The sequence below is a fragment of the Plantactinospora sp. ZYX-F-223 genome (assembly GCF_039649625.1).
Lineage (GTDB): Bacteria > Actinomycetota > Actinomycetes > Mycobacteriales > Micromonosporaceae > Plantactinospora.
On the sequence record NZ_JBDJAV010000028.1, the window covers coordinates 57672 to 115342 of the forward strand.

Annotated in this window: 54 protein-coding genes (2 of these 54 cut by a window edge); 15 read left to right on the plus strand and 39 right to left on the minus strand. The window is 72.1% G+C overall.

Features of this window, described 5'->3' with window-relative positions:
- Positions 1-80, plus strand: the end of a protein-coding gene (locus AAH979_RS26495) for a winged helix DNA-binding domain-containing protein (RefSeq protein WP_346260840.1). 1057 nt of this gene lie to the left of the window's left edge; the window shows 80 of its 1137 coding nt (coding positions 1058-1137); its start codon lies beyond the left edge, outside the window; its stop codon occupies positions 78-80.
- A 4-nt stretch (positions 81-84) separates the two neighbouring features.
- On the opposite strand, the gene nucS is transcribed toward AAH979_RS26495, so the two are convergent.
- Positions 85-744 carry an endonuclease NucS gene (nucS, locus tag AAH979_RS26500; RefSeq protein ID WP_346260841.1) on the minus strand — a complete coding sequence of 220 codons (660 nt, stop codon included), beginning with the start codon at positions 742-744 and terminating at the stop codon, positions 85-87.
- A 73-nt stretch (positions 745-817) separates the two neighbouring features.
- On the opposite strand from nucS, the gene AAH979_RS26505 reads away from it, so the two are divergent.
- From AAH979_RS26505 to AAH979_RS26515, 3 genes are read left to right on the plus strand one after another with little or no spacing between them, the layout of a single operon-like run.
- Complete coding sequence (locus tag AAH979_RS26505) at positions 818-1453, plus strand: DUF4126 domain-containing protein (RefSeq protein WP_346260842.1); 636 nt, start codon at positions 818-820, stop codon at positions 1451-1453.
- A gap of 3 nt (positions 1454-1456) precedes the next feature.
- The gene (locus AAH979_RS26510) at positions 1457-2305 is read left to right on the plus strand and encodes an ABC transporter ATP-binding protein (RefSeq protein WP_346260843.1); all 849 of its coding nucleotides are present in this window, start codon (positions 1457-1459) and stop codon (positions 2303-2305) included.
- Entirely contained in the window at positions 2302-3159 is an 858-nt protein-coding gene (locus AAH979_RS26515; RefSeq protein WP_346260844.1) for an ABC transporter permease, read from the plus strand. Before AAH979_RS26510 ends, AAH979_RS26515 begins: the two co-directional genes overlap by 4 nt.
- 32 nt (positions 3160-3191) lie before the next feature.
- Here the strand turns inward: AAH979_RS26515 and AAH979_RS26520 are convergent, their stop codons facing one another.
- Together AAH979_RS26520 and AAH979_RS26525 are read right to left on the minus strand one after the other, a co-directional pair.
- A complete protein-coding gene (locus AAH979_RS26520; RefSeq protein ID WP_346260845.1) occupies positions 3192-4040 on the minus strand; it encodes a 3-hydroxyacyl-CoA dehydrogenase family protein in 849 nt (282 codons plus the stop codon).
- Positions 4041-4196: 156 nt separating this feature from the next.
- Positions 4197-4757: an NAD(P)H-dependent oxidoreductase gene (locus tag AAH979_RS26525; RefSeq protein ID WP_346260846.1), complete on the minus strand. Its 561-nt coding sequence runs from the start codon at positions 4755-4757 to the stop codon at positions 4197-4199.
- A gap of 106 nt (positions 4758-4863) precedes the next feature.
- Here AAH979_RS26525 and AAH979_RS26530 point away from each other — a divergent pair, with 106 nt between their 5' ends.
- Positions 4864-5358 carry a MarR family transcriptional regulator gene (locus AAH979_RS26530; protein ID WP_346260847.1) on the plus strand — a complete coding sequence of 165 codons (495 nt, stop codon included), beginning with the start codon at positions 4864-4866 and terminating at the stop codon, positions 5356-5358.
- 20 nt (positions 5359-5378) lie between these two features.
- Here the strand turns inward: AAH979_RS26530 and murA are convergent, their stop codons facing one another.
- Entirely contained in the window at positions 5379-6707 is a 1329-nt protein-coding gene (gene murA / locus AAH979_RS26535; protein ID WP_346260848.1) for a UDP-N-acetylglucosamine 1-carboxyvinyltransferase, read from the minus strand.
- A gap of 118 nt (positions 6708-6825) precedes the next feature.
- Between murA and AAH979_RS26540 the strand changes: the two genes are divergently transcribed.
- Both AAH979_RS26540 and AAH979_RS26545 read left to right on the plus strand, forming a co-directional pair.
- Positions 6826-7398 (plus strand): cob(I)yrinic acid a,c-diamide adenosyltransferase, encoded by a 573-nt coding sequence (locus tag AAH979_RS26540; RefSeq protein ID WP_346260849.1) that lies wholly within the window; start codon positions 6826-6828, stop codon positions 7396-7398.
- Between the two features lie 31 nt (positions 7399-7429).
- A complete protein-coding gene (locus AAH979_RS26545; protein ID WP_346260907.1) occupies positions 7430-7864 on the plus strand; it encodes a VOC family protein in 435 nt (144 codons plus the stop codon).
- Positions 7865-8117: 253 nt separating this feature from the next.
- On the opposite strand, the gene AAH979_RS26550 is transcribed toward AAH979_RS26545, so the two are convergent.
- Together AAH979_RS26550 and AAH979_RS26555 are read right to left on the minus strand one after the other, a co-directional pair.
- Entirely contained in the window at positions 8118-8879 is a 762-nt protein-coding gene (locus tag AAH979_RS26550; protein WP_346260850.1) for a response regulator transcription factor, read from the minus strand.
- Positions 8876-10072: a histidine kinase gene (locus AAH979_RS26555; protein WP_346260851.1), complete on the minus strand. Its 1197-nt coding sequence runs from the start codon at positions 10070-10072 to the stop codon at positions 8876-8878. The genes AAH979_RS26550 and AAH979_RS26555 overlap by 4 nt, the downstream gene beginning before the upstream one ends.
- A gap of 166 nt (positions 10073-10238) precedes the next feature.
- On the opposite strand from AAH979_RS26555, the gene AAH979_RS26560 reads away from it, so the two are divergent.
- Positions 10239-10928 carry an SAM-dependent methyltransferase gene (locus AAH979_RS26560; RefSeq protein WP_346260852.1) on the plus strand — a complete coding sequence of 230 codons (690 nt, stop codon included), beginning with the start codon at positions 10239-10241 and terminating at the stop codon, positions 10926-10928.
- 178 nt (positions 10929-11106) lie between these two features.
- Here the strand turns inward: AAH979_RS26560 and AAH979_RS26565 are convergent, their stop codons facing one another.
- The 18 genes from AAH979_RS26565 to prmC form a co-directional block, all read right to left on the minus strand.
- Positions 11107-11547: a DUF2550 domain-containing protein gene (locus AAH979_RS26565; protein WP_346260853.1), complete on the minus strand. Its 441-nt coding sequence runs from the start codon at positions 11545-11547 to the stop codon at positions 11107-11109.
- A 12-nt stretch (positions 11548-11559) separates the two neighbouring features.
- The gene (locus tag AAH979_RS26570; protein WP_346260854.1) at positions 11560-11841 is read right to left on the minus strand and encodes a F0F1 ATP synthase subunit epsilon; all 282 of its coding nucleotides are present in this window, start codon (positions 11839-11841) and stop codon (positions 11560-11562) included.
- A gap of 89 nt (positions 11842-11930) precedes the next feature.
- Positions 11931-13022: an LCP family protein gene (locus AAH979_RS26575; protein WP_346260908.1), complete on the minus strand. Its 1092-nt coding sequence runs from the start codon at positions 13020-13022 to the stop codon at positions 11931-11933.
- A 336-nt stretch (positions 13023-13358) separates the two neighbouring features.
- Positions 13359-14495, minus strand: coding sequence for an LCP family protein (locus AAH979_RS26580; RefSeq protein ID WP_346260909.1), 1137 nt, complete (start codon positions 14493-14495; stop codon positions 13359-13361).
- 356 nt (positions 14496-14851) lie between these two features.
- Complete coding sequence (gene atpD / locus AAH979_RS26585) at positions 14852-16288, minus strand: F0F1 ATP synthase subunit beta (RefSeq protein ID WP_346260855.1); 1437 nt, start codon at positions 16286-16288, stop codon at positions 14852-14854.
- Positions 16288-17220 carry a F0F1 ATP synthase subunit gamma gene (locus AAH979_RS26590; protein WP_346260856.1) on the minus strand — a complete coding sequence of 311 codons (933 nt, stop codon included), beginning with the start codon at positions 17218-17220 and terminating at the stop codon, positions 16288-16290. The genes atpD and AAH979_RS26590 overlap by 1 nt, the downstream gene beginning before the upstream one ends.
- Before the next feature lie 9 nt (positions 17221-17229).
- Complete coding sequence (gene atpA, locus AAH979_RS26595; RefSeq protein WP_346260857.1) at positions 17230-18882, minus strand: F0F1 ATP synthase subunit alpha; 1653 nt, start codon at positions 18880-18882, stop codon at positions 17230-17232.
- An 82-nt stretch (positions 18883-18964) separates the two neighbouring features.
- Positions 18965-19786, minus strand: coding sequence for a F0F1 ATP synthase subunit delta (locus tag AAH979_RS26600; RefSeq protein WP_346260858.1), 822 nt, complete (start codon positions 19784-19786; stop codon positions 18965-18967).
- Entirely contained in the window at positions 19786-20361 is a 576-nt protein-coding gene (locus AAH979_RS26605) for a F0F1 ATP synthase subunit B (RefSeq protein WP_346260859.1), read from the minus strand. Before AAH979_RS26605 ends, AAH979_RS26600 begins: the two co-directional genes overlap by 1 nt.
- 26 nt (positions 20362-20387) lie before the next feature.
- Complete coding sequence (locus AAH979_RS26610; protein ID WP_346260860.1) at positions 20388-20627, minus strand: F0F1 ATP synthase subunit C; 240 nt, start codon at positions 20625-20627, stop codon at positions 20388-20390.
- Positions 20628-20717: 90 nt separating this feature from the next.
- Positions 20718-21521: a F0F1 ATP synthase subunit A gene (atpB, locus tag AAH979_RS26615; protein ID WP_346260861.1), complete on the minus strand. Its 804-nt coding sequence runs from the start codon at positions 21519-21521 to the stop codon at positions 20718-20720.
- A gap of 12 nt (positions 21522-21533) precedes the next feature.
- On the minus strand, positions 21534-21764 hold the full coding sequence (locus AAH979_RS26620) for an AtpZ/AtpI family protein (protein ID WP_346260862.1): 231 nt from the start codon (positions 21762-21764) through the stop codon (positions 21534-21536).
- Positions 21765-21969: 205 nt separating this feature from the next.
- Positions 21970-22431 carry a hypothetical protein gene (locus AAH979_RS26625; RefSeq protein WP_346260910.1) on the minus strand — a complete coding sequence of 154 codons (462 nt, stop codon included), beginning with the start codon at positions 22429-22431 and terminating at the stop codon, positions 21970-21972.
- Positions 22432-22477: 46 nt separating this feature from the next.
- Entirely contained in the window at positions 22478-23797 is a 1320-nt protein-coding gene (gene glyA, locus AAH979_RS26630) for a serine hydroxymethyltransferase (protein ID WP_346260863.1), read from the minus strand.
- Between the two features lie 142 nt (positions 23798-23939).
- On the minus strand, positions 23940-26240 hold the full coding sequence (locus tag AAH979_RS26635; RefSeq protein ID WP_346260864.1) for a transglycosylase domain-containing protein: 2301 nt from the start codon (positions 26238-26240) through the stop codon (positions 23940-23942).
- A gap of 210 nt (positions 26241-26450) precedes the next feature.
- On the minus strand, positions 26451-27065 hold the full coding sequence (locus AAH979_RS26640; protein WP_346260865.1) for a phosphotyrosine protein phosphatase: 615 nt from the start codon (positions 27063-27065) through the stop codon (positions 26451-26453).
- Complete coding sequence (locus AAH979_RS26645) at positions 27066-27710, minus strand: L-threonylcarbamoyladenylate synthase (RefSeq protein ID WP_346260911.1); 645 nt, start codon at positions 27708-27710, stop codon at positions 27066-27068.
- Positions 27711-27769: 59 nt separating this feature from the next.
- Positions 27770-28738, minus strand: coding sequence for a peptide chain release factor N(5)-glutamine methyltransferase (gene prmC, locus AAH979_RS26650; RefSeq protein WP_346260866.1), 969 nt, complete (start codon positions 28736-28738; stop codon positions 27770-27772).
- A gap of 171 nt (positions 28739-28909) precedes the next feature.
- Between prmC and AAH979_RS26655 the strand changes: the two genes are divergently transcribed.
- Positions 28910-30463: a GGDEF domain-containing protein gene (locus AAH979_RS26655; protein ID WP_346260867.1), complete on the plus strand. Its 1554-nt coding sequence runs from the start codon at positions 28910-28912 to the stop codon at positions 30461-30463.
- A 31-nt stretch (positions 30464-30494) separates the two neighbouring features.
- On the opposite strand, the gene prfA is transcribed toward AAH979_RS26655, so the two are convergent.
- Together prfA and rpmE are read right to left on the minus strand one after the other, a co-directional pair.
- Entirely contained in the window at positions 30495-31583 is a 1089-nt protein-coding gene (gene prfA / locus AAH979_RS26660; protein ID WP_346260868.1) for a peptide chain release factor 1, read from the minus strand.
- 115 nt (positions 31584-31698) lie between these two features.
- A complete protein-coding gene (rpmE, locus tag AAH979_RS26665) occupies positions 31699-31923 on the minus strand; it encodes a 50S ribosomal protein L31 (RefSeq protein WP_203867866.1) in 225 nt (74 codons plus the stop codon).
- Positions 31924-32154: 231 nt separating this feature from the next.
- Between rpmE and AAH979_RS26670 the strand changes: the two genes are divergently transcribed.
- A complete protein-coding gene (locus AAH979_RS26670; RefSeq protein ID WP_346260869.1) occupies positions 32155-33261 on the plus strand; it encodes an RNA ligase in 1107 nt (368 codons plus the stop codon).
- Between the two features lie 73 nt (positions 33262-33334).
- Positions 33335-34234: an AAA family ATPase gene (locus AAH979_RS26675; RefSeq protein ID WP_346260870.1), complete on the plus strand. Its 900-nt coding sequence runs from the start codon at positions 33335-33337 to the stop codon at positions 34232-34234.
- A 162-nt stretch (positions 34235-34396) separates the two neighbouring features.
- Here AAH979_RS26675 and AAH979_RS26680 read toward each other — a convergent pair whose 3' ends face one another.
- Both AAH979_RS26680 and AAH979_RS26685 read right to left on the minus strand, forming a co-directional pair.
- The gene (locus AAH979_RS26680; RefSeq protein WP_346260871.1) at positions 34397-37861 is read right to left on the minus strand and encodes a phosphodiester glycosidase family protein; all 3465 of its coding nucleotides are present in this window, start codon (positions 37859-37861) and stop codon (positions 34397-34399) included.
- 68 nt (positions 37862-37929) lie between these two features.
- Positions 37930-38322: a helix-turn-helix domain-containing protein gene (locus AAH979_RS26685; RefSeq protein ID WP_346260912.1), complete on the minus strand. Its 393-nt coding sequence runs from the start codon at positions 38320-38322 to the stop codon at positions 37930-37932.
- A gap of 96 nt (positions 38323-38418) precedes the next feature.
- Between AAH979_RS26685 and AAH979_RS26690 the strand changes: the two genes are divergently transcribed.
- On the plus strand, positions 38419-39300 hold the full coding sequence (locus AAH979_RS26690; RefSeq protein WP_346260872.1) for an NAD(P)-binding domain-containing protein: 882 nt from the start codon (positions 38419-38421) through the stop codon (positions 39298-39300).
- A gap of 79 nt (positions 39301-39379) precedes the next feature.
- On the opposite strand, the gene rho is transcribed toward AAH979_RS26690, so the two are convergent.
- From rho to AAH979_RS26725, 7 genes are all read right to left on the minus strand, one after another.
- A complete protein-coding gene (rho, locus tag AAH979_RS26695) occupies positions 39380-41341 on the minus strand; it encodes a transcription termination factor Rho (RefSeq protein ID WP_346260873.1) in 1962 nt (653 codons plus the stop codon).
- 298 nt (positions 41342-41639) lie between these two features.
- The gene (gene thrB / locus AAH979_RS26700; RefSeq protein ID WP_346260874.1) at positions 41640-42587 is read right to left on the minus strand and encodes a homoserine kinase; all 948 of its coding nucleotides are present in this window, start codon (positions 42585-42587) and stop codon (positions 41640-41642) included.
- 91 nt (positions 42588-42678) lie between these two features.
- Positions 42679-43032: a hypothetical protein gene (locus AAH979_RS26705; RefSeq protein ID WP_346260875.1), complete on the minus strand. Its 354-nt coding sequence runs from the start codon at positions 43030-43032 to the stop codon at positions 42679-42681.
- 12 nt (positions 43033-43044) lie between these two features.
- Entirely contained in the window at positions 43045-43911 is an 867-nt protein-coding gene (locus AAH979_RS26710; protein ID WP_346260876.1) for an SPFH domain-containing protein, read from the minus strand.
- Positions 43912-44023: 112 nt separating this feature from the next.
- Positions 44024-44692, minus strand: a complete 669-nt coding sequence (locus AAH979_RS26715; protein ID WP_346260877.1) for a phosphodiesterase — start codon at positions 44690-44692, stop codon at positions 44024-44026.
- A gap of 167 nt (positions 44693-44859) precedes the next feature.
- Positions 44860-46131, minus strand: a complete 1272-nt coding sequence (locus AAH979_RS26720) for an MFS transporter (RefSeq protein ID WP_346260878.1) — start codon at positions 46129-46131, stop codon at positions 44860-44862.
- Between the two features lie 143 nt (positions 46132-46274).
- A complete protein-coding gene (locus tag AAH979_RS26725) occupies positions 46275-49544 on the minus strand; it encodes an efflux RND transporter permease subunit (RefSeq protein WP_346260879.1) in 3270 nt (1089 codons plus the stop codon).
- Positions 49545-49910: 366 nt separating this feature from the next.
- Between AAH979_RS26725 and AAH979_RS26730 the strand changes: the two genes are divergently transcribed.
- Positions 49911-50501, plus strand: coding sequence for a hypothetical protein (locus AAH979_RS26730; RefSeq protein WP_346260880.1), 591 nt, complete (start codon positions 49911-49913; stop codon positions 50499-50501).
- Positions 50502-50619: 118 nt separating this feature from the next.
- Here the strand turns inward: AAH979_RS26730 and thrC are convergent, their stop codons facing one another.
- The 4 genes from thrC to argS form a co-directional block, all read right to left on the minus strand.
- On the minus strand, positions 50620-51669 hold the full coding sequence (gene thrC / locus AAH979_RS26735; RefSeq protein ID WP_346260881.1) for a threonine synthase: 1050 nt from the start codon (positions 51667-51669) through the stop codon (positions 50620-50622).
- Positions 51670-51812: 143 nt separating this feature from the next.
- Positions 51813-53162 (minus strand): homoserine dehydrogenase, encoded by a 1350-nt coding sequence (locus tag AAH979_RS26740; protein ID WP_346260882.1) that lies wholly within the window; start codon positions 53160-53162, stop codon positions 51813-51815.
- 2 nt (positions 53163-53164) lie between these two features.
- A complete protein-coding gene (gene lysA, locus AAH979_RS26745) occupies positions 53165-54550 on the minus strand; it encodes a diaminopimelate decarboxylase (protein ID WP_346260883.1) in 1386 nt (461 codons plus the stop codon).
- Between the two features lie 66 nt (positions 54551-54616).
- Positions 54617-56278, minus strand: coding sequence for an arginine--tRNA ligase (gene argS, locus AAH979_RS26750; RefSeq protein ID WP_346260884.1), 1662 nt, complete (start codon positions 56276-56278; stop codon positions 54617-54619).
- Positions 56279-56373: 95 nt separating this feature from the next.
- On the opposite strand from argS, the gene AAH979_RS26755 reads away from it, so the two are divergent.
- Together AAH979_RS26755 and AAH979_RS26760 are read left to right on the plus strand one after the other, a co-directional pair.
- The gene (locus AAH979_RS26755) at positions 56374-57297 is read left to right on the plus strand and encodes a DUF3105 domain-containing protein (protein WP_346260885.1); all 924 of its coding nucleotides are present in this window, start codon (positions 56374-56376) and stop codon (positions 57295-57297) included.
- A gap of 5 nt (positions 57298-57302) precedes the next feature.
- A protein-coding gene (locus AAH979_RS26760) for a DUF305 domain-containing protein (protein ID WP_346260886.1) crosses the window boundary here: on the plus strand, positions 57303-57671 show its 5' portion. It continues 306 nt past the right edge of the window; the window shows 369 of its 675 coding nt (coding positions 1-369); it begins with the start codon at positions 57303-57305; the stop codon falls past the right edge of the window.

The window sequence follows — 57671 nt, forward strand, 5'->3', positions numbered from 1 at the left end:
AGGTGCAGCGGGTCGGCGAGATTCTGGCGGGCGCTCCCCGGCTCACCCTCGGCGAGGTGGCCGTCGGCCCGCACGCCTGACCGGTCAGAAGAGCGTCAGCTCGTCCTTCTCGATGCCGCGCAGCCGGTCGTAGTTCACCGCCACGCACCGGATGCCCCGGTCGGTGGCGAGCACCCGGGCCTGCGGCTTGATCTCCTGGGCGGCGAACACCCCGCTGACCGGTGCGAGCAGCGGATCGCGGTTGAGCAGTTCCAGGTAGCGGGTGAGCTGTTCCACCCCGTCGATCTCGCCGCGCCGCTTCACCTCGACCGCCACGGTGGCTCCGGCACCGTCCCGGCAGAGCAGGTCGACCGGACCGATCGCGGTCATGTACTCCCGCCGGATCAGCGTGAACCCGTCACCCAGCTCGGTGGGGGTGGCGGCCAGCAGTTCCTGGAGGTGCGCCTCCACGCCGTCCTTGCGCAGCCCCGGGTCGACGCCCAGCTCGTACGAGGTGTCCTGGAAGATCTCCTCCAGGGTGATCCGCAGCTCCTCACCGGCCTTGTTGACGACCCGCCACACCCCGGGGGCCTCCTCCAGCCGGCACGGCGGGCTCATCCAGTTCAGTGGCTTGTACGCCCGGTCGTCGGCGTGGATCGAGACCGACCCGTCCGCCTTCAGCATCAGCAACCGGGTCGCCAGCGGCAGGTGTGCCGAGAGCCGCCCGACGTAGTCCACAGAGCACCGCGCTATCACCAACCGCACCCGACGAGGGTAGCGGAGCGGTCCGGTACCGCTGGGCGCGCCGTCCTGGCGCGTCGGTGCCATCCTGGTACCCGTGCTGGAAGCCCTCACCGGAACCGGCCTCGCGGCATCGGCCGGCCTCAACGCGTACATCCCGCTGCTCACCATGGGGCTGCTCGCCCGGTACACCGACGTGGTGAACCTGCCCAGCGGCTGGCAGTGGATCTCCAACGGCTGGGTACTGGCGATCCTGGTGGTGCTGCTCGCCATCGAGGTGGTCGCCGACAAGGTGCCGGTGGTCGACCACGTCAACGACGTGGTGCAGACCGTGGTCCGGCCGACCGCCGGCGGGCTCGCCTTCGGGGCGGGTTCCGGGGCGGAGACGGTCACGGTCAGCGACCCGGGCCAGTTCTTCGGCTCCCACCAGTGGGTGCCGGTGGTGATCGGGGTGCTGATCGCGCTCGGCGTGCACGGGGTCAAGGCGGCGGCCCGGCCGGTGATCAACGCCGGTACGGCCGGCTTCGGCGCCCCGGTGGCGAGCACCGCCGAGGACGCGACCAGCGTGGTCTTCTCGCTGTCGGCGATCCTGCTGCCGGTGCTGATCCTGCTCTTCCTGCTGGCCGTGCCGCTCTTCGCGATCTGGGTGGTACGCCGACGCCGACGCCGCCGGGCGGAGCGGCGGGCCGCCCGACCCGGTGACCGGTACGACCGGTCCGTCACGCATAGTTGACCCATGGCAGAGCAGCTCGCGATCTCCGTGCGGGGGTTGCGCAAGGCGTACGGCGGGACGGTCGCCGTGGACGGCGTCGACCTGGCGGTGTCCCGGGGCGAGGTCTTCGCCCTGCTCGGGCCGAACGGTGCCGGCAAGACCACCACGGTCGAGATCCTGGAGGGCTACCGGCGCCGGGACGCGGGCGAGGTCAGCGTGCTCGGCGTCGATCCGGACCGCGCGGACGGGCAGTGGCGGTCCCGGGTCGGCATCGTGCTCCAGGGCACCGGCGAGTTCGACGACCTGACGGTGGCCGAGGTGGTGCAGCACTTCGCCGGCTTCTACCCCGCCCCGGACGACCCGGACAAGGTAGTCGAACGGGTCGGGCTGGCTGGCAAGGCGAAGGCGCGCACCCACACCCTCTCCGGCGGGCAGAAGCGCCGGCTGGACGTGGCGCTCGGCATCGTCGGCCGACCCGAGCTGCTCTTCCTGGACGAGCCGACCACCGGCTTCGACCCGGAGGCCCGCCGCGAGTTCTGGGAGCTGATCCGGGACCTGGCCGCCGCCGGCACCACCATCGTGCTGACCACGCACTACCTGGACGAGGCCGAGGCGCTCGCCGACCGGGTCGCGGTGATCACCGGCGGGCGGCTGGTCGAGGTGGCCGCTCCGGCCCGGCTCGGCAACCGGGCGGAGGCGCTGGCCACGGTCTCCTGGCGTACCCCGGAGGGCGCGGTGGAGCGGGTCGAGAGCGCGACGCCGACGGCGCTGGTCGCGGAGCTGGCCGCGCGGTTCGGCGGCGAGGTGCCGGGGCTGACCGTGACCCGGCCCACCCTGGAGGACGTCTACCTACGGATGATCGGGCACCGATGAGCACCTCGACCACCGCAGCGGAGACCGCCGGCAGGCTGCCGGAGTCCGCGCCGGCCCGGCGGGTCGGGCCGGTCGCGCTCGGCCTGCGGCAGGGCCGGCTGGAGGTACGCCAGTTCCTGCGCAGCCGCGAGTCCGTGGTCTTCACCATGCTCTTCCCGGTGGTGATGATCCTGATCTTCGCGTCGATCTTCAAGGGCGAGATCGGGGGCGGAGTCCGGTTTACGCAGTACTTCGTGACCGGCATGATCGCCACCGGCCTACTGACGGTCGGCTTCCAGAGCCTGGCCATCCAGATCCCGATCGAGCGGGACCGCGGCGTGCTGAAGCGGCTGCGCGGCACCCCGATGCCGAAGTGGGTGTACTTCGTCGGCAAGATCATCATGGTCGCCGTGATCGGCCTCGCCGAGACCGTACTGCTGCTCGCCGTCGCCGCGCTGCTCTTCGACCTCACCCTGCCGCAGACCGCCGGCAAGTGGTTCGACCTGTTCTGGATCTCCACCCTCGGCATCACCGCCTGCACCCTCTGCGGCATCGCCTTCTCCTCGCTGCCCCGCACCGGGCGTGGCGCGTCCGCCACGGTGACCCCGGTAGCCCTGGTGCTCCAGTTCATCTCCGGGGTCTTCTTCGTCTTCACCGACCTGCCGAGCTGGATGCAGCAGGTCGCGGCGATCTTCCCGCTGAAGTGGATGTGCCAGGGCCTGCGCTCGGTATTCCTGCCCGAGTCGTTCGGCGCCCTGGAGCCGGCCGGCTCCTTCGAACTGGGCCGGGTCGCCCTGGTACTCGGCCTCTGGTGCGTCGCCGGTCTGGTGCTCTGCCTGACCACCTTCCGCTGGACCAGCCGCCGCGACGGCTGATCCAGCACGCGGTCGGTCGGGCACCAGCCCGGTCAGTACGAGTAGAAGCCCTTTCCGGTCTTCCGCCCCAGGTCACCGGCGGTGACCATCCGCTGCAACAGCTCCGGCGGGAAGAACTTCTCGTCGGCGGTGTCGGCGTAGATGTTCTTCGTCGCGTGCAGCAGCACGTCGGCGCCGGTCAGGTCGGTGGTGGCCAGCGGCCCCATGGCATGCCCGAAGCCGAGCTTGCAGGCGGTGTCCAGGTCCTCCGGCGAGATCACCCCGGACTCGACGAGCTTGACCGCCTCCATCACCAGGGCGGTGATCAGTCGGGTGGTGACGAAGCCGGCGATGTCCCGGTTGACCACCACGCAGGTCTTGCCGATCTCCTCGGCGAACGCCCGGGCGGTGGCCAGCGTCTCGTCGCTGGTCTTGTAGCCCCGGACCAGCTCGCAGAGCTTCATCATCGGGACCGGTGAGAAGAAGTGGGTGCCGACGACCGACTCCGGCCGGCCGGTGGCCGCCGCGATCTGGGTGACCGGGATGGCCGAGGTGTTGGTGGCCAGGACCGCACCGGGGGCACAGATCTTGTCGAGCGCCCGGAACACCTCCTGCTTGATCTCCAGCCGCTCGAAGACCGCCTCGACCACGATGTCGGCGTCGGCCGCCGCCTCCAGCTCGGTGGTCGGGGTGATCCGCCGCAGCGTCGCCTCTACCTCGTCGGCCTCGATCGTGCCCTTGGCCGCGAACTTCTCCAGTGACGTACGGATGCCGGACAGGCCGCGACGGGTGGCGGCGTCGTCCAGGTCGCGCAGGGTGACCTGCCAGCCCGCCCGCGCCGCGACCTGGGCGATGCCCGAACCCATCAAACCGGCCCCGATGACCGCGAGTCGACCCGCCATGTGCGTACTCCTTCGGCTGGATTGTGTCCTCGCAGAGCACCTTAACGGTCGCTCCGGCCGCCGCTACCCGCCGGTAACCGATACGGCCGGCGGCACCCCGGGGGTATGTCCGGGATGCCGCCGGCCCGACGGTGGTCGTCGCGGGGCGCGACGGGGTCAGCTAGCGCGCAGCGGCGCGAGCGCGGTGCTCCAGGTGACGGTCTGGTCCAGTACGACGCCGAGGGCGTCCACCTGGTGCGGACCGGGCTTGAAGACGCTGAAGTTCTCGAAGTCGGTGTGCAGCGAGAGCGCCACCTGGGCCCGTACGTCGGCCATCATCAGCTCACCGGCGATCAGGCGCAGGTGCTCGACCGCCCGGGCCCCGCCGACCGTGCCGTAGCTGACGAACCCGACCGCCTTGTTGTTCCACTCGGCGAAGAGGAAGTCGATGGCGTTCTTCAGCGCGCCCGAGGTGGAGTGGTTGTACTCCGGGGTCACCATGACGAACCCGTCGAACGAGGCGATCTTGGCGGCCCACTCCAGGGTGTGCGGGTTCGCGTACTGCCCCATGCTCGGCGGGATCGCCTCGTCGAGGTGCGGCAGCTTGAAGTCGAGCAGGTCGACCAGCTCGTACTCGGCGTCGGGGCGCTGCCGGGCGATGTCGTACACCCAGCGGGCCACGGCCTCGCCGTTGCGGCCGGGGCGAGTGCTGCCAAGGATGATGCCAATTCTGGTCATTGTTCGTTTTTCCCTCTCAAAATGAGCGACAACCAAGTGCTTGTCGCGTCAAGCAAATGTCGCGGTAGTTGCTTTGTCAAGCAATCGCCGTGCTAGTGTGTTCTCCATGACAGCCCCGTTGCCGCCGTTGAGCAGCGAGGAGGAGGCCGTCGTCCGGGCACTGGGCCGGGCGATCATCGTCGTGCCGCGGGCGCTGGACGCCGACCTGACCCGCGAGCAGCGCCTGTCGATCAACGAGTACGCCGCGCTGATGCACCTCTCCGAGGCGCCCGACCGCCGGATGCGGATGAACGAGCTGGCCACCGCCTGCGACCTCTCGCTCAGCGGGATGACCCGGATCGTCACCCGGCTGGAGCAGCAGGGCTTCGTCGAGCGGATCCGCTGCGCCGAGGACGCCCGGGGCTGGAACGCCGTGCTCACCGACGCCGGGCTGGCCCGGCTGGAGGCGGCCTACCCGACCCACCTGGCCAGCGTCCGGCGGCACATCGTCGACCACCTCGACGGGCTGGACCTCGGGCAGCTCGCGAACGCGCTGCGCCGGTTCGCGACGACCGGCACCTGCGCGGAGCACTCGGACCCGGAGTCCCGGTCCGCCTCCTGAGCTGGCCGCCCGCCGCCCGGTCACAACGTGAACGCCGGCTCTTCGGGAGCGGTCGCCCGCTCCACCTCGACCCCCAGGCTCCGCAGGTCGGCGATGAAGTCCGGATAGCCCCGGTCGACGTGGTGCACGTGCGAGACCTCGGTGACCCCGTCGGCGCAGAGTCCGGCGATCACCAGGCCCGCCCCGGCCCGGATGTCGGTGGCCCGCACCGGGGCACTGGAGAGCCGCTCCCGGCCCCGGACCACCGCGTGGTGCCCGTCGGTCTTGATGTCCGCACCCAGCCGGGCCATCTCGTTCACGAACATGAACCGGCCGTCGAAGATGTTCTCGGTGACCAGCGAGGCCCCCTCGCTCACCGAGGCCAGCCCGATCGCCATCGGCAGCAGGTCGGTGGCGAAGCCCGGGAACGGCAGGGTCACCACGTCCACCGCCGACGGCCGCCGGTCCAACTGCACCCGGAACGCGTCGGCCCGGGTCTCGACCAGGCACCCGGCCGAGACCAGCTTGTCGAGCGCGATCTCCAGGAAGGCCGGGCTCGCGCCGGTCACCGTGACGTCGCCCCGGGTCATCGCCGCTGCGAAGGCCCAGGTGCCGGCGACGATCCGGTCGCCGACCGTGGCGTGCCGGACCGGGCGCAGCTCGGAGACGCCCTCGATGCGCAGCATGGACGTGCCGGCCCCATCGATCTTGGCACCCATCTGGCTGAGCATGGTGCAGATGTCCACGATCTCCGGCTCGCGGGCGGCGTTGTCGATCTCGGTGACGCCCCTGGCCAGTACCGCCGCCATCACCAGGTTCTCGGTGGCGCCGACGCTGGGGAAGTCGAGCCAGATCGTCGCGCCGTGCAGCCCCCGGGGTGCCGAGGCGATGACGAAGCCGTGCTCACCGGAGATCTCCGCGCCCATCCGGGCCAGCCCGGCCACGTGCATGTCCAGCCCGCGTGAGCCGATGGCGTCGCCGCCGGGGTGCGCCACTCGGACGTACCCGCGCCGGGCCAGCAGCGGGCCGAGCACGCAGATCGAGGCGCGGAGCCGGCGTACCAGGTCGTAGTCGGCCTCGGTGCCGGGATCCGTCGGCACGTCGATCGTCACCGAACAGGACCGGGGCGGGTCGCCGTCCCCGCCCGCCGCACCATCGCCCTCGTCGTCGGCGAATGAGACGGCACAGCCGAGCCGGCGCAGCACCTCGGCCATGATCGCGATATCGGTGATCCGGGGTACGTTCGTGATCACACTCCGCCCCGGGGCGAGCAGCGCCGCTGCCATCAGTTTCAGCGCGGAATTCTTGGCACCCACGACGTGCACCTGGCCCTCCAGCCGGGCGCCGCCGCTGACTCTGATCACGTCCACGTCGCAAATCGTAGAGTCGTCCGCCCCACCCGGCCCGGTGCCGTCCGGCCAGCCCTGCCCGGTTCCCGGCCCGGGCCGGGCCGCCGTCGCCGGACTTGACGTCCGTACGCTGTTCGTCATGGCCGTCCACCTCACCCGCATCTACACCAGGACCGGCGACGCCGGCACGACCAGGCTGAGCAACAACGAAGAGGTCGCCAAGACGGACCCGCGGATCGGCGCGTACGCCGACGTCGACGAGTGCAACGCGGCGATCGGGGTGGCGCTGGCCCTCGGGCAGCTCGACGAGGACCTCCGCACCGTGCTCGGCACGGTCCAGAACGACCTCTTCGACGTCGGCGCCGACCTCGCCACCCCGGTCGAGCCGGAGCCGGCGTACCCGCCGCTGCGGGTCACCGAGGAGTACGTACGGCGGCTGGAGGGCTGGTGCGACCGGTACAACGCCCGACTGGCCAAACTCGACTCCTTCGTCCTGCCCGGCGGCACCCCGGGAGCGGCCCTGCTGCACGTGGCACGCACGATCGCCCGGCGGGCCGAGCGCTCGGCTTGGGCCCTGATCAGCTCCGAACCAGATCGAACCAGCACTCTCCCGGCAAAGTATCTCAACCGCCTCTCGGATTTGCTGTTCATCCTGGCAAGAACCGCGAATCCGGCCGGAGATGTGCTATGGGTGCCGGGTGGCCAGCGCTGACCCGGCCGCTCCCGGTAACGCCCCGAGCGGGCTGACCCCCGACCAGCCGCCCGTCCCGCCTGGCGGGTTGCACCACGTCGAGATCTGGGTACCGGACCTCGCCCAGGCCAGCACGAGCTGGGGCTGGCTCCTCGGCGAACTGGGCTGGACGCCGTACCAGAGCTGGCCGGCCGGCCGCTCCTGGCGGCACGGCCCGACCTACCTGGTACTGGAGGAGTCCCCCGCGCTGTCGTCCCGGCGGCACGACCGGCTCGCGCCGGGCCTCAACCACCTGGCCTTCCACGCCGGCCCGCCCACCGCCGTGGACCGGCTGGTCGCGCTGGCCCCCGGGTACGGCTGGTCGCTGCTCTTCGCCGACCGCCACCCGTACGCGGGCGGGCCGGAGAACTACGCCGGCTACCTGACTGACAGGTCCGGGTTCGAGGTGGAACTCTGTGCCTCCTCAGTCCCCGTCCCCGGCGGCTGACCGGCCCGGCGCCTCCCGGCCCGCCGGGACAGGCCGCCGAGTTGGTCCCCGGCGAACGCGGCCAGGGTGCAGACGGCCAGCGCGGTGGCCAGCGGCGGGATCCACCCCTACACCGTGCCCGGCGCGCCCGCCGGCCGGCGTCGTGCCGCGGGCCGGACCGGCTCCGCCGACTGGCCGGTGCGCGGCGGCCGTCCCCTGGGAACACCCCGTCCCCCTGGGAACACCCCGTCCCCCTGGGAACACCCCGTCGGGATCACCAGGACGCTGGCGGGACGGTGCCCGGAGTGTTCTCGTCGCGGGTACTGCTGTCCCGGCCCGGTCCGTCCAGGCCGATCGGCCGGAAGTCGTCGTCGACCAGACCGAGCCGGTGCGCCACCACCGCGGCCTGGACCCGGTTGCGCAGCCCGAGCTTCTCCATCGCCGCCGAGACGTGCGTCTTGACGGTGGTGACCCCCAGGTGCATCCGGGAGGCGATCTCGGCGTTGGAGAGCCCGGCGCCGACCAGGGCCAGCACCTCGCGCTCCCGGCCGCTGAGCAGCCGGCGACCCGACGGCCGTACGGCGTCGGAGCCGCGTTCGGTGTCCTCGGTGTGTGCCTGCAACGCCCGGTGCACGATCCGGGCCAGTACGGCCGGTGCCAGCAGCGGCTCACCCCGGGCGGCCCGGCCGACCGCGTCCACCAGGTCCTCGGGGGCGCCGTCCTTGACCAGGTAGCCGATCGCCCCGGCGCCGAGCGCCCCGTAGATGTTGGCGTCGTCGGCGAAGGTGGTCAGCACCAGTACCCGGGTCGCCGGGTGCTGGTCGAGGATCCGCCGGGTGGCCTCGATGCCGTCCATCCGGGGCATCCGCAGGTCCATCAGCACCACGTCCGGGCGGAGCCGCTCGGCCAGCCGGACCGCCTCCCGCCCGTCGCCGGCCTCGCCGACGATGTCGAACCCGCCGGCGGTACGAAGCAGCAGGGTCACGCCGGCCCGGACCAGGGCTTGGTCGTCGACGACCAGGACGCGTACGGTCACCGGGACCGCCCGGTCGGCTCCGCGTCGACCGCTCGGGGCGCCGGCTTCGCGCAGATCGCCGCCGTCTTCTCCCGGATCGGCAGGTGCGCGGCGAGCCGCCAGCCACCGCCGCCGGTGGGGCCGGCGAGCAGCGTGCCGCCGAGCAGCCGGACCCGTTCCCGCATCCCGGCCAGCCCGTGCCCGGAGGGCGGCAGCAGGGACGGCCGGGGCTGCTCCGGGCCGGTGTCGAGCACCTCGACCAGCAGGCCGGTACCGTCCGGCCGGATGTCCACCGAGGCGGTCGCGCCCGGTCCGGCGTGCTTGAGGGTGTTGGTCAGCCCCTCCTGCACCACCCGGGCGGCGGTGGTACGCACCACCAGCGGCGCCTCGCCGACGTCGCTGGCCAGGTTCATCCGGACCGCCACCCCGGCCGCCCGGACCCGCTGCTCGGCATCCATGATCAACTGCTCGGGTTCGATCGGCGGCCCACCCGCCACGATCGCGTCCGGGTCGCGCAGCACTTCCAGCAGCGCCCGCAGTTCGTCGAGCACCTGGCCGGCGGTGACCCGCAACTCCCCCAGTGCCTGCACCGCGTCGTCCACCCGGCCGGTACGCCGGGCCGCGTACTGCGCCGCGCCGGCCTGCAACGCGATCGCGCCCACGTGGTGCGCGACGATGTCGTGCAGGTCCCGGGCGATGGCCGCCCGCTCGGCCAGCCGGGCCGCCCGGGTCTGCACCTCCTGCTGCGCCTCGACCTCCCGGGCGCGCTCCTCGGCCGACTGGGCCACCCGGCGTACCCGACCGAGGTAGCGGGCCAGCGCGACCGGGGCGACGGAGATCCCGAAGAAGCCGGCGAGTTGGATGAACCCCTGCTGCCCGGGAAGCAGCCCCTCGCTGTCGGGGCCGATCAGGTGCACCAGCGACGCCGCGTACGACAGCCCCAGCGCCACGGCGGTGGCCGGCCAGTTCGCGGCGTACGCAATGATCCCGAGCGCGGTCAGGGCGGCGAAGTGGGCGACGTCGGCGCCCAGCGGGGCGGTCCAGTTGGCGACGCTGAGCAGCAGGCACTCGGCCAGCAGCACCGGCCAGGGCCACCGGCGGACCGCCACCAGGATCAGCCCGGCGGCCACCGTCAGCAGCAGGGGCAGCGGCTTGCTCTGCACCACGGGCCAGCCCAGCTTGGCCAGCCCGAAGGCGCCTCCGACCAGGCCCATCAGCACATCTGGCCACCATCTCCGCCGCACCCGCACGCCGCAACGATACGGAGCCGCAACTCCGGCTGCGACTCCTGCCACTGGTCTCGGCGCCTCCTCCGAGTGGCCGGGTACACCGGCCGGCCGGATGACATCCGAGATTGATCAGTTCGCCTAGCTTCGGTCCGTGCCCACCGAGATGATCTCGTTTCTGGCCCAGTTGGCCCGCGACCCCCGGGCGATCGGTGCCATCGCGCCCAGCGGAACGCCGCTCGCCGAGCGGATCACCGCGACGATCCCCCGGAGCGGGCAGCCACTGGTGGTCGAACTCGGCCCCGGCACCGGGGCGTTTACCCGGGTGATCCAGCGCCGGCTGGCCGGTCAGGGCCGACACCTCGCGGTGGAGGTCAACTCGACCTTCGCGGACCGGCTGGCCCGGGAGCATCCGGCGGTCGACGTGCTCCAGGCCGACGCCGGAGCGCTGGCCGGGCTGCTCTCCGAGCGGAACCTGCCGCCGGCCCAGGTGATCGTCAGCGGCCTGCCCTGGGCCGTGTTCAGCGCGCAGAAGCAGCGGGACATCCTCACCGCGGTCGTCGCGGCGCTCGCCGACGACGGGGTCTTCACCACCTTCGCCTACCAGCACGCCCGCTGGTCGCCGCCGGCCCGGCGGCTGCACCGGAACCTCCGGGAACTGTTCGAGGAGGTCGTGGTCGGCGGGACGGTCTGGGCCAACCTGCCGCCCGCGGTGGTCTACCACTGCCGGCGGCCGATCCGGCAACCGGCCGGCGAGGAGCGCGGCGGACCCGGCCGGCACCCCGGACCGGTCCGCCCGGGGACCCGCTCCGCCTCGCGCGGCCCGGAGCCGAGCCGCCCCTGATCCCCCATCCGCTTCCCGCCCCGGCCGCACGCTCGATCATGCGAGCCGGGGCGCAGTCGTGTCGGGCGGGGGTTACCGGCCGCCGGAAGGGTTGGTCACCGCGAACCGGTGCAGCATCGTGTCGGACCGACCGGTGACCGGCCGCCGGCCGACGGGTGGCCTCGCCGCGAACCCGGGTTCAGTCGCGGAGGACCAAATGAGAAACCGCCCCCGGAGGGGCGGACTCAAGCCAGGAGAGAAAACCGGTGACCGTGGACTTCGCCATCGCGATCTCCACGGGTGCCTGGTGACTGACACATCGCAGGATCACCCAGTCGGCGGGCATGATGAGCCGTTCCTGGCCCTCGGGCAGCCGGCGGCGCTCCACCGCGAGGCCACGCCGGGAGAGTACCCGCTTCGGCCGGAGCGCGAAGCTGAACATCCGGTACCAGCGGAGCTCGGTCTCGGCGAACCGCGCGAAGCCCGGCGACCAGCCGCGGCCGTCGAGGATCGTCGTGACCCGCACGCTGAGCCGGATGATGCCGCCGGAACGGGTCATCAGGGCTCGCCGGACGAAGAGTGCCGCAACCGCGAGGAGCAGCACCAGGACGCCGATTCCGATCCAACGCAAGACCAGCATCGACGTGTCGGGTCAGCGGCTCGAGGACTCGGTCACCGGGCTGGCGCTCTCGGCCAGCACCGTTACCCCGGAGCTGGTCACCGAGAGGAAGCCGCCGTTCACGTCGTAGGTCAACTGCTCGCCGCCGGCCAGCTTGATGCGTACCTGGCCGGGCTCGGCGAGCTGCCCGAGCAGCGGCGCGTGTCCCGGCAGCACTCCGAGCTCACCCTCGGTCGTCCGTGCGACGACCATCTCGGCCTCGCCCGTCCAGATCTTTTCCTCGACGGCGACGAGTTCGACCTGAAGCTGTGCCACGCTGTCTCCTTGCTGCGGCGGCGGGATTGTGGAAAGTCTAGTCCGGCTCCCGCCGCCGCTCCCAGCCGGGTGGCTCCGACCGGTACCGCTCACTTGACCTTGTTCAACAACTCCGGATTGTTGATCACAAAGCTGTCGACCGTGCCGGCCTTGAGCGCGGCGAAGAACTCCTGCGCGATCGGCTGGAACTTCTCGCCCTGGTAGTCGCCGCCGACGCTGACACCGCCGCCGGGCAGCTTGATCATCTGGATCGAGTCCGAGCGCAGGTTGCGCAGCGCGAAACCGAAGTCGAGCAGCTTGTGGCCACGGCCGCTGAAGATCAGCGACTTACCCGCCGCCCGGATCACCCGGTCCAGCTTGACCGGGTTGGTCACCACGTCCTTGCTCAGCGCCTGGTCGGCCATTGCCCGCACGAACTGCTGCTGGTGCCGCTGCCGGCCGTAGTCCCCGTCGGTCACCCCGTTCTGCGGGTACCGCTGGCGGACGTAGTCCAGTGCCTGCCAGCCCTCCAGGTGCCGGGTGCCCTTCTTGTACTGCGCCTGCGGGCCGACGTAGCCCTCTCCAACGGGTTTGTGCGCCCGGTGCGTACCGTCCGGGCGGCGGTGCTCCGACTTGACGTTCTGGTCGATGTACATCGTGACGCCGCCCATCGCGTCGACGATCTTCAGGAAGCCGCCGAAGTTGATGATCGCGCCCGCGTCGAACCGCTTGATCCCGGTCACCTTGGAGACCGTCAGGGAGAGCAACTCGAAGCCCTGGGCCGCGCTCGGCAGCTTCTCGCCGGGCACCCTGCTGCCGTACGACATCGCGGCGTTCAGCTTCGTCCGGTCACCCGAGAAGTCGGCCTTGGCGAACCGGGGGATGTCGACCAGCAGGTCCCGGGGCAGCGAGAAGAGGTACGCGGAGTCCAGCGTCTCGTTCACGTGCAGCACCATGATCGAGTCGGCCAGCGGCGGGGTCTCCGGCTTCCGCGGGTCGATGCCGACCAGCAGGATGTTCAGCGGGCCCTTGATGTCCGACTTCCTCTCCGCCGGCGGCGCCCCGGCGGCGGAGTCGCCGAAGAGGTCCTCCTCGGTCACCGCCCCCTCGACCCGGGAGAACACCGCCTCCAGGCCGACCAGCACGCCGCCGCTGAGCAGCACCAGCACGGCGCCGAAGATCGTGCAGAGCCGGGCCCACATCGGTACGACCGACTTCTTGCGCCGCCCCTGGATAATCGGCCGTCCGCCGCCCGACAGGTCGCCCACCGAGCCGTCGCCGATCAGCCCGACGCTGCCGTCCCGACCGCGCTCCGGCCGGCCCGTCCGTCTGGTGGACCGGCCAGCGCCCTTGCCGCCCTCGCTCACTGCATCTCCATCCGTAGCGCCCTGGAATTCTCGCGCCCGTCAATAAGGACGGGTCGACGGGGCGGAAATGTTGCAGAGACTAGCCATGGATCCTGGTGCGTGTGGCACCGGTACCCGAGGGACCCGGCCGGACCGGCCCGGACGCCCCGGGTGGCTCCGGCCCCGAGCGGGTTACTTGGCCTTGTTCAGTAGTTCGGGGTTGTTGATGACGAAGCTGTCGACGGTGCCGGCCTTGATCGCGGCGAAGAACTCGTCCGCGATCGGCTGGAACCTCTCGCCCTGATAGTCGCCGCCCTGGGTCACCCCACCACCCGGCAACTTGATCATCTGGATCGAGTCCGACCGGAGCCCGCGCAGCGCGAAGGCGAAGTCGACCAGGTCGTGACCGCGACCGTTGAAGATCAGCGACTCGCCGGCCGCCCGGAGCACCGAATCCAGCTTGATCGGGTTGGTCACCACGTCCTTGCTCAGCGCCTGGTCGGCCATTGCCCGGACGAACTGCTGCTGGTGCCGCTGCCGGTCGTAGTCACCGTTCGGCAGGCCGTACCGCTGCCGGACGTAGTCCAGCGCCTGCCAGCCCGACAGGTGGGCATTGCCCTTCGTGTACTGCGCCTGCGGCCCGGTGTACCCGCCACCACCCGGCTTCAGCGTGCGCATCTTGCCGTTCGGCTGCCGGTGCTCCGACTTGACGTTCGTGTCGATGTACATGTCGACGCCGCCCATCGCGTCGACGATCTTCTGGAAGCCGTTGAAGTTGATGATCGCCCCGGCGTCGAACCGCTCGATGCCGGTCACCTGGGAGACGGTCCTGGAGAGCAGCTCGAAGCCCTGGGCCGCGCTCGGCAGCTTCCCGCCGGGCACCTTGCTGCCGTGCGCCATCGCGGCGTTCAGCTTCTCCGTACCACCGTTGTAGTCGGCCTTGGCGAAGGCCGGGATCTCGACCAGCAGGTCCCGGGGCAGCGAGAAGAGGTACGCCGAATCCAGCGTCTCGTTCACGTGCAGCACCATGATCGAGTCGGCCAGTGGTGCCCACTCCGGCGTCCGCGGGTCGATCCCGACCAGCAGGACGTTCAGCGGGCCCTTGATGTCCGACTTCTTCTCCGGCACCGCGCCGGCCGCCTCGTCGCCGAAGAGGTCGGCCTCCTGCACCGCTCCCTCGTAGCGGGCGAGCACCGCCTCGAAGCCGACCAGCCCGGCGCCGCTGACGAGCACCAGCAGGGCACCGAGCATGGTGCAGACCCGGGCCCAGCGCGGCGCCCGGGACCTGCCCCGGTGCCGCCGACCCGAGCCCGTCCGCTCGGGACCCATCCGCTCCGGGCCAGGCTCGTCGGCGGCCGGGGAGCCCGGCGTGGCGCCCCGCCGCTGCCGGGCCAGCCGGTGGATCCTGCCGCCCGCTCGACCGTCGCCGCTGCCGCCTTCACCCACCAGACACTCCGTTCGTAGCACCCCGCGACCAGGACGGGCCCACTGGACAGAGACGTTGCCGGTCAGCCGGGGTTGCGGGCCGCCCACGACGGTACCCGGCAAAGTCGGGTTACCAAAGCAGCGGAACAGGATGAAGATCGAACAAATCGACCAGATCGTGCAGGTGAACAGCGGGTGAAGACGCCGAAGCCGCACCGGCGACTGCCGGTGCGGCTGGCGTACGCGTACTCGCCGGTGAACTAGTCCTTCATCAGCTCACGGGCGTTGCGCTCCAGGTCGTCGAGCCCACCGCACATGAAGAAGGCCTGCTCGGGGAAGTGGTCGTACTCGCCCTCGCTGATCTTCTTGAACGCCTCGACGGTGTCCTTGACCGGCACGTACGAGCCCTTGATGCCGGTGAAGACCTCGGCCGCGTACGTGTTCTGGGAGAGGAACCGCTCGATCCGGCGGGCCCGGCCGACGGTGAGCTTGTCCTCCTCGGAGAGCTCCTCGATGCCGAGGATGGCGATGATGTCCTGCAGGTCCTTGTAGCGCTGCAGGATCCGCTTCACCTCGGAGGCGACCGCGAAGTGCTCGGCACCGACGAACTCCGGCGCGAGGATCCGGGACGAGGACGCCAGCGGGTCCACCGCCGGGTAGATGCCCTTGTCGGAGATCGACCGCTCCAGGTTGGTGGTGGCGTCCAGGTGGGCGAAGGTGGTGGCCGGCGCCGGGTCGGTGTAGTCGTCCGCCGGCACGTAGATCGCCTGCATCGAGGTGATCGCCTGGCCCCGGACCGAGGTGATCCGCTCCTGGAGCTCGCCCATCTCGTCGGCCAGGGTCGGCTGGTAGCCCACCGCGCTCGGCATCCGGCCGAGCAGGGTGGAGACCTCCGAACCGGCCTGGGTGAACCGGAAGATGTTGTCGATGAAGAGCAGCACTTCCTGCTTGTTCACGTCCCGGAAGTACTCCGCCATGGTCAGCGCGGAGAGCGCCACCCGGAGCCGGGTGCCCGGCGGCTCGTCCATCTGGCCGTAGACCAGCGCGGTCTTGTCGATGACGCCGGACTCGGTCATCTCGTGGATGAGGTCGTTGCCCTCACGGGTCCGCTCACCCACCCCGGCGAAGACCGAGGTACCACCGAAGTTGTTGGCGACCCGGGTGATCATCTCCTGGATCAGCACCGTCTTGCCCACACCGGCACCGCCGAACAGACCGATCTTGCCACCCTTGACGTACGGGGCGAGCAGGTCGATGACCTTGATGCCGGTCTCCAGCATCTCGGTCTTCGGCTCCAGGTCGGCGAAGGCCGGCGCCTTGCGGTGGATCTGCCACCGGTCGGCCGCCTCGAAGGTCTCGCCCTCCTTGAGGTTGAGCACCTCGCCGATGGTGTTGAAGACCCGGCCCTTGACCGCGTCACCGACCGGCACGGTGATCGGCGAACCGGTGTCCCGGACCTCGGTGCCCCGGACCAGACCGTCGGTCGGCTGCATCGAGATCGTCCGGACCATGTTGTCGCCCAGGTGCTGGGCGACCTCCAGGGTCAGCGTCTTCTGGCCACCGGAGAGGGTCACCTCCACCTTGAGAGCGTTGAAGATCTCCGGCATGGCGTCGCGCGGGAACTCGGCGTCGACGACCGGGCCGATGACCCGGACCACGCGGCCCGTCGCGGTCTTGGTCTCTGAAGGAGCAGTCATCACACTTCACTTCCCGACGCGGCCAGCGCGTTCGCGCCGCCGACGATCTCACTGATCTCCTGGGTGATCCCGGCCTGACGGGCCGAGTTCATCTCACGCGTGTAGGTCTCGATCATCTCTTCGGCGTTGTCCGTCGCGCTCTTCATCGCCCGACGACGCGAGGCCGACTCGCTGGCCGCCGACTCGAGCAACGCCGCGTAGATCCGCGTGTTGATGTATTTCGGCAGCAGCGCGTCCAGCAGCGCGTCCGCCTCCGGCTCGAACTCGTACGCCGGCAGCAGCCCCTCGGAGCGCGGCCGGTCCTCGACCTCCATCGGCCCGATGATCCGGGCCACCGGGGTCTGCGACATCAGCGACTTGAACTGCGTGTAGACGATGTGCAGCTCGTCGACGCCGAGCACGCCGTCGATCCCCGGGTCACCGCCCTCCACGTCGTCCGCGCCGGAGACGAACGCCTTGATCAGCGTCTCGCCCACCTGCTTGGCGTCGGCGAAGGTCGGCTGCTCGGAGAAGCCCGTCCAGCTCGCCTCCACCTTCCGCTGCCGGAACCGGTAGAAGCCGACACCCTTGCGGCCGATGACGTAGAGCACCGGCTCCTTGCCGTCGGCCTTCAACCGGGCGATCAGCGACTCCGCCGCCTTGATCGCATTGGAGGTGTAACCGCCGGCCAGGCCGCGGTCGCTGGTGACCACGACCACCCCGGCCCGGCGGACCTTCGGCCGGGCGGTGAGCAGCGGGTGGTCGATGGCCGCGTTGGACGCCAGCGCGGTGAGCACGCCGGTGATGGCCTGGGCGTACGGCAGCGACGCCGCGACCCGGGACTGGGCCTTGGCGAGTCGGCTCGTCGCGACGAGCTCCATCGCCTTGGTGATCTTCTTCATCGACTTCGCCGAGCGGATCCGTTGACGAAGAACGCGTACCTGGGCAGCCACCGGTCAGCCCTACTGCTTCTCGGCCGGGGCCGACTCGTCGCCGCGGTACCGGGTGACCGTCTCGCGGTCCTGCTCGCCCTCCATCGGCTCGGCCGGCGCCTCGTTGACCCGCACCTCGTCCTCCTTGCCGAGGAACATCTGCTTAAACCGGGTGACGGCCTCGTTCAGCGCGTTGATGATGTCGTCGTCCCAGTTGTTGTCCGCGATCGACTGCATCGTCGGCTTGTACTGGTGGCGGAGGAACTCCAGGAACTCGGACTCGAAGCGCCGGACCTCGCCGATCGGCACGTCGTCCAGCTTGCCCTCGGTGCCGATCCAGACCGAGACCACCTGCTCCTGCACCGGGAACGGCGAGTAGTTGGTCTGCTTCAGCAGCTCCACCAGCCGGGCACCCCGGCTGAGCTGGTCCTGGGACGCCTTGTCCAGGTCTGAGGCGAGCGCGGCGAACGCCTCCAACTCGCGGTACTGCGCCAGGTCCAGCCGGAGCCGGCCGGCCACCTTCTTCATCGGCTTCACCTGGGCGGCACCGCCGACCCGGGAGACCGAGGTACCGACGTTGATCGCCGGCCGGACACCCTGGTTGAACAGGTCGGTTTCCAGGAAGATCTGGCCGTCGGTGATCGAGATGACGTTGGTCGGGATGAACGCGGAGATGTCGTTGCCCTTGGTCTCGATGATCGGCAGACCGGTCATCGAGCCGCCGCCCATCTCGTCCGAGAGCTTCGCGCAGCGCTCCAGCAGCCGGGAGTGCAGGTAGAAGACGTCACCCGGGTACGCCTCGCGGCCCGGCGGGCGGCGCAGCAGCAGCGACACCGCCCGGTACGCCTCGGCCTGCTTGGTCAGGTCGTCGAAGACGATCAGGACGTGCTTGCCGGCGTACATCCAGTGCTGGCCGATGGCCGAGCCGGCGTACGGGGCGATGTACTTGTAGCCGGCCGGGTCGGAGGCGGGCGAGGCGACGATGGTGGTGTATTCCATCGCGCCCTGCTCCTCCAGCAGGCCCTTGACCGAGGCGATGGTCGAGCCCTTCTGGCCGATCGCCACGTAGATGCAGCGGACCTGCTTGGCCGGGTCGCCGGAGCGCCAGTTGTCCCGCTGGTTGAGGATCGTGTCCAGCGCGACGGTGGTCTTGCCGGTCCGCCGGTCACCGATGATCAGCTGCCGCTGGCCCCGGCCGATCGCGGTCATCGCGTCGATCGCCTTGATGCCGGTCTGCAACGCCTCGTTGACGCTCTGCCGGGCCATCACGTTCGGCGCCTGCAGCTCCAGCTCGCGGTAGCCCTCGTTGGCGATGTCGCCGAGGCCGTCGATCGGCTGGCCGAGCGGGTTGACCACCCGGCCGAGGAACGCGTCGCCGACCGGCACCGAGAGGACCCGGCCGGTCCGCTTGACCCGCTGCCCCTCCTCGATCCCGCCGTAGTCACCGAGCACCACGACGCCGATCTCGCGGACGTCGAGGTTGAGCGCCAGGCCGAGGGTGCCGTCCTCGAACTCCAGCAACTCGTTGGTCATGGTCGAGGGCAGGCCCTCGACGTGGGCGATGCCGTCACCGGCGTCGGCGACGGTGCCGACCTCCTCACGGGAGACGTCGGGCGAATAGGAGGAGACGTAGCGCTCCAGCGCGCCGCGGATCTCCTCCGACGAGATGGTCAGCTCGGCCATCCTCTTCTTCCTCTATTCAGGGCCCGGTTAACCGGAACGGCGTGGATGTCTTCTCGGCGCTGCGCGGAGGCGTCAGTGGTGGTCAGCCCCGCACGAGCGCGTTTCTGGTGTCGGTGAGGCGGCGCAGGATCGTGCCGTCGTAGAGATCGGAGCCGATCTGGACGCGCAGCCCGCCCAGCACGGCCGGATCCACCGTCTGCTTGACGCTGACCTCCCGACCGTATAGCTCGGTGAGCTTGCGCCCCAACCGGTGCTCCTCCTCCTCGGCCAGCGGGGCCGCGACGGTGACGTACGCCACCTGACGGTCCCGCCGGTCGGCGGCCAGCTCGACCAGCCGGGTCAGCGCCCCGGAGAAGGAGCGCCCGCCGAACCCGGCGAGCGCGACCTCGACCAGCTTGACCGTCACCGGTTTGGCCTTGCCGGACAGCAGCGCGCCGGTCAGCTCGGCCCGCTGCGCCACCGGCGCGATCGGGTCGGAGAGCGTGTTGCTCAGCTCCGCGTCGGCGGCGACCACCTGACCGAAGCGGAACAGCTCGTCCTCCACCTCACCCAGGTCACCGGCCCGGTCGGCGCTGGCGAGCAGCGCCTCCACCCCGAGCCGCTCGGTGGCGCTGAGCAGCTCGGACGGCGCCGACCAGCGGCCGGAGACCAGCACCCCGAGCAGCTCCCTGGCGTCCGCACCGACCTTGTCGCCGACCAGCGACTCCAGCAGCGCGGCCCGGTCCTCGCCGGCCCGTGCCGGGTCGGAGAGCGCCCGGCGCAACCGCGGCTCGCGCCGCAGCAGGCCGGCGACCGACCCGAGTTCGTCACCGGTGGCGACGATCCGGTCCGCATCCGTCTGGCCGGCGTACGCGTCGAGACGCTGCCGTGCGGCGGCGTACGACTCCCGGCTGGCGGCCTGCATCAGCTCGCCCGTACGGCGGAGCCGTTGGCCGAGCCGTTGCCGGCGCCGACGCCTTCCAGGTCGGCCAGGAACCGCTCGACGGTGCCCTTGCGCCGCGCCTCGTCGGCCAGCGACTCACCGACGATCCGGCTGGCCAGGTCGACCGCGATCGTGCCCACCTCGGTACGCAGCTCGCGCACGATGGTGGCCCGCTCGGCGGCAAGCTGCTCCTTGCCGGCCGCGATGATCCGGTCGGACTCCTCCCGAGCCTTGGCCAGGACATCCTGCCGGATGCCCTCGGCGTCGGCCCGGGCGTCGTCGCGGATCTTCGCCGCGTCGGTCCGCGCCTCGGCGAGCTGTGCGCGGTACTGCTCAAGGAGCTGGTTGGCCTCGGCCTGGGCGGCCTCGGCGCGCTTGATCCCGCCCTCGATCGCGTCCACCCGAGCCTGGAAGGTCTGCTCCATCCGCGGGAAGACGAACTTCATCAGCATGAAGCAGAGGATGGCGAAGGCGATCGAGCCAATGACGATCTCCTGCCAGAGCGGGATGATCGGGTTGTGCTCGGTGCCGCCCTCCGCGGCCAAGTAGACGAACATCGGAACCTCCCGTTTCGAGGGAACGGCTATACGGAGAAGGCGTAGCCGAAGGCGATGCCCAGCAGCGCCAGCAGCTCGATGACGGCGAAGCCGATCCAGACGTACGGCAGCGTCAGCCGGGACGACTCGGGCTGCCGGGCGGTCGACTGGATGTAGGCGCTGAAGACCAGGCCGACACCGATACCCGGGCCGATGGCCGCGAGGCCGTAGCCGATGGCGCTGAGGTTGCCGGTGATTTCAACGGCGGCGAGGGTCGACGACAACATTGGTTGGTTCCTCCTGGAATCACGCGTGACGGCTCACGCGGGACGACAACGGGTGTGCGGTTGTGTTCGGGTCGGTGTTCGTCGGGTGCGTCAGTGTTCGTCGGCGAGCGCGCCCTGCACGTAGCTGGCGGTCAGCACGGTGAAGATGTAGGCCTGCAAGACGATGACCAGCGCCTCCAGGAAGGTGATCGCGATCGACACCGCCCAGGAGAGCACCGAGATCGGCTTCAGGAAGAACGACTCCGAATTCAGCAGGACAAAGCCGCCGAGGGTGAAGACCAGCAGGATGATGTGCCCGGCGAACAGATTGGCGAACAACCGCAGTGCCAGCGACACGGGCCGGGCGATGAACGTCGAGAAGAGTTCGATCGGGATCAGCAGCGGCTGCATGAACCACGGCGCCGGCGGCATAAGTGAATGCTTGACGAACTTTGCGAAACCGTGGTGCCGGATGCCCACCCAGATGAACATCACGTAGCTGATGATCGCCAGGATCGTCGGGAACGCGATGTGCGCCATCGGCGAGATCTGCACGAACGGAATGATCTGCCACAGGTTGTTGATGAAGATGAAGCAGAACAGCGTCGCGAGGTACGGCGCGAAGGCGACGCCCCGGTGCCCGATCATGTCGACCGCGATGTTGTTCCGGACGAAGCCGTAGATCGACTCGGCGATCCACTGGCTCTTCGTCGGCACCAGCTTCGGGTTCCGGTAGGTGACCAGGAAGAAGATGATGAGCAGGGCGGCGCCCAGCCAGATCAGCGCCGTGAACTTCGTGATCCAGTACGAGTTGTGCGCGCCCCACGGCACGATGCTCGGCAGAAAGAAGTCTTCCACGCTGGGTGGAAACGGAACCTTGCCGTCCTCCGCGAGGACGATCGACTTTCCGATCACCGCGTCCCTTCCCTAGCTAGGGGTGCCGAGTCGGCGGATGACCAGGTAGACGCCCCCGGCCCCGCCGAGCAGGAACCCGATCCCGGTGGCCAGACCACCGGTGTCGAGCCACTGGTCGACCAACCAACCGATGCAGCCCCACACCGCCAGACCTCCGATGAGGTATGCCAGCGCGGTCCAACCCTCACCGGCCTCGGGAGTGCCCGAGCCGCTGGGGGGTTGGGGGGTTTGGTCACCGGTCATGACGGCCGAACGATATCAGCCGGGGATACGAGGCTGTGCCTCACCCCCCGCACAACCTCGTTGTGTGGGCCTCTGGGCGGGCGCGTCGTCTGTGGGCACGCTACTCCGGTTCCGCCACCGGGAAAATGACCGATCACTGACAGTTTCCTGTGCCGTCCCGTCAACGGGACTCGGAGCAGGTCCAACCCGAGACGGGTGACCCGGATCACGCCTCGGGCGGCCGGTGCGTCCGTACGGCGTGCACGGTGGCCACCCACCAGATGTTCGCCCCGGTCCAGGCCACCACCCCGGCGAGGACTCCCCAGCCGAACGGCTCCAGCCCGGCCCAGCCCCGGCCGGCGACCCCGGCCATCACCACCCCGATCACGCTGAACTTGGCGACGTACATCGCCACACCGAACGGCAGCACCAGGGTGGGATGGACGGAGTCGGCCCAGGCGATCACCAACGTGGAGGCCAGATAACTCAGCGTGACCAGGCCGACCCCGGCCGCCGCACCGGCCGCGCCGACCCCGCCGCGCAGCAGGGCACCGAGCACGGTGGCCAGGACCAGCAGGCCCGCCGACGCCCCGAGCACCACCGGCAGATGCGCCAGCCGCCAGTGCCGGTCCGGCGCACCGGTCCCGCCGGCCGGCGGTGACCCGCCGGCTCCGCCCGCGGTGGCCACCTCCGGCTCCGCCGGCCGCTCCGCCACCTCGACCGGCTCCGCGCGCTCAGCCACGGGGGTACGCCGGGAACGCGGCCACCAGGTCGGCGACGTCCGCGCCGATCGCGGCGAGGGCGTCGGCACCACCGGGCGCGGCCGGGTCGGTCCGGACGGCCCGGGAGATCAGTTCGCCGATCCGGCGCATCTCCGGCTCGCCCATGCCCTGGGTGGTGACGCTCGGGGTGCCGACCCGGATGCCGGAGGCGATCATCGGCTTCTGCGGGTCGTATGGGATGGCGTTCTTGTTCAGGGTGATCGCGGCGGCGTCGCACCGCGCCTCGGCGTCCCGACCGGTGATCCCGGCCTCGCGCAGGTCGATCAGCGCGAGATGGGTGTCGGTGCCACCGGAGACCGGGCGCATCCCCTCTGCCGCGAGGGCGGCGGCCAGTGCCTGCGCGTTCGAAACCACCTGGGCAGCGTACGCCTGGAAGGCCGGAGACGCCGCTTCGCGCAGCGCGACCGCCTTGGCCGCCACCGAATGCATCAACGGCCCGCCCTGGGTGAACGGGAAGACCGCCTTGTCGATCCGCTCGGCGAGTGACTCCCGGCACAGGATCATGCCGCCCCGGGGGCCGCGCAGCACCTTGTGCGTGGTGGCGCAGACCACGTCGGCGTACGGCACCGGGGACGGGATCGCCCGGCCGGCGACCAGCCCGATGAAGTGCGCCGCGTCCACCATGAGATAGGCGTCGACCTCGTCGGCGATCTCCCGGAACCGGGCGAAGTCGATCAGCCGGGGGTACGCGGTGGCGCCGCAAATAATCATCTTGGGCCGGTGCGCCAGGGCCAGCTCGCGTACCTCGTCGTAGTCGATCAGTTCGGTGTCCCGGCGCACCTGGTAGCCGACCGGGGCGAACCACTTGCCGGAGAAGTTGACCCGGCTGCCGTGGGTCAGGTGGCCGCCGTGCGGCAGGTCCATCGCCAGCACCGTGTCGCCGGGCTGCACCAACGCGGCGTACGCGGCCAGGTTGGCGCTCGCTCCGGAGTGCGGCTGGAGGTTGGCGTGCTCGGCTCCGAACAGCGCCTTGGCCCGATCGATGCCGATCTGCTCGGCCCGGTCCACCTCGGCGCAGCCGCCGTAGTAGCGCCGGCCCGGATAACCCTCGGCGTACTTGTTGGTCAGGGTGGAGCCGAGCGCCGCCAGTACCGCCGGGGAGGTCAGGTTCTCACTGGCGATCAACTGCAACCCGCCGCGCAGCCGGTCGAGCTCGTCCAGCAGCACCTCGGCGATCTCCGGGTCGGTCCCGGCCAACTCGTCGAAGTCCGGCCCCCAGAACGTCGGCTCCCCGGCACCGAGCCGACCCGCCCGCTCGATTAGCTCGCTCACCCCGGCACCTTCTCGTCCCGCTCGGCATTGGGCCGGGTCCGAGTCTATGGGGGTACCCGGGACGCCGCCCGCCGACCTGCCGGAGCGCACCGGCGGGTCGGGCCGGGTCAGCGCGGGACGTGGCCGGGGACGGCCTCGCCGGCTAGGGCACCACCACCGGGCCGGACGGGGTCGGCACCGGGCGTACCGGTCCCGGCACCGTGGCGGTCGGCCGGGGTGGGGCCGGCGGCGGTGGCGTCGGCCGGGGGACGACCGCGGTGGGAGCCGGGACCGGCGGCGTCGGAGCGGGCGCCGGGGCGAACGGATCGGGGCCCGGCCCGGCCGGAGTGGGGCCGAGGTCGCCCGGGCCGTCGCCGAAGGCGATCTCCCGACCCGGCGGGGTGAAGTCCTGCCGCGGCTTGCCCTTCAGCGCGGTGGCCAGGGTGGTGGCGACCGCCTCGATGACCTTCCGCTGCACCGGCTGGCCGACCGCGTCGCTCGGGTCGTCCGGGTTGGCGGCGATGGCCGCCGCCGCGAGCTGCGGGGTGAAGCCGACGAAGGTCTCCGTGGCGTACCCCTCCGCACTGCCGGTCTTGCCGGCCACCGGCTGGTCCCCGAGGATCCTCGTCACCTCGGGGGCGCTGCCGCCGTCGCACTGGGCGTACGCCGACTGGGCGCCGACCGGGCACCGGGCCGCGTCGGTCGCCGCCCGGGCCACCTCCGCCCTGAGCATCTTTCCGCAGCTCGGCGCGGCGGCAGGCAGCGACCGGCCGGTGGAGTCGACGATCGAGAGCACCGGCAGCGGCTTGCAGTACCTCCCCTCGGCCGCCAGCGTCGCGTACGCGTTCGCCAGGTCCAGCGGGGTGGTGGCGGCCACGCCGAGGGTGAACGCCCCCCAGCCCTCCGCCCCGTAGGTGGCCAGCCGGGCGTCGTCGTCGGCCCGGAACACGATGCCCAGCCGCTCGGCCATCCGCACCGCCCGGTCCGCGCCGATCCGCTGTTGCAGCGCCACGAAGTAGGTGTTGACCGAGCGCCCGAAGCCGGTCCACATGGTGCGGTAGCCGTCCATCCACCTCGGGTTGGCGTTGGCCGGGCACCAGTAGCCGCCGCAGGCGTTCGGCCCGTCGATCGGATAGCTGGTCAGCAGCCGGGACGGGGCCAGGTAGCCCGAGCTGAGCGGCATCCCCTCCTCCAGCGCGGCGAGCAGGGTGAAAATCTTGAACGTCGAGCCGGCCTGGTAGCCGTCGATGCCGCCGCCACCGGCGATCAACTGGTTGACGGTGTTCGGATAGTTGCGCTGCCCCGGCGGGTTGGGATCGAGCCGGTAGTGCCGGTTCACCGCCATCGCCAGTACCCGGCCGGTGCCGGGCTGCACCACCGCCATCGGCGCGGCCCGGCGGTCGGAGTAGTCGTACACGGTCAGGGTCTGCCGCAGCGCGGTGGCCTGGATCTCCGGGTCGAGCGAGGTGGTGATCCGGTAGCCGCCCCGGCGCAGGGTCTGCTGCCGCTCGTCGACGGTGAGCCCGAACGCGGGGTTCGCGTTCCACCACTGCTGGAAGTAGTCGCAGAAGAAGCCCCAGTCGGAGCGCCCGTCCGGGATGCCGGCGCAGTCGTTCGGCTCGGCACCCGGCCGCAGCCTGATCGGCTCCGACTGGGCCTGGGTGGCGGTCTCGGCGGGGATCACTCCGGTCTCGGCCATCTGGCTCAGCACATAGCCGCGGCGGGTCAGGGCGGCGTCGGCGTTCCCGCCGATCGGGCTGTCCGTCTCCGGCGAGCGGAGCAACCCGGCCAGCAGGGCGGCCTCGGCCAGCGTCAGCTGCCGGGCCGACTTGGAGAAGTACCGCTGGCTGGCGGCGGCGACGCCGTACGCCCCGGCACCGAAGTAGGCGATGTTCAGGTAGCGGCTGAGGATCTCGTCCTTGGAGAGCCTGCGCTCCAGCGCGAGCGCGTACCGCATCTCCTGGATCTTGCGGCCGGCACTGGTCTCGGTCGCCTCGGCCCGCTGCTCGGCGGTGAGCCCGGGATCGCTCTTCAGCACGTTGCGGACGTACTGCATGGTCAGCGTCGAGGCGCCCTGCCGCACTCCCCCGCTCGCCCGGTTCGCCACCACGGCCCGGAGTACGCCCTTGAGGTCGACGCCGCCGTGCGAGTAGAAGCGGGCATCCTCGGCCGCCACCGTCGCCTGCCGCATCACCTCGGCCACCTGGGCCAGCGGCACGTTCGTCCGGTTCTCGTCGTAGAACGAGGTGATCGGGGTACGGCCGTCGTCGGCGAAGAGGTAGGAGCGCTGGGCGGTCGGCGGGGTGCGCAGGTCCTGCGGCAGGTCCTCGTAGCGGGCGCCGATCGACGTCAACCCCACGGCCAGCAGCACCGCGGCCGGCAGCGCGGCGGCGGCCAGGATCGTCCCGGCCAGGATGCCGGCCAGAGTCATGGTCCAGAGCTGGTTCAGCCGCAACCGGAGCATGCCGTACCTCCCGGGGCGGGACAGCAATCGACGCAACCCGGACAATCGGCCGGGTTCGGGAACCCTGTCAGCCTGACGGCTGATTTCGGGCGCCGCACCCGTTTCACGGCAAACTGGACCAGATTCACAAGCCGGAGTGACACCGGCCGGAGTGACACCGGCCGAGTACGTCCGGCGGAGATGCCGCCACCTCGCCGGCCGTTCCTCCGGTCAGGGCAGCAGAACGGCGGCGAGCGGCCGGACGGCGTCCTCGATCTCGTCGGCGACCCGGCTGAAACACTGGTCGCCCCGGCCCCACGGGTCGTCGAGGTCGTCGCCGGGCAGCGGGGAGGAGCCGCTCCGGGCCGCCGCCACCGCGGCCACCAGGGCGGTGCCCCGGGCGTAGACCGCGTCCGGATCGCTCGGGTCGGCCGGGGGCAGGGCCGCGGCGTCCACGGTGGGCAGCAGCCGGCCGAACTCGCCGAGCACGAAGGTGCGGTCGGCGGCGTCGGGGCGCAGCGCCACGACGTACTCCTGCTGGTCGGCGGTTGCGGTCAGCACCAGGTCGGCCGCGTCGATGTGCTCCGAGCGGAGCTTGCGGGCGCCGAAGTCGGCCACGTCCCCGCCCCGGGAGCGCACCTGCCGGGCGGCCGGCGGGTTCATCTCCTCACCCGCGTGCCAGCCGCCGGTGCCGGCGCTGTGGCTGTGCACCAGGCGGTCGGCGTCCTCCGCGTCGGCCGCCCGCCGGGCCAGCCGTTCCCGTACGGCCAGCGCGAGCAGCCGCTCCGCCATCGGCGACCGGCAGATGTTGCCCAGGCAGACGTGCAGGACCGTGAACGGCGGCACTCAGGACACCTGGCCCTGGATGTCCGGTACGACGTCGCGGAGCTTCTCCAGCGGGATCGCGCCCTGGCGCAGCACCCGGGGTACCTCGCCGGTGACGTCGACGATGGTGCTCGGCACCGGCTCCGGACACGGCCCGGCCTCCAGATAGGCCCGCACCGCGTAGCCGAGGTGCTCCCGGGCCTCCTCGGCGGTCACCGCCGCCGGCTGGCCGGTCTTGTTCGCCGACGAGACGGCCATCGGCCCGGTCTCCCGGAGCACCTCCAGGGCGACCGGGTGCAGCGGCATGCGTACCGCCACGGTGCCGCCGGTGTCGCCGATGTCCCACTGGAGGCTGGGCGAGTGCTCGACCACGATCGTCAGCGCGCCGGGCCAGAACGCGTCGGCCAGGTCCCGGGCGGTGCTCGGCAGCATGAAGACCAGCCCGTCCAGCGTGCGCCGGGAGCCGACCAGCACCGGCGGCGGATGCTGCCGGTCCCGGCCCTTCGCGTTGAGCAGCGCCTTGACCGCGTAAGGGGTGAAGGCGTCCGCGCCGATCCCGTAGACCGTGTCGGTCGGGATCACGACCAGTTCGCCGTTCTTGACCGCCTCGACGGCCGCGGCGACGCCTCGGTCACGGTCCGCCAGTGACCGGCAGTCGTAGAGCATCACGAGGAGCCAGTCTGCCACGCCGGAGCGCCCACCGTGGCACGGGGACTTCCGGCCGGTTACCGGCGGGTGTCGGCCCGGCGGGCGGTGGCGAAGCGAGGGCGCCCGACCAGGTCCGGATGGTCCGCGATGTCGATGAACCGGCCGTGCGCACGCAACAGGTCCGGGACCGCCGTGCCGTGCGTGTCGTCGTGCTCGACGCCGAACGCCCCGCCCGGGCGCAGCAGCCGGGCCGCCCGGTCCAGCACCAGCCGGATCACCGCGAGCCCGTCCGGGCCGCCGAAGACCGCCTCCGCCGGGTCGTGCCCGGCCACGTCCGGCGGTACGGGGGTGCCGTCCGGCACGTACGGCGGGTTGCAGAGCAGCACGTCCACCCGGCCGGCGTACCCGGCCAGCAGCTCCGGGTCGGCCACGTCCCCGGCCACCACCTCGATCGGCCGGTCGCCGGCACCGGCCCGCTCGGCGGCGTTGCGGCGCAGCCAGTCCAGCGCCGCCGCCGACCGCTCGACCGCCACCACCCGGGCCTCCGGCACCTCCTCGGCGACCGAGAGCGCGATGGCGCCGCTGCCGCTGCACAGGTCGACCACCAGCGGCCCGCCACCGGCCGGGTCGGCGCCGGAGCGGTCGGGCGAGCCACCGGCGCCGGTCCCGGTCGCCCCGACCCGGCGGGCCTGCTCCACACCCCAGCCGGCCAGCAGTTCCGTCTCCGGCCGGGGAACGAAGACCCCCGGGCCGACCGCCAGCTCCAGATACCGGAACGCCGCCGAGCCGAGCAGGTGCTGTAGCGGCTCGTGCCGGGTACGCCGCTCGACCAGCTCCGCCAGCCGGTCCCGCTGCTCGCCGGTGAGCGGGTCGGCCACGGCCAGCGCACCGCGCGACACGCCGAGGACGTACGCCAACAGAAGTTCCGCCTCGGTCCGGGCCGGCCCGACACCGGCCCGGGCCAGCGCGGACGTCGCGGCCGCAATCGCGACCGACGGTCGGGTCCGTTCTGTCGCTTCGCGGGGATGCCGGGGAATACGCGTCACGACATAATCATGAAACGTCGGCCGGGAATCATTGCGTTGCGGGCGCGTTTCCACCCCGGATCGACTGGATGCTCAGACCGGTCGAGCGTCCCGGAGGGCACCGTGCCTCCGGGCGACCGGTCGGCTCCTCGACTCCGCGGGGGCTGACTGGCGAAGCGATGGAGGTTGTGCGTGAGTTGGCTCGACCGGGTCGGTGACCGGGCCGAGGAGTTGAGACACGCCCGCTCGCTCATGGAGAGCAGCCGATCCGCCGAGGCCTGTCTGATCTTCGAGCGGGTGATCAGCACCACTGACGACCCGTACTCCCGGGCCGACGCGTTGCTCCAGCGGCTCTCCGCGATCCTCAACCTGGGCCGTACCGCCGAATACACCCGGGCGGTGGAGCAGGCTTTCGACGCCGCCCGGGACCTGCCCGAGCCGTACCTGCACGGGCACCTGCACGCCCTGGCCGCCCTGGCCGCGCACAACCAGGGCGCGCTGGACCGCTGCGTCACCCACCTGGTCCGGGGTGCCCGGGCGCTCGGCTCGGTGGACGAGCCCGACCAGGAGACCGCCTGGGGCTGGCACGACCTGGCGATGGCCTACTCCTACCTCGGCTTCCACGGCTACGCACTCGGCGCCATCGAGCGGGCCCGCCGGCTGGGGCTGGCCGCCGGCATTCCCGAGGAGACCTTCGCCGCGCCCGGCATCCGGCTGCGCAACGCGGTCGCGCTGGACCACCACGGGGACAGCGATGGCTGCCTGCGGGTGCTCCGGGACGTCGGCTGCGACCTGGAACGGTTCGTCCAGGCCGGCACCGCGGGCCAGTTGCGGCCGAGCAGCCGGGCGGCGTACGGGTACGCGCTCGCCCGGCAGGCCGCCCTCGGCGCCGCGACCGGCGGGTCGGCCGTACCGGAACTCGATCCCGACTGGCTGCTCGGCAACGGCGGGGACAGCGCGCGTACCCGGGACATGCGGCAGCTCGGCGCGGCGTGCCTGGCCATCGCCGCCGGTCGACCGGCCGAGGCGCTGGCCCGGCTGGAGACGGTGCACGTCTCGGCCGAGACGCTGGGCGCGGCCGAGCATGCCCGGCTCTCCAGCCTGGCGTACGCCCGGGTCGGCGACCACGCGGCGGCGCACCGGGCCGACCGGTACGCGTTCCGGCTGGCGACCCAGCGCAACGACCGGCTCCGGGACGTCTACGTCGACGGCATCGCGGCCCGGATCGAGCACGAGGAGATGCGCCGGGAGGCGGCCCGCTACGAGGGCGAGGCGCTGACCGACCCGCTCACCGGGCTGCCGAACCGCCGCCGGTTGGAGCGGTACATCGCCGGGATGGTCAGCCGGGGCGAGCGGGCGGTGATCGGCGTGGTCGACCTCGACGGCTTCAAGACGGTGAACACCTCGCACGGCCACCACTCCGGCGACCTGGTGCTGCAACGGATCGCCGGGGTGATCAACCGGGTGATGCGGCGCGGCGACTTCGTGGCCCGGTACGGCGGGGACGAGTTCGTGGTGGTGCTGCCCGGCGCCGGGATGACCGAGGCGGGTGAGGTGGGCCGGCGGATCAGCGCGGCGGTCACCGCCGAGGACTGGGAGTCGGTCGTCCCGGGCACCCCGGTCGGGGTGAGCGTCGGCTTCGCCGAGGTGCGCGGGCCGGGTACCGGGCTGCGGGACGCGCTGAGCGTCGCCTTCGAGCTGGCCGACCAGGAGATGCTCCGGGCCAGGGCCGCAGCCGTGCGGTGAACTCGCGGCCACCCGGTGAGCCGGGCGTGGCTCAGCGCCGGGACAGCTCCGTCTCGCCGGCCAGCCGGGCCGAGCGGTCCGCCTCGGCCAGCGCGTCGAGCACGCCGTCCAGCTCACCGGCGAGCGCCAGGTCGAGGTTGTACGCCGTGTAGCCGATCCGGTGGTCGGTGATCCGGTTCTGCGGGAAGTTGTACGTCCGGATCCGCTCGGACCGGTCGACGGTACGCACCTGGGAGCGGCGGGCGTCCGAGGCGGCGGCGTCGGCCTGCTCCTGCGCGTTGGCCAGCAGCCGGGCCCGGAGGATCCGCATCGCCTGCTCCCGGTTCTGCAACTGGGACTTCTCGTTCTGGCAGGAGACCACGATCCCGGTCGGCAGGTGGGTGATCCGCACCGCCGAGTCGGTGGTGTTCACCGACTGGCCGCCCGGCCCGGACGACCGGAACACGTCGATCCGCAGCTCGTTCGGGTCGATGGTGACGTCGACGTCCTCGGCCTCCGGCAGCACCAGTACGCCGGCCGCGCTGGTGTGGATCCGTCCCTGGGACTCGGTGACCGGCACCCGCTGCACCCGGTGCACGCCGCCCTCCCACTTGAGCCGGGACCAGACCCCGTTGCCGCCCTCCGGTACGCCCTTCGCCTTGACCGCCAGCGAGACGTCCTTCACCCCACCCAGGTCGGAGTCCTGCGCGTCCAGCACCTCGGTCGCCCAGCCGTGCCGTTCGGCGTACCGCAGGTACATCCGGAGCAGGTCACCGGCGAAGAGCGCGGACTCCTCCCCGCCCTCGCCGGCCTTGATCTCCAGGATCACGTCCTTGGCGTCGTGCGGGTCGCGCGGGATGAGCAGCTCGGCGAGCCGGGCCTCCAGGGCGGGCAGCGCCGCGGCCAGCGACTCCGCCTCGGCCGCGAACGACGGCTCCTCGGCGGCCAGTTCGCGGGCGGCGGCCAGGTCGGCCCGGGCCTGCTCCAGCTCACCGGCGGCCTTGTGCAGCGGGGTCAACTCGGCGAACCGTCGGCCCACCCGGCGGGCGGTGGCCTGGTCGCCGTGGATCGCCGGGTCGGCGAGCCGTCGTTCCAGCTCCGCGTACTCGGCGAGGAGACCGGCCAGCCGATCGCCGCTCATGCTCGTACTCCTTCTGCCGGAACGTGGGACGCGCGTGCCGGAAGTGGGACGCGCGGTAATGGCACGACGGCGCCCGCCCCCGGCGACGAACCGGAGGCGGGCGCCGTCGACGCGGCTACTTGGCCTTCTTGGCCTGAACCTTGGCGTACTTCTGCTGGAACTTGGCGACCCGGCCGGCGGTGTCGAGCACGCGCTGCTTACCGGTGTAGAACGGGTGGCAGGCGCTGCAGGTCTCGACGTGGATCGAGCCGCCCTTCGCCGTGCTGCGGGTCGTGAAGGTGTTGCCGCACGAGCAGGTGACCTCGGTGGTCACGTACTCGGGGTGGATGTTGGGCTTCATGTCGCCTCGGTCCTTTCGTGAATGGTCGCCGGGTCGCCCTCGGCATCCGTCGACCGCGACATCGGCGTGTCGCGGGGCGATGACGGACTCGGGCGTGAACCGGAACCGGTGGCCGACTGACCAGTGTGCCATGGCGGGCGGGCCACCCCGAAATCGGGCTGCACACGTGATCCGTGACGGATAACGTCACTCCTCCCTCCCGCATTCCCGCCCCGCCGGAAGGCACACCCCGTGGTCACCTCCGCGTCCGATCCCACCCTGCTCGCCCCGGCCACCCGGCTCGCCGAGATCCTCGATCCGGCGGCGCTGGCCACCGCGCTCGCCGACGGCCAGGTCCGGGTCCAGCGGCATCCCGAACGCCCGCTGGCGATCTACAACTACACCGAGGCGTGCACCTACGCGGGAAACTGGACGCCGGTGACGTTGGCCTGCCGGGGGCTGATCGTGGACGAGTCGACCGGTACGGTGCTGGCGCGGCCGTACCCGAAGTTCTTCAACCACGACCAGCCCGGAGCACCGGCGCTCCGGCTGGACGCACCGGCGGTGATAACGGACAAGGCCGACGGAAGCCTCGGTGTGCTGTATCCGGACGGCGACGGCTTCGCGGTCGCCACCCGGGGCTCGTTCGCCTCCGACCAGGCCCGGCATGCCACCGCCGTGCTCCGGACCCGCTACCCCGACTTCACCCCGCCGCCGGGACGGACCGTGCTGGTCGAGATCGTCTATCCGGCGAACCGGATCGTGCTCGACTACGGCGGCCTCGACGACCTGGTGCTGCTCGGCACGGTGGAGATCGCCACCGGGCGCAGCTTTGGCCCGGAGACCGTACCGGACTGGCCCGGCCCGGTGGTCGAGCAGCTGCCCTACGGCACGCTGGCCGAGGCGATGGCCGCGCCGGTCCGGGACGGCCGGGAGGGGCTGGTGGTGCACTGGCCGGACACCGACGAGCGAGTCAAGATCAAATATCCGGAGTACGTCCTGCTGCACCGGCTGACCTTCGGGCTCAACGCCCGGGTCGTCTGGGAGTACCTGGTCACCGAGCGGGACCTCTCCGCCTGGGTCGCGCCGCTGCCGGACGAGTTCCACCGCTGGGTCGACTCCGTCGTGGCCGCGCTGACCGCGACCGTCGAGGCCCGGGCCACGAAGATCGAGCAGGCGTACGGTGAGATCGTGGCCGGGCTGCCCGCCGGATGGACCCGGCGCGACTTCGCCGAGCGGGCCGCCCGGCACCCGGAGCGCGCCTTCCTCTTCCTGCGCCTCGACGGCCGCGACTACCACTCGCAACTCTGGCAGCAGGTCCGCCCGTCGGCGGACTGGACGCCGCAGCACGGCGAGTGAACCGCGGCCCGAGGTCGGCACGGAAGCGCGGCCGACAAGGTCATGATGTCGGCGAGCGGAGCGAGGAGAGACCATGACCCGACTGATCGTCACCCGGGGGCTGCCCGCCTCCGGGAAGACCACCTTCGCCCGGAAGCTGCAACCCGGGGTGGTCCGGGTGAACCGCGACGACCTGCGCCGGATGCTGCACGGGGAACGGCTCTTCACCCAGTGGGCCGAGGGCCAGGTCACCGTCGTGCAGCGGGCCCAGGTCGAGGCGTTGCTGCGGGCCCGGGCGGACGTCTGCGTCGACGACACCAACCTGCGGTCCCGGACCCTGCGGGACTGGGCGCAGCTCGCCGCCCGGTTCGGGGCCGAGTTCGAGGTGCACGACTTCACCGACGTACCGGTGGACGAGTGCGTCCGGCGCGACGCCGAGCGGCCCGAGCAGGACCGGGTCGGCGAGGAAGCGATCCGGCGGCTGCACGACCGGTACCTGGCCGGGCGGGCACTGCCGCTGCCGGTACCGACCGTCGAGCCGGGCGGGCCGGCGGCCGTCTACACCCCGCCCTCGGACGAGGCGGCGGAGATCGTACTGGTGGACATCGACGGCACGGTCGCGCTGATCTCCGGGCGCAGCCCGTACGACATGACCCGGGTCGGCGAGGACCGGCCGAACACCGCCGTCATCTCGGCGGTCCGGGCCATGCACGCGGCCGGCTACGGGGTGGTCTTCTGCACCGGGCGGGACGCGTCCTGCCGGGAGCCGACCGAGCGGTGGCTGGCCGAGCACGTCGGGGTGCCGTACCTCGCCCTGCACATGCGGGCGATCGGTGACCAGCGCCGCGACTCGGTGGTGAAGCGGGAGATCTTCGACCGGGAGATCCGCGACCGATACCGGGTGGTCGGGGTCTTCGACGACCGGATGCAGGTGGTCAAGATGTGGCGCGGCCTCGGCCTGACCGTCTTCCAGGTCGCCGAGGGCGACTTCTAGTCCGTTTCTCCTCCGTCGACCGGCCCGTCCACCGGCCGCTGCGCGCGGACACCCGCCGCTGACCTGGACGCCAGATGCGCTACCGCTGCCGGATAACGCCTCTGGCGTCCAGGTCTGACTCGACGCTGAGCGTGGCGGGGTCACCTGCGTCCGTCCGCCGGGCTACCGGCGGGTGAGCGGGATGGTCGTCCGGGTGGTCACCCCGTTCACGGTGACGGCGAGTTGGACGGCACCGCTGGAGCGCAGCCCGGTCAATCGGCCGGTGGCCGGGTCGAACCAGGCGGCGTGCCAGGGCCGCAGGCCACGCGCCGGTCCGATGTGGAGGTCCGGCGAGCCGGACCAGTCGGCCGAGAGCGGGGCGGCGACCGGTACCTGCCGGCCACCGGGCTGGGTCACCGTGGCGGTGACGGCGACTGCCGAACCCACCGGCAGGCTGGACGGGGCGGCCAGGGTCAACCCGTCCACGTGCGCCCGGGTCTGCGCGCTCACCCACTCCGGCCCCTCGGCCAGCGGGTCGCGCCGGGCCGCCGCCGCCTCGGCCGGGCTGACCGGATCGACCCCGAACATCGTCCAGCCGCTGAACCCGCCCAGGTGCGGCGCGGTCGACGGGTTCTTGCCGGCGTTGCCGTTGATCAGATACGGCACCCCGTCGACCCGGTCGGCGGAGAAGCTGCCGACGTGCGCGCCGACGAAGAGCGTGCCCTTGCCGGTCTCGCGCTGGAACTCGGCGAGCCACCGCTCCAGCAGCGCCGCCTCCTTTCGGTCGCCGAGCTGGCTCGCCCTGGCCGGCGTCGGGTCCCGGGGCGCGTGGTGCTCCAGTACCACCACCGAGCCGACGGCCGGGTCGCGGGCCGCGCCGTCCAGGGCGGTACGCAGCGCCAGTACCTGCTCGATGCCGCCGCCGCGCAGGCTGCCGGTGGAGGTGTCCAGGGTGACGAACCGGGTCCGGGTGCCGCCCCGGTGCGGGGTGTGGTCGAAGACCCGGTAGGTCTGGCCGAAGACCGATCGGAAGTTCGTGATCGGCGCCCCCATGATCTCGTGGTTGCCCGGCACGTAGTGGTACGGCAGCGCGCCGCCCAACTCCTCGTCCAGGATCCGTTTGGCCAGCGCGAAGTCCTCCGGATAGGCCGTGTCGACGAAGTCCCCGTTGATCACCAGGAAGTCCGGCCGGGCCGCCTTCACCTCGCGCAGCGTACGGCGGGCCTGGGCGACCAGGTCGCTGTCCGGGTTCGCCGCGACGAACTGGGCGTCGGAGAGCACCGCGAACCGCCAGGGCGCCCGGTCGACGCTGCCGTCGGTCAGCACCACCCGGTCGGTGCGGAGCGGTTCGGCCGGCGCGGTCACCTCGGACGGCACCCGGGCGACGATGTCGTCGATCACCACCTCCCCGGTGTACGCCGCCGCCGCGTCGGTCTCGGCCACGTAGAACCGGCGGATCCGCACCGGGTACACCACCCCGGCCGGTACGGCCAGCTCGACGTAGCGCCAGCCGGTCCAGTCCAGGTACGGGCCGCGCAGCACGTGCTGCTGGTCGAGCGCGTCGTGCAGGTGCAGGCTGGGCCACTCGCCGTGCCCGTTGGCATATATCCACATCCCGAACGACTGCGGCTGCCCGGCCACCGGGATGTACGCGGGCGGATCGGCGTACGCGGCCCGGGTGCCGGTGGACTGGCCGAAGTCGTACGCCAGTTTCAGGCCGGTGCCGGTGCGGCCCGGCACCGGGGTGGCCGAGCCGGTGGCCCGGGCGGCGCTGAACCGCCAGCTCGCCGCGTCGTCGAACATCGCCACCGGTACGTCGGTGAGCCCGACCGTCACCGGCAGCACCGTGCTGACCGCGCCGACCCGTACCGTGACCAGCCCGGCGCCGCTGTCCGCCTTGGCCCGCACCGCGAGGCTGCCGTCGGCGGCCGGGGTGACCTCCAGCAGGTCCCGGTCGTATTCCAGGCGCAGGTCGGCCGGCTCGATCGGCGCGATGTTCCCCTCGGCGTCGTAGCCGACCACGCCGAACGACCCGGTGCCGCCCGTGCCGGCCAGCCCGACCTTGTCGACCGTGCCGTCGATCCGGGCCAGCGGACCGAGCACGGTCAGCGGCAGTTCGCCTCGCGCCCGGCCCCGGGACGCGCTGACGGTCACCTCGCCGGAGCGCCGGGCCCGGAAGACGCCGGAGGAGTCGACGGTGCCCCGGGACGACGGCTCGGCCCGCCAGCTCGGCACGCCGGCCGCCGGGCCGTACGTCTCGTCGTAGCCGGCCGCCGACAGCCGCCGGGTCAGCCCGGGAAAGACCCGGTCCGGGCGCCCGCCGCGCACCGGCCCGACGCCCGGCGCGGCCACCGGGTCGAGCACGGTCTTCACCCAGTACGCCCGCAGCCGCCCGCTCCCCTGCGGGGCGAAGAGCGCGAGCCCGTTCGGCACCGGCCGCTCCGAGCCGTCCGACGGGCTGTTCTCGACCCGTACCGCCGGCTGGCCCGGCTCGCGGGCGAGCAGCGTCGACGAGCCGCCGCCGTCGAGGTTGAGCGCGTTGTGCGCGCCGAGTTCGGCCATCATCCGGCCCAGCTCGGTCAGCGTCACGCCCCGGCTGTCCGCCTGGCGTCCGTCCACCGTGAGCAGGAACATCTTCCGACCGTCGGCGGAGAACCCGACCGCGGTCCGGGGTTCGGGGTTGACGTCACCGATCTCCTGCGCGACACCGTCCCGGACCAGTACCCGGTTGCCGCCGATCGCGGCGCGCAGCGTGCTGCCGTCCGACGGCTTCGGCGCGTACCGCAGGTCGACCGGGTCGCCGGAGCGCAGTGCGGCGAGCGCGTCGGCGCCGGCCTCCCGGCCGAGCAGCACCGTCGTACCGGCCGGGATCGGGCCGGTGCCGGCGGCCGGGCTGACCGTGCCGACCCGGCCGCCGACCAGGGTGACCTCGGTGACCCGGCTGGCGCCCTCGACCGCCCGGGTCCGGGAGTACGACCCCCAGAGCGGGGTGAAGACGCCGACACCGCCGGCCGCGACCATGTTGTTGAACTGGGTGAGCGTGACCGGCCCGGTGGGCAGGGTGGCGGTGCCGTCGAAGTGCACCTGGACCACCCGGCCCACACCCTCGGCGGTCACCCCGACCGCCTCCTGGTGCCCGGCGACCGGCGACTGGACCAGTTCACCGCTCCGGATGCCGACGCCCTGGGCCGCGCCGGAGTTGTTGATGTCGAAGAAGTCCCCGTTGACCGCGGCCACCGCACCGGCCCGGTCGACGGCCCGGCGCAGCGGTTCGGCCCGGGCGACCTCACCGGAGTTGACGTAGTCGACGGTGAGCCCGCCGGTCAGGTCGGCGGTGAGCGCGTCGGCCCGCAGCCAGCCGTTGGCGTCGTACCGGTCGAAGGAGGTCAGGTCGAGCCCGGGCGCGACCGGCCGGGTCCGGGTGTCGGTCACCAGCCCGTCGGCAGCGGCGGCCGGGACCGGTGCGGACGACGGTGCCGGGTACGACGAGGCGGCCGGAGCCTCCTCCGGCGCGGTGCCAGCGGCCGGCGCGGGCTGCGGTGGGAGGCGCACCGGTTCGGCGTGCGCCGGGACCGGGCCGGCGAGGGTGAGGGACGGCACCAGGAGCAGCAGCCCGGCGAGGCGGGCGGTTCGGCGGCGGGTCACCATGCCCGGTAGTCAACCGGACGGCGTATAGAAGTTTCAATAGTTGGCGATTGAACCGAAGGAAAATTCCATCAGCCGCCCCGGGTCCCGTTCCCGGACGACACGTCGGCGCCGGCCGGCCGGTACCCGCCGCCGAGGACGTGCTCCCGGCCCCAGGCGCCGAGCGGCTCCAGCGCCGCGTTGAGCGAGACACCGAGCGGAGTCAGCGAGTACTCGACCCGGGGCGGCACCTCGTCGTAGACCTCGCGGTGCACGATGCCGTCCGCCTCCAGCTCCCGCAGGTGCGAGGCGAGCACCTTCTCGGTCACCCCCGGCACCAGCCGGCGCAGCTCGCCGAAGCGGCACACCTGTTCGCCGAGTGCCCAGAGGATCAGCACCTTCCACTTGCCGCCGACCACGGCCATCGCCGCGTCGATCCCGCAGACGTACGCCCCCGGCGCTCCCGGCCGCCGTACCGTCGGCATCGCCACCCCTCCCCACCAGCTCACTTCCCCCGGGGTAACCACCCACTTCACAGTGCGTACTTGAGCGCCCCGGCGGGCGGCGGCAAGTCTACGAGCATGGAACAGGACACCACCGCGAGAACTCCGCTGACCCTGCTCGGGCTCGGTGCCATGGGTACCGCGCTCGCCCGCGCCTGGCTCGCCGCCGGGCATCCGCTGACCGTCTGGAACCGCACCGCCGCCCGGACCGAACCGCTGGCCGCCGACGGCGCCACGGTCGCCGGCACCGCTGCCGAGGCGGTGGCCGCGAACGGCCTCGTCGTCACCTGTCTGCTCGACGACGCCTCGGTCCGGCAGGCGCTGGCCGACGCCGACCTGACCGGGCGGGACCTGGTCAACCTCACCACCAGCACACCCGGCCAGGCCCGCGCCCTCGCCGACTGGGCGCAGCAGCGCGGCGCCCGGCTGCTGGACGGCGGGATCATGGCGGTCCCACCGATGATCGGCCTCGCCGGCTCCGGCGGCTACGTCTTCTACAGCGGCTCCCGGGACCTCTTCGAGGCGCATCGGCGGGTGCTCGCCGTACCGGCCGACACCCGGTACGTCGGCGCGGACCACGGCTTCGCCGCCCTGCACGACGTGGCGCTGCTCAGCGCGATGACCGGGATGTTCGCCGGAGTCGCGCACGCCTTCGCGCTGATCCGCCGGGAGGAGATCCCGCCGAAGGACTTCGCCCCGCTGCTGGAGGGCTGGCTCACCGGGATGGCCCCGTTCGTGCACCTGGCTGCCGCACAACTGGACAGCGGCGACTACGTCACCGGCACGGAGTCCAACCTGGCGATGATGGTGGCCGCGAACGAGACCCTGCTGACCACGGCCCGGGAGCAGGGGGTCAGCACGGAACTGCTGACGCCGTACCTGGACCTGATGGCGCGCCGGCTCGCCGACGGGCACGGCGCGGAGAGCGACACGGGAGTGATCGACCTGTTGCTCCGCTGAACCGGCCCGGAACCGCAGCGTGGGGCCCGGCCGAAACTCGGCCGGGCCCCACGAACGTGCCCTCAGGATGCCGGAGGTGTCACTCCCCCGGCGTCGACTTCGCGATCTGCATCAGGAACTCGATGTTGGTCCGGGACTGCTTGAGCCGGTCCAGCAGCAGATCCAGCGCGGCCTGCGAGTCGAGCGAGTGCAGCACCTTACGCAGCTTGTGCGTGATGGCCAACTCCTCCGGGGCCAGCAGGATCTCCTCCTTACGGGTGCCGGAGGTGTGGATGTCGATGGCCGGGAAGACCCGCTTGTCGGCGATCTTCCGGTCCAGCTTCAGCTCCGCGTTGCCGGTGCCCTTGAACTCCTCGAAGATGACCGTGTCCATCACGGAACCGGTCTCCACCAGCGCGGTGGCGAGGATGGTCAGCGAGCCGCCGTTCTCGATGTTCCGCGCCGCGCCCAGGAACCGCTTCGGCGGGTAGAGCGCGGTGGAGTCGATACCGCCGGACATGATCCGGCCACTGGCCGGCGCGGCCAGGTTGTACGACCGGCCGAGCCGGGTCACCGAGTCGAGCAGTACGACCACGTCGTGGCCCAGCTCGACCAGGCGCTTGGCCCGCTCGATCGCCAGCTCGGCGACCGTGGTGTGGTCCTGCGGCGGACGGTCGAAGGTGGCCGCGACAACCTCGCCCTTGACCGAGCGCTGCATGTCGGTGACCTCTTCGGGCCGCTCGTCGACGAGCACGACCATCAGGTGGCACTCGGGGTTGTTGTGGGTGATCGCGTTGGCGATCGCCTGCAACACCATGGTCTTACCGGCCTTCGGCGGCGACATGATGAGCGCCCGCTGACCCTTGCCGATCGGCGTCACCAGGTCGATGACCCGGGTGGTCAGGATGTGCGGCTCGGTCTCCAACCGGAGCCGCTCCTGCGGGTAGAGCGGGGTCAACTTGTAGAACTCGGGACGCCGCTTCGCCTCGTCCGGGTCCATCCCGTTGATGGTGTCGAGCCGGACCAGCGGGTTGTACTTGTCCCGCCGCTGCTCGCCCTCGCGGGCCGCGCGCACCGCGCCGGTGACCGCGTCACCGCGACGCAGGCCGTACTTCTTGACCTGGGACATCGACACGTAGACGTCGTTCGGGCCGGAGAGGTAGCCGGTGGTCCGGACGAAGGCGTAGTTGTCCAGCACGTCGATGATGCCGGCCACCGGGACGAGCACGTCGTCCTCGTTGACCTGCGGCTCCCGGCCGCCACCGCCCTCGCCGTTCTCCACCCGGTCGCCCCGGCCCCGGCGCCGGTCCCGGAAGCGGCTACGCCGGCTGCGCCGGCCGCCGCCCTCACCGTCGTCGTCGCCGTCGTTGTCCCGGTCCGCCGAACGCTGTCCACGGTCGTTCCGCGACTCGCCGCGCTCGCCCCGGTCGTTCCGCTCGTTGCGGTCCCGGCCGTTGCGCGACTCGCCCCGGTCGGCGCGGTCTCCGCGCTCGCCACCGTCGGTCCGCTCGGCACCCTCGGCCCGCTCCGCGCGGTCACCGCGATCGGCACGCTCCGCGCGGTCACCGCCACGCTCGGCCCGTTCCGGACGGTCGGCCCGCTCCGTCGGCGCCGCCTCGGTCTCCACCTCGGCGGTGGCGGCAGCGGCCCGGCTGGACCGGCGCGACGTCCGGACCCGACCCTCACCGCCAGCGGCGGTGGCGGCCGGCACCTGCTCGGCGGCCCGGCGCTCACCGTCCGGCCGGTCGGTGCTGTCCCGCACCTCGGCCCGGACCTCTTCGCGAGCCGGCGCGGCCGCGGCCGACACCTCGGCGCGCGGGCGCGGCGCACCGCCGCCCGCGGTGTTGGTGGCACCAGCCTGCCGTTCCGAGATGGCGGCGATCAGCTCGCCCTTGCGCATCCGGGCCGTACCGGAGATGCCGAGCGACGCGGCCAGGCTCTGCAACTCTGGCAGCAGCATCGCCGACAGCCCGGTGCCGGTCCGCCGACGACGGGTGGCGCCTGCGGTGGCTTCGCCAGCGACGTTGGAAACATCCGACGTCACGTCGGTGGTGTCGCTCAATGGATTCCTTCCCTCGATAAGGCCGGGGCTGCCCGTGGCCCGAAGTGCTGGCTGGCCGGGCGGCCTCGGTACACCCGTCTCGCTTGACGCGTCACGGGAGTCTGTAACACAGCAGCCGGTTGGTTTCCCGACCCACCAACATCGGTGGGCAGGTCTCGCCGCCTGCGGCGACCTGTGGAAACTGCGGTGCGGCGTAGACCTAGGCAGGGGTGAGACGGGCTGACCGCCGAGAGCTTCGGGGGTGCACCGACCCGCAGGAGTCGCATTGCTTCGCGGCTGTGCTAAGTCTAGAGCGTAATCAACTCTTCCGACCTGCGGCAACAGGGTCCCGCTCGGCGTGTCCCAGTGTACCCCTATCCACCCGGGCCCCGGCTACGTCTATGGGCAACCTTTGCGCAGTCCAACCCATTCCCGCCGGGAAATTCTCATCGCTGCTGGTGAGCGCGAGAATCGACGGGCCCGCCCCACTGACCACAGCCGGCACACCAGCCGCACGCAACTCGGCCAGCCGGGCGGCGGTGCCGGGCATCCCGGCCGCCCGGTAGGGCTGGTGCAGCCGGTCCTCGGTCGCCTCGAAGAGCAACTCCGGATCGGTGGTCAGGGCGTGCACCAGCAGGGCCGCCCGGCCGGCGTTGCGGGCCGCGTCGGCGTGCGGCACCGTCGCCGGCAGCGCCGCACGGGCCGTCGCGGTCAACCCGCGCTCCTCGGGTACGAAGACCGTGGCCCGGAGCTGCGGCGCGACCGGCAGCCGGACCGCCCGGGCCGTACCGCCCGACTCCGTCCAGGCGATGGTGAACCCGCCGAGCAGGCACGGCGCGACATTGTCCGGATGTCCTTCCAACTCGGCCGCCAGCCGCAGCGCCGCCGCGTCGTCGAGCTGCCGCGTCCCGTCCTCGACCAGGGCCCGGGCCAGTTGGATCCCGGCGACGATCGCCGCCGACGAGGAGCCCAGGCCGCGCGCCTGGGGGATCCGGTTGACGCACTCCACGGCCAGCCCCGGCGGCTGACCGCCGAGGGCGTCGAAGCCGGCCCGCATGGCCCGGACGACGAGATGGTCGTCGCCGGTCGGCAGCTCGCCGGCGCCCTCTCCGGTCACCTCGACCCGGCAACCGCTCGGTGCCGTCCGGGCGCTGACGTCGTCGTAGAGCGCCAGCGCCAGGCCGAGCGCGTCGAAGCCCGGCCCGAGGTTGGCGCTGGTCGCCGGCACCCGGACCCGGACCGGTTCGGAAACGAAGGTCGGCCGCATCGGCTCATGCTAGGCGGCCCGGTGCCGGCGCCGGACTCCACCGTCCGGGCCCTGGGACGGCGCCGACCGTCCCCGGGCCCGGGCGTGCCGGTCAGGCCGGCTCGGAATCCTCCGGCCCACCGCTGCCCCGCTCCGTACTGTCCGGCCGTCCACTGCCCGGACCGGAACTGTCCGGCTGCCTGCCGCCGTCCGGACCGGTACTGTCCGGACCGGTACCGTCCGGCTGCCTGCCGCCGTCCGGACCGGTACCGTCCGGCTCCGTCGGTGGCCCGGCCGGGCCGCCGGCCCGGGACGGCTTCGCCGCCCGGCCGGCCGAACGCAGGGCCAGCCGCAGGGCGTACTCGATCTGGGCGTTGACGCTGCGGATGTCGTCCGCGGCCCACCTCGCGATCGCCTCGTAGACCTGCGGGTCGAGCCGGAGCAGAAGTTTTTTGCGTTCCGCCATGGGCGCGCGAACCTAGCCGTAGAGGGAACCGGTGTTCACCACCGGCTGGGCGGCCCGGTCACCGCAGAGCACGACCAGCAGGTTCGCCACCATCTGCGCCTTCCGTTCCTCGTCCAGCTCGACCACGTGCTCCTCGCGCAGCCGCTCCAGTGCGTTCGAGACCATACCCACCGCACCTTCGACGATCTTGAACCGGGCACCCACGATCGCACTCGCCTGCTGGCGGGCCAGCATCGCCTGGGCGATCTCCGGGGCGTACGCCAGGTGCGTGATCCGGGACTCCAGCACCTCCACGCCGGCCAACTCCACCCGTTCGCGCAGCTCGGAGGTCAACTCGTCGCTGACCACCGCACTGTCCCGCAGGCTGGCCCGGCCGGAGTCGTGCGCCTCGTACGGGTAGCTGGTGGCCAGGTGCCGGACCGCCGCCTCGGACTGCACGGCGACGTACTCGACGTGGTCGTCGACCGCGAAGGCGGCCCTGGCGGAGTCGACCACCTGCCACACGACGACGGCGGCGATCTCCACCGGGTTGCCGTCGGCGTCGGAGACCTTGAGCCGGGCGGTCTCGAAGTTGCGCACCCGGAGCGTGACCTTCTGCCGTGCGGTGAACGGCCAGGTCCAGTGCAGGCCGGCCTGCCGGATGGTGCCCACGTAGCGGCCGAAGAACTGCACCACCTGAGCCTCGTTCGGGTTGACCACCGTGTATCCGGTGGCGACCACCGCGGCGAGGAGGGCGTAGCCGACCGCGACCACCGTGATCCGGAGGTCGACACCCGGCTCGTCGAGCACCGGCACGATGATCGCCACCCCGGCGGCGGCGAGGAGCAGCATGAGCGCGGTCGGAATGAACCCGGAGATCCGGAAGGCGGCTCGTTCCATGACATCTCCCTGCTAGCGATGTGATATCACGAGGATATCCAACGAGCGCCACCGCGTCGACCCGGCACCGGGCGGGCAGAGTCGACTCCGGCACCGGGCCGGCAGTACGTCGTCAGGGCAGTCGGGTCTGGTCCTCGGCGGCGTCCCGACCCCGCTGCGAGGCCGCGTAACTGACCGCCCGCAGCCGCTGGAGCAGGCCCCTGGGCCGCAGTTCCGAGCCGCGCCGGCCGTCCGGGTCGAAGGCGAGCGCGGCGTCCACCTCGGCGGGCAACCGCGTGCCGAAGACGACCCGGCCGAAGGCCCGCCATGGGCCGCGTACCCCGGCCGCCAGCAACTCCAGCCGGGCCCCCTCGCGGGCGGCGACCTCGGCCACCTCGTCGAGGGAACACCCGAGGGAACGGTCGGCCCGCGCCAGCAGGTACGTCCGACGACCGTCGAACCGGTACGCCAGCAGACTCCCGTACGGCCCGGCGAAGTCCCGGCGCGGCACGGGCAGGTGCCGGAGCAGCGGCGGCCGGCCGGTGCTGGAGAGCAGCAGGTCGAAGGGGCCACCGGCAACGTGCAGCCGGACGGCGAGCCCCAGCAGGTCCGGCCAGCCCTCCGGGGTCGGGGTGCCCCGGGAGAGCCGCACGGTCCCCGGGTACCGGCCGGAGCTGCCGGCCAGGCGGTCGGCGAGCGGCCCCGACAGCTCGACCTCACCGGTGAACGAGAGCCCGCGCGGATGCAGTACCCGGCCACCGCGCCACCGCGCGAGGCGGCGGCTCGCCCGAGCACCCGGCACCGTATCGATGCCCCGTTCTACCCACCCGCCCCTCGAATACTCACCCGGGGGGTGGCCCGCAAGATCGCACCCCGTCCGCGAAACAGTCCTCCCCTGGCGACGCGGGGGGCACTACTTCCCGGACAGCGACCCCTCCGTGGCGGGAACGGTCCCGCGAGGTGGTGCGGTCAGGAGGCGGCGCGGGGTGGGTCGGCGGGGGTCGCGGGGGTACCGGAGGCGGGGCTCTCGTCCTCGGAGGGGTCGAGGCGGCGGGTGGCGACCCACCAGCCGAGCGCGTAGACCAGGGTGGTCAGGCCGCAACCGGCCAGCACCACCCGCTGGTCGACGTGGTCCACCACCCCGGCCACCACGAGCTGGCTGAGCGCGATGGCCACGGTCGCCAACATCATGTCGGTGGCGAAGACCCGGCCCCGCAACCGGTCCGGCACCTCGGCCTGCAGGGCGTAGTTGGACATCACCCAGTTGCTGCCGCCGGCGAGGTGCGCGACGAAGACCAGGACCAGCACCAGCGGGAACCAGCGGGTCACCGACACGCCGAGGTAGCCGAGCCCGTACAGCGACATCGACAGGGCGAGGCCGGTGAAGAGCCAGGACCGGTGCTTCAGCACCCGGCGCATCAGCAGCGGGCCGACCAGCGCGCCGGCACCGCGTACCGCGAAGAGCAGCCCGGTGCCGATCGGGCCGACCCCGTAGAGGGTGGCCAGCAGCGGAAAGACGGTCAGCACGCCGTTGCCGAGGCCGACCGCGCTCTTCACGGTGACCAGGGCCAGCACCCGGGGGCGGTGCCCGATGTACCGCATCGACTCGCCGAGCGCCGCCCACGGGTTCGGCACCGGCAGGTCGCGGTCGCGCGGCTGCTGCATCGGCCGGCGGATCAGCCAGGTCAGGCCCGCCGCCACCGCCAGGGCGCCCAGGGCCACCCAGAAACAGGCGTACGGGCCGACGGCGGCGGTCAGCACGCCGCCGAGGGACGCCCCGACGATGCTCATCGTGCCCCACGCCGAACCGGCGATCGCGTTCGCTGCGGCCAGGTCCTCCGGGTCCACCACGTTCGGCAGCGCGGCCGAGGCGGCGGGCGAGTAGAACGCCTTGGCCACCGCCACCGCGCCGACCGCCACCAGCGCCAGCCAGGCGGTACCGGGACCGCGTACCCCGAGCAGCAGCACGATCGCGGCCAGCGCGGTGAGGTTCGAGGCGATCAGGATCCGCTTGCGGTCCAGCCGGTCCGCGACCGTGCCGGCGTACGGCAGCAGCAGGGCGAGGATGCCGTTGTCGACGGCGAGCACCAGGGCTCCCCACACCCCGCTGCCGGTCAGCTCCGGCAGGAGCACCAGCAGCGGCACCATCACGAACCAGTCGGCCCCGAAGACCACGAGTTCGGCGGTGAAGAGGCGGCGGAAGTCCCGATTCCGGGTAAGGACTGAAACGGCAGATGACACGTACCAGGACCCTACCCGCCCGGTGCCGTGCCCCCGTGCACGGACGAGGACCGGTCCCGGGTAGCGGTATCCAGCGCCACCCGGGACCGGTCCTCGTCGTGTGCTCTCCGGCCGGTCAGCTCAGCCGGTCGACTCTCCGACGGTCAGCTCTCCGTCGGCGGCAGCGGTGACCTCCGGCTCTTCGGCAGCCGGAGCACCTCGAACTGGTCGGTACCGTCGATCAACGCACCGGACGGCGCGGGATGCGCCGGCACCGGGCCCGGTGAACCACCGGCGCGGGCGCCGGCACCGACCGGCACCGGCTCCCCGGCCGGTACGCCCGCCCCGTCGCCGCCGGCCCCCGCCCCGGACCGGCGCCGCCGGATCCGCTCCTTGGTGTTCTCCACCATCGTGTAGAGGGTCGGCACCAGCACCAGGGTGAGCAGCGTCGAGCTGATCAGGCCGCCGATCACCACGATCGCCAGCGGCTGCGAGATGAACCCGCCCTCGCCGGTCAGCCCGAGCGCCATCGGCAGCAGGGCGAAGATGGTCGCGATCGCGGTCATCAGGATCGGCCGCAGCCGGCGGCGGCCACCCTCGACCACCGCCTCGACCACGCCCATCCCCTTGGCCCGGTACTGGTTGATCAGGTCCATCAGCACGATCGCGTTGGTCACCACGATGCCGACCAGCATCAGCACACCGATCAGCGCCGGTACGCCCAGTGGCGTGCCGGTGGCCAGCAGCAGGCCGATCGCGCCGGTCGCCGCGAACGGGATGGAGACCAGCAGGATCAGCGGCTGGATCAGGCTGCCGAAGGTGGCGACCATGATCACGAAGACGATCGCGATCGCGGCCAGTACCGCCAGCCCCAGGTCGGCGAAGGCCTCCTGCTGCTCGGCGCTGACGCCACCGATCTCGAACGTCGCCCCCGGCACCTCGATCCCGTCCAGCTTCTCCCGCAGCGCGGTGGTGGTGGCACCCAGGTTGGAGCCGGTCGACGTACCGCTGACGGTGATGCTGCGCTCGCCGTCGATCCGGGTCACCGCGAGCGGGCCCTGCACCTCGGTCACGTCGGCGATGTCGTCCAGCTTCACCACACCGGCAGGGCCGGGCGGCCCCACCGGCAGGGCCCGGAGCGCGTCGATCCCGGCGGGCGGCTGCCCGGTGCGCAGCACCACGTCCTGCTGCCGGCCGTCCAGCGACACCTGGCCGAGCGGGCTGCCCCGGAACTGCTGTGCGACGAGCTGCCCGACGGCCGCCTCGGAGAGCCCGAGCCGGGCGGCGGCGGCCCGGTCCACCTTGACGTCGATCCGGGGGGCGCTGTCGGCCAGGCTGCTGCGTACGTCGGTGACCTCCGGCGTCTCCGCCATCGCCTTGCTCACCTGCTCGCTCGCCCGGGCCAGTACGTCCTGGTCGGCGGCGCGGACGATCACCTGGATCTCGTTCACCGCACCGCCGCCGGGCCCACCGGCCCCGCCGAAGCTGAGTTCACCGGCGCCGGTCAGCTTGTCGAACTCCGCCCGGAGCGCATCCTCGACCTGCCCGGCGTCGGCCTCCTCGGCCAGCGCGACCGAGAAGCTCGCCTCGTTGGCGCTGCCTCCGCCACCGAACGGGTTGCCGCCGCCCCCGCCCACGGTCACCTGGTACGACTCCACCCCGTCGGTGCCGGAGAGCACCCGCTCGACCTGCTTGGCCGCCGCGTCGGTGGCGGCCAGGCTGCTGCCGACCGGGAGTTCCTGGCTGATGCTCAGGGTGTCCTGCCCGGAGTCGTCCAGGAAGTTCGTCTCCAGCCGGGTGGCCAGGCCGAAGGTGCCGAGCAGCACCACCAGGCCGAGGGCAACGGTGAGCCAGCGCCGCCGGGTCGCGAACCGGATCACCGGCAGGTACCCGCGTTGCAGCGGGCTGCGCAGCTCCTTCTCCTCGGCCGCCCGCCGGACCGCCTCCTCGGTCGCGCCACCGAACGCCTCCCGGAGGAACCAGTACGCCAGCACCGGGATGATGGTCAGCGACACCAGCAGCGAGGCGAGCAGCGCCACCGTGACGGTGATCGCGAACGGTGCGAAGAGCTGCCCGACGAAGCCGCCGACCAGCACGATCGGGGTGAAGACGGCGACCGTGGTGAGCGTGGAGGCGACGACCGCGCCGGCCACCTCGCGTACCCCGCCGAGGATGGCAGTGCGTTTGTGCTCGCCGTATCCGAGATGTCGTTTGATGTTCTCCAGCACCACGATGGAGTCGTCGACCACCCGGCCGACCGCGATGGTCAGCGCGCCGAGGGTGAGCAGGTTGAGCGAGTAGTCGCCGACCCAGAGCGCGATCAGCGCCACCAGCACCGACAGCGGGATGGAGACCGCGGTGACCAGGGTGGACCGGACCGAGAGCAGGAAGACCAGGATCACCAGTACCGCCATGACCAGGCCCAGCAGGCCCTCGGTGGTCAGGCTCTCGATCGACTTCTCGACGAACGGCGCCTGGTCGAAGACCACGGTGAGGGTGGCGCCGGAGGCGGTGCCGAGGTCGGCGAGCCGGTCCCGGATGTCGTGCGAGATCCGCACCGCATTGCCGTCCGGCGTGGCGGTGACCATGATGCCGAGGCTGTCCACGCCGTCGGTCCGGGTGAACGAGGTCGGCGCGGCGAGCTGCTGCCGCACGGTGGCCACGTCGCCGAGCCGGACCGGCCGGCCGCCGGACCGCCCGGGCAGGAAGATGCCGGCGAGTTCCTCGACCGAGCCGATCCGGCCGCCGATCTGGACCGTCCGGGTCTGGTCGGCCTCGGTCAGCGCCCCGGCCGGGATGGTGACCCCGTTGGCCCGCAGCGCCTCGCCGATCGCGGTCGGCGCGACGCCGGACGCGGCCAGCCGGGCCGGGTTGGGGGTGATCACCACCTGCTCGTCGCGGGCACCGGTCACCTCGACGGTACGGACACCGTCGATCGACTCCAGCTCCGGTACGACCGTCTCGGCGAGCTTGTCGGCCAGGGCCCGCTCGTCGCCGTTGCCGGCCGCCGCCAGCACCACCGCCGGCAGGTCGTCGGTGCTGCCGGCGATCACCTGCGGCTCGACGTTCTCCGGGAGCTGCGCCTCGATCCGGTTGAGCGCGGTCTGCATCTTGTTGACCGCGTCGTCCAGGTCGGTGCCGAACTCGTACTCGACCTGGAGGGTGGCGCTGCCCTCCTGTGAGGTCGAGGTGACCTTGGTCAGCCCGGCGATCCCCTGGATGCTGTTCTCGATCGGCTCGGCGACCTGCTCCTCCACCACCTCCGGCCCGGCCCCCGGGTACGGCGCGATGATGAAGGCCGCCGGAAACTCCAGCGAGGGCAGGAGCTGCTGCTTCAGCGACGGTACGGCGTACACGCCGAACGCCGTGATCACGATCGCGATGAGCGCGACAAGCCCCCGGTTGGCGAGACTGAGTCTGGCGAGGAACGACATCGGCGGGCTCACTCCTGGAGATCGAGTTGGCGCGACAGGTGTGATCGCGCACGTTCCGGGTCGGCGGCAGGAGAAAGTCTGCCTGACCCGGAGCACTGCCCCGGTGTCGGGGCGTTGGGCGCAGCCTGCGGGTCGACCGGCCCCGGAGGCAACCCCAGCTCAGCGCCCTCTCAGCTCAGCGCCCTCTCAGCTCACCGCACGGCGCCCGGACCCGGCCGCTGGCTCGGCCGGACGGAAGATCGGCCGGACGGAAGGCGGCCGCTGGCTCGGCTGACCGGGAGGGCCGGTGGGAGGGCCGGTGGTCCGAGGGAAAACGTCGGACCGGGCGCATAAGGTGGCCTTCGCAATCCTCTACAAAGGAGTAATGTGAGCCGCCTCCGTCGTACCCTGCTGGTCGCCGGCATCACCGTGGCCGCCTCGACCCTGATCCCACCGGCACCTGCCTCGGCCGACTCGGTCCTCGAACATGCCCACGCCCTGTTCCAGAGCAACGACAGGCACGTGTCGATGGACGTCGACGTGACCAGGCAGGACGGCAGCACCACGATCGACGTCGAATGGAGCGACCACGAGTGCGCGGAGACGGACGGGGCGTACGTCTGCGACCACGTCTTCCGGAACTCCCACGGCGTCCCGGTGCAGGACTTCACCTTCTCGCTGGCCGGGACGACCGTCTCCGCCCAACTGCCGTACCAGGAGATCCGGCGCCACTGCCGGACCGTCGAGGAGCAGGAGACCTGCACCGAGGAGTACGGCAACGGCGAGACCACTATCGAGGTGACCTGGACGCCCAACCACGAGCCCGAGCACTCCGAGCGGGTCGACGAGAGCGGCCGGACCGTGCTGACCGACCGCGTGGTCACCGCACTGTCCGGCACCGCGCACGGCCTCGGTCACGGCGGTCCGTCGAGCGTCGGTTGGCTCACCCGGATCCAGACCGTCGACCCGACCGCCTGACGACCGTCGACCCGACCGCCTGACGAAGGCCGGAGTCCGGCGCGGCACCGCCGCCGCGCACGACTCCACAGGCGGCAGCCCGGGAGTCCGCAGCTCGGTGCACCCGGGCGGCCGCCGGTCAGGCCAGGTCGAGGGCGCGGGCGGCGGTCGGCACGTCGTTGCGGATGGTGATCGGCGAGGGGGCGGTGGAGATCGCCCACTCCGGGTCCTTGAGGCCGTGCCCGGTGACCGTGCAGACCACGGTGGAGCCGCTCGGCACCCGCCCCTCGGCGGCCTGTTGCAGCAGCCCGGCGACGCTGGCCGCGCTGGCCAGCTCGACGAAGACCCCCACCTCGCGGGCGAGCAGCCGGTACGCCGACAGGATCTCCCGGTCGGTCACCGCCGAGATCAGCCCGCCGGAGGCGTCCCGGGCGTCCACCGCCTTGGTCCAGCTCGCCGGATTGCCGATCCGGATCGCGGTGGCGATGGTGGAGGGTTCGCGTACCGCCTCGCCGGTGACGATCGGGGCGGCCCCGGATGCCTGGAAGCCGTACATCTTCGGGCGGCGGGTGGCGTTGCCGGCCTCGGTCTCCTCCGAGTAGCCCATCCAGTACGCGGTGATGTTGCCGGCGTTGCCGACCGGCAGGCAGTGGATGTCGGGAGCGTCGCCGAGCGCGGAGACGATCTCGAACGCGGCGGTCTTCTGGCCGTGCAGCCGGTCGATGTTGACCGAGTTGACCAGGGCCACCGGGTAGTCCATGGCCAGCTTGGCGGCGAGCGCCAGGCAGTCGTCGAAGTTGCCGTTGATCTGGAGCAGCCGGGCGCCGTGCACCAGCGCCTGGGCCATCTTGCCCAGCGCAATCTTGCCCTGCGGCACCAGCACGGCGCAGGTGAGCCCGGCCCGGGCCGCGTACGCCGCCGCCGAGGCGCTGGTGTTGCCGGTGGAGGCGCAGATGATCGCCTTGTTGCCGGCCTCGACCGCCCGGGAGACCGCCAGCGTCATGCCGCGGTCCTTGAACGAGCCGGTCGGGTTGGCGCCCTCCACCTTGAGATAGACGTCACAGCCGAGCCGCGCGGAGAGCACCGGAGCGGGCAGCAGCGGGGTGTTCCCCTCGTTGAGGGTGATCACCGGCGTGGCCTCGCTGACCGGCAGCCGATCCCGGTACGCCTCGATCAAGCCCCGCCACATGTCGCTCTCCTCGCATCGCGGTCCCGCCCCGGCCGTCGGCGGCGGGCACCTCCTCCACGGTGACCCAGGGTCGCCGATCCGGTGCACCCGCACCACCCGCTAACCATCTGGCGGGACAGGGCCGATCAGGCGGTACGCCCCGGCTAGCGGTCGCCGCCCTCGACCCGGAGCACGCTGGCGATCGACCGGACGATGTCGAGTCGGCGCAGCTCGTCGACGGTGGCGGCGAGCGCGGCGTCCGGTGCGGCGTGCGTGACGATCACCAGGATCGCGTCGCCGCCCCGGCCCACCGGTCCGGCCGCCCCGTCCCCCGGGCCCGCGGGGGCGGGCGCCTGCCGCACGGTGGCGATCGACACGTCGTGCCGGGCGAAGACCCCGGCGACCGCGGCCAGTACGCCCGGCCGGTCGGCCACGTCGAGGCTGATGTGGTAGCGGGTGACCGCCTCACCCATCGGCCGGATCGGCAGCGCGGCGTACGCCGACTCGCTCGGTGCGCGTACCCCGGCCAGGTGGTTGCGGGCCGCCGCGACGACGTCGCCGAGTACGGCGCTGGCGGTCGGCGCGCCGCCGGCACCGCGCCCGTAGAACATCAGCTCACCGGCGGCGTCGGCCTCGACGAAGACCGCGTTGAAGGCGTCGCCGACGCTGGCCAGCGGGTGGCTGACCGGGATCATCGCCGGGTGCACCCGGACGCTGACCGACTCGACGCCGGCCGAGTCCGGCCCCCGGGAGGCGATGCAGAGCAGCTTGATGGTGCAACCCATCGCCTTGGCGCTGGCCATGTCGGCGGCGGTGACCTCGGTGATGCCCTCCCGGTGCACGTCTGCGGCGGTGACCCGGGTGTGGAACGCCAGCGAGGCCAGGATGGCCGCCTTGGCGGCGGCGTCGAAGCCCTCCACGTCGGCGGTCGGGTCGGCCTCCGCGTAGCCCAGCTCGGTCGCCTCGTCCAGCGCCTCGGTGAAGCCTGCGCCGGTGGCGTCCATCGCGGAGAGGATGAAGTTGGTGGTGCCGTTGACGATGCCGGTGACCCGGGTGATCGAGTCGCCGTGCAGCGACTCGCGCAGCGAGCGGAGCAGCGGGATGGCGCCGGCCACCGCCGCCTCGTAGTAGAGGTCCGACCCGCCCTCGGCGGCCGCGTCGTGCAGCGCCCCGCCGTCCTCGGCCAGCAGCGCCTTGTTGGCGGTCACCACGCTCTTGCCGGCCCGCAACGCCTCGACCAGCCAGCCCCGGGCCGGCTCGATCCCGCCGACGACCTCGATCACCAGGTCGATGTCGTCCCGCTTGACCAGGCCGAGCGCGTCGGTGGTGAACAGCGCCGGGTCGACCGGCAGCTCACCCCGGTCCCGGCCGAGCCGGCGTACGGCGATCCCGGCGAGTTCCAGCGGCGCACCGACCCGGGCCGTCAGGTCGGCGGCCTGCTCGTGCAGCAGGCGTACCACCTCCGCGCCGACGGTGCCGCAACCGAGCAGGGCCAGACGGACAGGCTTCGTCAAGGTCAACCCACATCCAATGCCAGCAGATCGTCTTCGGTCTCCCGCCGGACGATCACCCGCGCGCGGCCGTCCCGGACCGCCACCACCGGCGGCCGGGGAACATGGTTGTAGTTGCTGGCCATGCTCCGGCAATAGGCGCCCGTTCCGGGCACGGCGAGAAGATCTCCGGGCTGCACGTCGGCGGGCAGGAATTCATCCTTCACCACCACATCCCCAGCCTCGCAATGCTTTCCCACCACCCGGGCGAGAATCGGCTCGGCGGTCGACCGCCGGGAGGCGACGGTCGCCGAGTACGACGCCCCGTACAGCGCGGTACGGATGTTGTCGCTCATCCCGCCGTCGACGCTGACGTAGGTGCGGATCCCGTCCACGTCCTTGACCGTGCCGACCTCGTAGAGGGTGAAGACGGCCGGGCCGATGATCGCCCGACCGGGCTCGATCGAGAGCCGGGGCACCGCCAGCCGCAGCCCCTCACACTCGCCGTCGACGATCTTGCCCAGTCGCTTCGCCAGGTCGTGCGGCGGCGACGGATCGTCCTGGGTGGTGTACGCGATGCCGAAGCCGCCGCCGAGGTCCAGCTCCGGCAGCTCGACCCCGCGGGCGTCCCGGATCTGTGCCTGGAGGCCGAGGATCCGCCGGGCGGCCACCTCGAAGCCGCTGGTGTCGAAGATCTGCGAACCGATGTGCGAGTGCAGCCCGCGCAGTTCGAGGACGTCCTCGTCGAGGATCCGGAACGCGGCGGCGGCCGCCGCCCCGCCGGCCAGCGAGAAGCCGAACTTCTGGTCCTCGTGCGCGGTGGCGATGAACTCGTGGGTGTGCGCCTCGACGCCGACGGTGACCCGGATCAGCACCTCCGGGCGGACGCCCCGCTCCCGGGCCAGCGCGGTCAGCCGGTCGATCTCATGGAACGAGTCCACGACGATCCGGCCCACCCCGGCGTCGACGGCCCGGGTCAGCTCGGCCGGGGACTTGTTGTTGCCGTGGAAGCCGATCCGCTCGGCCGGCATGCCGGCGGCCAGCGCCACCGCCAGCTCCCCGCCGGAGCAGACGTCCAGGAACAGGCCCTCCTCGGCGATCACCCGCACCACGGCGCGGCAGATGAAGGCCTTGCCGGCGTAGTAGATGTCCTGGTCCGGGAAGGCGGCCCGGAAGTCCCGGCAGCGGGCCCGCAGGTCGTCCTCGTCGAGCACGTAGACCGGGGTGCCGAACTCCGCCGCCAGCTCGCGCACGCCGAGCCCGGCGACCACCAGGGCGCCGTCGGCGTCGCGCGCCACGTTGCGCGGCCACAGTTGCGGCACGAGCGCGTTGACGTCCTCCGGGGTACGCAGCCACGCCGGCCCCCGGACCCCGAGGTCGCCGTGCAGTGCCCCCGCTTCGTGAGCGCGCATCTGTCGTTCTCCTTACGCCACGCGCCTACTTCCGACCGGTCCGCTACGCCGGGAGCCGGAGATGACTCACATCTGCTCCGGCGCGGAGACGCCGAGCAGTCCCAGACCGTTGGCCAGGACGATCCGGGTCGCCTCGACCAGCCAGAGCCGGGCCTGGGTGAGCTGCGCCGACACCGGCTGGCGGCCGAGCGGCAGCACCTGGCAGGCGTCGTTGAACCGGTGGTACGAGCCGGCCAGCACCTCAAGGTAGCGGGCGATCCGGTGCGGTTCACGCAGTTCGGCCGCGGTGGCCACCACCCCGGGGAACTCGCCCAGCGACTTGAGCAGGTCGTTCTCCTTCTCGTGGCTGAGCAGGCCCGGATCGAAGTCGTCGCCCCGGCTGATGCCGAGATCGACGGCGCGGCGCAGCAGCGAGGCGATCCGGGCGTGCGCGTACCGCACGTAGTGCACCGGGTTGTCGTTCGAGTTCTTGGTGATCTCGTCGATGTCCAGGATCAGCGGCGAGTCGGTCGAGGACCGGGCCAGCGAGTAGCGGGCCGCGTCCACGCCCACGGCGTCGACGATCTCGTCCAGCGTGATGATGTTGCCGGCCCGCTTGGAGAGCCGGACCGGTACGCCGTTGCGGACCAGGTTGACAAGCTGGCCGATCAGGATCTCGATGTTGAAGTCAGGGTCGTCCCCGGCGCAGGCGGCGATCGCCCGGAGCCGGTTGACGTAGCCGTGGTGGTCGGCGCCGAGCAGGTAGACGCACGTGTCGAAGCCGCGCTCCCGCTTGTTGATGTAGTACGCCGAGTCGGCGGCGAAGTAGGTCAGCTCGCCGTTGCTCCGGATCAGCACCCGGTCCTTGTCGTCACCGAAGTCGGTGGTACGCAGCCAGATGGCGCCGTCGGCGTCGTAGACGTGGCCCTGCTCGCGCAGCCGGCCCAGGGCGTGCTCGATCGCACCGCTGGTGTGCAGGGTGCGCTCGGAGAACCAGACGTCGAAGTGCACCCCGAACCGCTCCAGGCTGGCCCGCATCTCGTCCAGCATGAGCTGGTAGCCCCGGTCCCGGAAGACCGGCACCGCCTCCTCGGCCGGCAGGTCGAGCAGCTCGGGGCGCTCCGCGACGATCCGCTCGGCGATCTCGGTGACGTACTCCCCGGCGTAGCCCTCGTCCGGGGTCGGCTCGCCCACCGCCTGCGCGTACAGCGACTGGCCGAACCGGTCGATCTGGGCGCCCGCGTCGTTGACGTAGTGCTCGCTGGTCACCTCGGCACCGGCGGCGGAGAGGATCCGGCGCAGCGAGTCGCCGACCGCCGCCCACCGGGTGTGCCCGAGGTGGATCGGGCCGGTCGGGTTGGCCGAGACGAACTCCAGGTTGACCCGCTGCCCGGTGAGCCGGTCGCTCCGCCCGTACCCCTGACCGGCCTGGACCACCTCGCGGGCGAGCTGGCCGGCGGCGGCCGGGTCGAGCCGGAGGTTGAGGAAGCCCGGCCCGGCGATGTCGACCGACTTGACGCCCGGGGTCCGGGCCAGTTCCTCGGCGAGGGCGGCGGCCAGCTCCCGGGGCGGCAGCCCGACCCGCTTGCTCAGCTGCAACGCGATGGTGGAGGCGTAGTCGCCGTGCTCGGGGTTCCGGGGTCGCTCCAGCGGCACGGACTCGGGCAGTACCGAGTGATCCAGGCCACGCCGGTCGAAGACGGCGTGTGCGGCGGCGAGAACGGCCTCGGCGAGGTTGGCGGGAGTCACCGAACCATGCTAGCGGGGGTAGACTCGGTCACTCGGTGGCGACCCTGCGCATGTGCGGCCCGCCATCCCCTGACCGACCGACCTGACGAGGGACCATGAGCATCAGCACCTCGGGCGGCGAACAACGCCGTCCGTCCGTGGTCAGCACCGGCAAGAAGGCGCCGGCCGGCGGTAAGCCCGCCGAGGGTGAGAAGGGGGCCGGGGCCAAGCCCGCGGGGACGGCCGCCAAGTCCGGCTCCACCGGCAAGTCCGGGGCCGCCGGCAAGTCCGGCTCCGGCACCCGGGTGCCGGCCGGCCGCGGCGGCGGGGGCGGGGGCGGGAAGAAGCCCCAGCAGCGCCGTCCGGTCACCCCGGTCAGGGTCAGCCAGGGCCGCTCATGGGGCTCCATCGGCCTCTTCGTCGCGGTCGGCGTCGTCGCCGCCGCCATCATCGGGTACGGCGCGTACGCGGTGATCCAGAACGGCAAGAAGTGGGAGGACAAGGCGGCCGCGATCGACGGGATAGTGAACTTCCGGGAGAGCGACCCCTCGGCGGTGAACCCGCTGCCCGGCAAGGAGTCCCACGTCGCCGGCCCGCTCACCTACAAGGTCAACCCGCCGGTCGGCAGCTCGCACAACAACGCCTGGCAGAACTGCATGGGCGACGTCTACGACGCGCCGATCGCCAACGAGCACGCGGTGCACAGCCTGGAGCACGGCGCGGTCTGGGTCACCTACAAGTCCGACCTGCCGGCCGACCAGGTGGAGCAGCTGGCCAGCAAGGTCCGGGGCAACGAGTTCATGTTGATGAGCCCGGTGCAGAACCTCGACCGGCCGATCTCGCTGCAGGCCTGGGGCTACCAGCTCAAGCTCGACAGCCCCACCGACGGCCGGATCGACGACTTCATCGAGGCGCTGCGGCAGAACGCGACGATGGAGCCGGGCGCGGCCTGCTCCGGCGGCATCACCGCCACCGGTACGACCCCGCGGGACAACGTCCCCGGTGACCAGCAGCAGCCGGTGCCCCCGGCGGGCGGTTGATCGGCGTGACCACCGAATCGGGGGCGGTGGCGACCGCCGCCGCTCCGGAGGAGGACGAGGCCGGGGGCCGAGGGTCGGGCAGGTGGAGCGCCGGCACCGGCGCGTTGGCCCTCGCCATCCTGCTGGGCCTGCTGCTCGGGTTCGCGGGCGGCCTGCTCGCCCCGAGCCTGCTCCGGCCCGGGGACAGCTCGCCCGAGGCCGGGTTCGCCCGGGACATGTCGTCGCACCACGCCCAGGCGGTCGAGATGGCGATCCTCGCCCACGAGAAGACCGCCGACCCGGACGTGCGGACCCTGGCGGCGGACATCGCACTCACCCAGCAGGCCCAGATCGGCATCATGCAGACCTGGTTGAAGGAGTGGGGCCTGAGCCCG

Coding starts and splice junctions, on each gene's coding strand:
- lysA (WP_346260883.1), bottom strand. CDS start 54,550: ATGCGCGCTCACGAAGCGGGGGCACTGCACGGCGACCTCGGGGTCCGG.
- AAH979_RS26725 (WP_346260879.1), bottom strand. CDS start 49,544: ATGTCGTTCCTCGCCAGACTCAGTCTCGCCAACCGGGGGCTTGTCGCG.
- AAH979_RS26690 (WP_346260872.1), top strand. CDS start 38,419: ATGGAACAGGACACCACCGCGAGAACTCCGCTGACCCTGCTCGGGCTC.
- AAH979_RS26675 (WP_346260870.1), top strand. CDS start 33,335: ATGACCCGACTGATCGTCACCCGGGGGCTGCCCGCCTCCGGGAAGACC.
- AAH979_RS26680 (WP_346260871.1), bottom strand. CDS start 37,861: ATGGTGACCCGCCGCCGAACCGCCCGCCTCGCCGGGCTGCTGCTCCTG.
- AAH979_RS26645 (WP_346260911.1), bottom strand. CDS start 27,710: ATGCTCTACGACTGCCGGTCACTGGCGGACCGTGACCGAGGCGTCGCC.
- AAH979_RS26530 (WP_346260847.1), top strand. CDS start 4,864: ATGACAGCCCCGTTGCCGCCGTTGAGCAGCGAGGAGGAGGCCGTCGTC.
- rpmE (WP_203867866.1), bottom strand. CDS start 31,923: ATGAAGCCCAACATCCACCCCGAGTACGTGACCACCGAGGTCACCTGC.
- AAH979_RS26510 (WP_346260843.1), top strand. CDS start 1,457: ATGGCAGAGCAGCTCGCGATCTCCGTGCGGGGGTTGCGCAAGGCGTAC.
- AAH979_RS26755 (WP_346260885.1), top strand. CDS start 56,374: ATGAGCATCAGCACCTCGGGCGGCGAACAACGCCGTCCGTCCGTGGTC.
- thrC (WP_346260881.1), bottom strand. CDS start 51,669: ATGTGGCGGGGCTTGATCGAGGCGTACCGGGATCGGCTGCCGGTCAGC.
- AAH979_RS26605 (WP_346260859.1), bottom strand. CDS start 20,361: ATGTTCGTCTACTTGGCCGCGGAGGGCGGCACCGAGCACAACCCGATC.
- AAH979_RS26525 (WP_346260846.1), bottom strand. CDS start 4,757: ATGACCAGAATTGGCATCATCCTTGGCAGCACTCGCCCCGGCCGCAAC.
- AAH979_RS26515 (WP_346260844.1), top strand. CDS start 2,302: ATGAGCACCTCGACCACCGCAGCGGAGACCGCCGGCAGGCTGCCGGAG.
- AAH979_RS26600 (WP_346260858.1), bottom strand. CDS start 19,786: ATGCAGGCCGCCAGCCGGGAGTCGTACGCCGCCGCACGGCAGCGTCTC.
- AAH979_RS26610 (WP_346260860.1), bottom strand. CDS start 20,627: ATGTTGTCGTCGACCCTCGCCGCCGTTGAAATCACCGGCAACCTCAGC.
- AAH979_RS26520 (WP_346260845.1), bottom strand. CDS start 4,040: ATGGCGGGTCGACTCGCGGTCATCGGGGCCGGTTTGATGGGTTCGGGC.
- AAH979_RS26620 (WP_346260862.1), bottom strand. CDS start 21,764: ATGACCGGTGACCAAACCCCCCAACCCCCCAGCGGCTCGGGCACTCCC.
- atpD (WP_346260855.1), bottom strand. CDS start 16,288: ATGACTGCTCCTTCAGAGACCAAGACCGCGACGGGCCGCGTGGTCCGG.
- AAH979_RS26580 (WP_346260909.1), bottom strand. CDS start 14,495: ATGGGTCCCGAGCGGACGGGCTCGGGTCGGCGGCACCGGGGCAGGTCC.
- AAH979_RS26705 (WP_346260875.1), bottom strand. CDS start 43,032: ATGGCGGAACGCAAAAAACTTCTGCTCCGGCTCGACCCGCAGGTCTAC.
- thrB (WP_346260874.1), bottom strand. CDS start 42,587: ATGCGGCCGACCTTCGTTTCCGAACCGGTCCGGGTCCGGGTGCCGGCG.
- AAH979_RS26555 (WP_346260851.1), bottom strand. CDS start 10,072: ATGGGCCTGGTCGGAGGCGCCTTCGGGCTGGCCAAGCTGGGCTGGCCC.
- AAH979_RS26565 (WP_346260853.1), bottom strand. CDS start 11,547: ATGCTGGTCTTGCGTTGGATCGGAATCGGCGTCCTGGTGCTGCTCCTC.
- AAH979_RS26710 (WP_346260876.1), bottom strand. CDS start 43,911: ATGGAACGAGCCGCCTTCCGGATCTCCGGGTTCATTCCGACCGCGCTC.
- prfA (WP_346260868.1), bottom strand. CDS start 31,583: ATGAGCGGCGATCGGCTGGCCGGTCTCCTCGCCGAGTACGCGGAGCTG.
- AAH979_RS26540 (WP_346260849.1), top strand. CDS start 6,826: ATGGCCGTCCACCTCACCCGCATCTACACCAGGACCGGCGACGCCGGC.
- AAH979_RS26685 (WP_346260912.1), bottom strand. CDS start 38,322: ATGCCGACGGTACGGCGGCCGGGAGCGCCGGGGGCGTACGTCTGCGGG.
- atpA (WP_346260857.1), bottom strand. CDS start 18,882: ATGGCCGAGCTGACCATCTCGTCGGAGGAGATCCGCGGCGCGCTGGAG.
- AAH979_RS26635 (WP_346260864.1), bottom strand. CDS start 26,240: ATGCTCCGGTTGCGGCTGAACCAGCTCTGGACCATGACTCTGGCCGGC.
- AAH979_RS26575 (WP_346260908.1), bottom strand. CDS start 13,022: ATGTGGGCCCGGCTCTGCACGATCTTCGGCGCCGTGCTGGTGCTGCTC.